Genomic DNA, 54599 nt, shown 5'->3' on the forward strand with positions numbered 1-54599 from the left:
TGTGCACACACGTTCTTTTCGGCCATTTGTCTCGCTGCCATTGTCATCTTTTATATTTAATGAGTCCTGAACCTAAAGACACATCGCGCCTTTCTCCCCATCCCCGGGAGAAAGGCGCGTCATTGCCGCCTGCCCCCTGCCTTCCCCTTTAGGACGGCAGGGGGTTTCTTTTTCCTGAGCGCAAAGGCTCCCCGGACCCAGTCGGGGAAGAAGGCGAAACGGCAGGCGCATTTTCCCGGAAGGACGACAGCGGAAACAACACGAGATCACACGCTTTTCGTCGAACGCACTTCCCGCTTATTCCGAGAGCACGACGAAAACGGCCCTCTCGCGAAGAAGGCTCGATGAGTGCAGAAGCGCCTCGGATAACAGCGATCGTCAGGCCGTCAGGCCCTTCACGAACAGCACGATCGTGGAAAACACAAGCATACCGAGCACAAGCATGCGGAAAATACGCGTATCGAGACGGCGTATGACGGGTATGCTCACAAGCACGCCCGCTATCGTGCACGGGACTGCCCACAGGGCCGTGTGAAGAATCTCGGGCGTATACAGGCCGCTTTTCCATTGAAAGACCATCAGGCAGATCATGACCAGCGCCGCCATGCTGTTCAGCACGGAAAGCGTGACCTCCTTGCTCCATCCCCGCATGACTGCGTACATGGCAAGAATGGGACCTCCCATGCTGGTGGCGCCGAGCAGAATACCGGACACCACGCTCATGGGAACGATGCACCACAAAGGAATGCGGAAGACTCCGTGCATGCGCCCGGCCACGGCCTGCCAGAGAAGGAACAGAAGCAGAATGCCTGCGCACACGAGCAGTACTATCTTCGAAGGCGCCACTTTCAGAATGAACATGCCGAGAGGAATTCCCGCCACGCTGCCGAGACACGCCAGAAGAAATTCCAGCTTCGGAAGCTCTCGATGATAGAACAGGGCAATGGTCACCGTAATGGCCGTTCCCACGAAACAGCCGAGAATGATGGCCGTCTTGGCATCCACCACCAGGGTAAGAAGCGGCACGGCAAACAGATTGCCGCCGAAGGACGTCACGCCGTTGACGAATCCGGCCAGAAACCAGACCAGATTGACATAGATAACGTCAAACATATGAAAAAGCCTCTCTTGCGTAACAGATGATATGTTTTCCGGTATTAGGGTACACCGTCTTTCCTGTAAAGCCTCGGCATCGGCCCCTTGCGGACCGGCAACGGTTCCTTTTTCCGCCCATGGCTCATGGAAACGAACATACCTCTTGCCGGAATATGTCGCCACATTTTCATATTTTTCACATTTTTGTATTTTTCATGCCATCCTGCTCACCGATGAATTGTCTTCTTTAAAATCCGTTGCGATCAATAAATTGAGCTAATTTTCACAGATAAACACCCCTTCATATTTTTTCTTGCCATATTTGATTTTCCGATGATATCAACATAAATGTAAATACGAGCATACTCCGTTTTCATATATTTGTCGGATCGCCGGTCCAGTTCCGGGCGGCCGATACGCGGGGCAGGCACCCGGGAGGGATCGGCTGAACATGCTCTAACCAACCGAACTGGGGCGAGGAGTTGACGTTATGGAAGAGTTCTCCCAATTCATCAAGGTGCTGGACGGCTACGTCTGGGGCCCGGTCATGATGGCTCTGATTCTTGGAACGGGCCTTTATCTCACCTGCGGGCTGAGATTTCTGCCCTGGACGCGTCTGGGCGAAGGCTTTCGCCTCACCTGGAGAGGGCGTGCCAAGAACGCGAACGTGCATGGAGAACTTTCCCCCTTTCAGGCGCTCATGACGGCTCTTGCCGCCACCGTGGGCGTCGGCAACATCGCAGGCGTGGCCACCGCCATCTTCACGGGCGGTCCCGGAGCCCTTTTCTGGATGTGGTGCACCGCCATGGTCGGCATGGCCACCAAGTATGCGGAAACCGTGCTTGCCCAGAAATACCGTGAAGTCACTCCCGCCGGCCATGTCGTGGGCGGTCCCATGTACTACATCAAGAACGGCCTCGGCAAAAAATGGGCCTGGCTCGGTACGCTGTTTGCGCTGTTCGGCGGCATCTGCGGATTCGGCATAGGCAACATGACGCAGTCCCATTCCATAGCCGACGCCCTGCACGCCTCCTTCGGCGTTCCTCCGGTCGTGTCCGCCGTGGTCATGTTCGTGCTCATCGCCATCGTCATCATCGGCGGCGTGTCCCGCATAGGTTCGGTGTCGAGCAAGCTCGTGCCGTTCATGTCCATCGTCTACATCATCTGTTCCCTCATCGTCATCGCCACCAACATCGACAAGGTGCCCGGCGTGTTCGCCATGATCTTCCGCGACGCCTTCACCGGCACTGCGGCTGCCGGCGGCTTTGCCGGCTCCACCGTCATGCTGGCTCTGCAGATGGGCGTGGCGCGCGGCATATTCTCCAACGAAGCGGGCCTCGGCTCCGCGGCCATGGCTCACGCCACGGCCACCACCGACGACCACGTGGCCATGGGCTACGTAGGCATGCTCGGCCCGTTCATCGACACCATCATCGTCTGCACCATGACGGGCCTGACCATTCTCTGCTCCGGCCTCTGGAACGTGGAAGGCGCACTTTCCGGCGCTCCCCTCACGGCTGCGGCCTTTGAGTCCGCCCTGCCCGGCATAGGCTCCGTCATGGTGTCCCTGTGCCTCGCCATGTTCGCCTTCTCCACCATCCTCGGCTGGTGCGTGTATTCCGAGCGCTGCTGGATCTATCTTCTCGGCGACAGGGCGCTCAAGCCCTTCCGCATCATCTTTGTGTGCGTGGTCCCCGTGGGCGCGCTCATGACGCTCGACCTCGTGTGGGACATCGCCGACGTGCTCAACGCTCTCATGGCCGTGCCCAACCTCATCGGCCTGCTGCTGCTCAGCCCCGTGCTCTTCAAGATTTCCCGCGAATACAACCGCTGATTTCCCTCAGCAGTCATGAAAAAAGGCGGCTCCGGCCGCCTTTTTTGTTCCTGCACGCGGCAATCACACAGCCCGGCTGCATTTTGAGGCAAAACACTCTTCTCAGCTCCGCCCCGTGCGTCTCCGACATTCTCCGCCCGTTGAAAAACGCTGGCCCCATGCGTCTGTTCGCGCTACAACAGCACCGCAGATGATTTCCCACGGCAATGCAAACATCAGGACAAGGTTCATGCCCCGCATTCTTCTTCACGTGTGCTGCGGCCCCTGTTCCCTCATGCCCATCGTGCATCTTCGCGACGAAGGCTGGGAACCCACGGCCTTCTTCTTCAATCCCAACATCCACCCTGCGGACGAATGGCAAAAAAGACGCGACGCCATGCGTGAAGCGGCCGTGCGTCTGAACGTGCCTCTTCTGGAGGAGGGCGCTCCCGTCAATCCGGGCCGCTGGTCACGGGAACTGAACGGCATTCTCCGACCGGGGGAACGCTGTCGCCTCTGCTACCGTCCGCGCATGGAACGCACGGCTGCCCTTGCAGGCGAGCATCACTTCGACGCCTTCACCACGAGCCTGCTCTACTCCCGCTATCAGCATCATGAAGCCATCGTGGAAGAAGCGACGCGCGCGTCCGTCAAAACAGGCGCATCCTTTCTCTACCGGGATTTCCGGACGTGGTGGTGGGACGGCATCGCCATGTCGAAAAAGCTCGGCCTCTACCGCCAGAAATGGTGCGGATGCATTCTGAGCATGAAGGAAGCACTCGCGCAGCAGAAGGAGGCGGAGGAAAAAAAGGCCGCCCAAAAGGCGGAAAGGGCGGAAAGGCTGGCCAAAGAGGCGGAAGAACGCCGTCGCAGGAAGGAAGAGGCGGCCGCGCATCCGAACAAACGGGCAAGAAAGGCGCTGGCAAGACAGGCCATGCAGAACGCCGCAACAAACAAAGCGCCGCTTCCCTGACGAAAAACGACGGAAAGGGTGTCGCGCAGACACCAAAAAGCCCCGGCCAGCCGGGGCTTCATGATCATGTCCGACACTGACGGAGCGCGTCAGCGTCTGTCGGCGATTTCATCCGGTCCGAGCACGCGAATGCCTCGCTGCTGCAGCACGTTCACGGCCTCTTCCGTTCGATCGAAGCGGAAAATGATCGTAGCACGCGTGGATTCACGCTGCGTGTAGGCATAAAGATATTCCACGTTGATGCCGTACTCGGAAAGCACGAGCAGCACTCTGCCGAGACCGCCCGGCGTGTCTTCCACGTCCACGGCCACCACGGGCGTGCTGCCCACGGTGAAGCCCGCTGCGGCAAGCGCTCCCTTCGCCTTCTGCGTATCGTCGGCCATAAGACGCAGCACGCCGAAATCCGTCGTATCCGAAAGAGACAGCGCACGGATGTTGATGCCGGCATCTTCCAGCACACGGGTCACGTCGCCGAGCTGACCCGACCTGTTTTCCACAAAAACGGAAATCTGTTCGACCGTCATGAGCATTCCCGGCAGGAGCTTACGCCTTTTTGTCTTCGTCGTCGGTCTTGGGCTGATCCTTCTTGGGCGTGATGTCGATTTCATCGGGCTCCGAGGCGGCCTGACGGAAATTGCGGATGGCGCGACCGAGGCCGCCGCCGATTTCCGGCAGACGCTTCGCGCCGAATATGACCAGCACGAGCACAAGGATGACGAGAAGTTCCTGCATTCCTATACCAAACATGGCAAACCTCCGGGGTCTTTCTCTCCAAGTTCGTCCATATCCTATACGGGAGGGACAGGGCAAAGGTCAAGCGCCGTGCGCGGTTTCCGGCAGGACCGTCTCCCCGCTTTTCCTGATTGCCTGAACGGGCGTCTCGCCGTATAGTCCGCAAAGGAGCGAACATCATGAACACCCCCTCGTATCTTGCCCTCCCGCGACTTCACGCGGAACTTTTCCCGCACATCGAAGGCTGCCTCACGCTGTGGCCCGGCCTGCCCGGACAGCCGGACTCAGCCTGGGCCCCGTCCATGCCGTGGTCTCCGGCCATGGCCGCCGCCTGTCTGGCCGACTATGAACGCGCCTGCCGCGACGGCGCAAGCGGCGCCCCCGTGCTTACGCTGGGCGCAGAAACCGCGCCTGCCGACCTTTCCGAGGCCGAAAGGCGGGCGCTTCGCGAAATGGCGGGCCTTCCTGCCGAGGAGCCGCAGCAGCCGCTGCGCCAGAACGCCCAGCAGGTGCTTCTTCTGACATGGCTTCAGGAAAAGCAGGCGCTTGAAATGGCCGCGCTCGAACAGAAGATCGGCGATTCGCGCCGCGCCCTCTCAGGGCTCATTTCCGGCGTGACCCGCGCCGCAGCATCTCCCCGCATGCCGGAGGAAAACGATCTGCCCGACTGGAAGAAAACCCTTGCCGCGGCTCTGGCCTTTCTGCCCGACCTTCCGGAAGGCACGGCCGTCATGGTGACGAGCCGGGCCATGGCTGCCGCCGTTTCGGAACTCGATGCCCCGAAGACCGAAGGCGCCCCCGCCGGCTGCCATGCCGTGACCGTCAGGGCGTCGGCTCTTGCCGCGCTGTGCGGCCGCGCATCCGAGGACAGACTGAAACGGGGCCTTCCCGCCGACCAGTGGCAACGAACTCTCACCATCTGCCTGCCCGACAATCTCTGCTGATTACCATGTCACACCTTTCCGCTTCCGCTCTTGCCGCCTGGCTTTCCGACACCTTCCGCGGCCTTCCCGCCGGCATCATCTTCGACTGCGACGGCGTGATCATCGACTCGCGCGCGGCCAACATAGAATATTACAACTACCTGCGTGAGTACCTGGGACTGCCGAAGCTCACCAAGGAACAGGAAGACTTCGTGCAGGCGGCCACCGTGCATCAGGCCATGGACGCCATTTTCCCAAGACCCCTTCAGCCGCTTTTGCGCGATGCGGCAAAAAAAATATCATATGTGCGCGACATCATGCCGCACATAGGCTGCTATCCCGGCCTGCACGACGTGCTCGACTTCTGCAGAGCGTCGGGCCTGCGCCTTGCCATGAACACCAACCGCACCGACGCTCTGGACATGCTGCTCGACAACTGCCGTCTGCACGGCTATTTCGACCCCATCGTGCTGGCAAGCCATGTTCCCCACCCCAAACCCGCCCCCGACGGCGCGCTTTTCATTCTTGAACAGTGGAAAACCTCGCCCGAAAAAGTTCTTTTCATCGGTGACAGCTCTTCCGACAAGGGCGCGGCACAGGGAGCCTCCATTCCCTTCCTCAGCTTCCAGACAGACGGCCTGGCGCCTCAAAGTGTGGCTGATTTCAGTACATTGCTGCGTGCCATGACCATGTGCAAATGATAACGCTCCCCGCTTTACAACGGAAAATTTATAGTTTACACAACGGAAATTCAATCGGCACGGCACAGCCTGCCAGGAGGAACCTTGACCCCTGAAGATCTGGAATACTTCCGCAATCTTCTCAACCAGATGCTCGTCGAGGCTCAGCGCAACGGCGATTCCACTCTGGAAGAAATGACGGACAACCATTCATCCTACGCCGATCCTTCCGACCGCGCCACCGCCGAGTCGGATCGCTCCTTCACCCTGCGCATACGCGACCGTGAGCGCAAGCTCATCACCAAGATTCAGGACGCGCTCAAGCGCATGGATGACGGAGAATACGGCATCTGTGAAGAATGCGGTGAAGACATAAGCCTTGCCCGACTCAAGGCGCGTCCCGTGACCACGCTCTGCGTTTCCTGCAAAGCCCGTCAGGAAGAAGGCGAAAAGATTCAGGGCAGCTGATCCGGGTCCGTACCATGGACGCCCATCTTTTCCGCCGTTTCTGCGACGCTCTCGTTCCCCGCATCATGGGGGCCCGCATGGAAAAAATTCATGCGCCCGGTCCCGGCGTCACGGTCTTTGCCATGTACGGCGGCGACGGACGCGAAAAAAAGCGCTATCTCGCGCTGAAGGCCGACCGCAGGTCTCCGCTGCTTTTTTCCGCCGACCACCGCATTCCGGTCAACGCGCAGCCGCCGGCCTTCGTCATGCGCCTGCGAAAGCACGTATCCGGTCGCCGCATCGTCCGCGCCGTCTGTGAATGGACGGAACGCCGTCTCTTTCTCGGACTGTCCGGCGACGTGTCCGAATGGCTCTGCCTCGACCTTCGCGAAGGCCCGTCCCTCTCCTTTGACGCCCCCGCGCCGGAAAACGAGCCGCTCTGGCCGGAAGGCGGACTTTCCGCTCTTTCTCCGGACAGATGGAAAACGTGGCAGGTGCTCACGCCGGCGCTGCGCCGCACGCTTGTCTTTCTCGATCCGCTGGATGCGGACGCCCTGCTCATGGATCTCGAAGCCGGAGGCGGCGACGTGTTCCTCTACGAGAGCGACCAAGGCCGCTGCGAAGTCTCCGCATGGCCGCTTCCCGGAGAGCAGCTAGCCTCCATGGGCGGCACGTGGAAGGAAACCGTGTTCGAGGATCCCGTGGCCGCGCTTGCGAAGGCCGGAGAAACGCTCGTATACGGCGAAATGGCCGAGCACGCGAGACAGGCGGCGGCAAAGCCCTTTTCCGCCGAAGCGAGCAGACTCGGCAAGCTTCTTGCCAAGCTCGACGGCGAGGAAAAACGCCTTGCCGCCATGCGCGACAGACAGAAGGACGCCCTTCTTCTGCAAAGTCAGCTCTATCTTTTCAGTCAGAATGACAAGCTCGACGCCGTGACGCTGGAAGGCGCGGAAGGCCCCGTGACGCTGAAGCTCGACAAGAAGCTCACCGTTCGCGAAAACATGGCCGCGCTTTTCCATCAGGCCGGACGCGGAAAGCGCGGTCTTGAACATCTTGAAAGACGACGTGCCGAAGTGCGCGCGCAAAAGGAAGCTGCCGAAGCCTCCATGCTCCGCATGCTCGCCGCCGTCAACGGCGCAGGCGCCGTCCCCGCTGCACGGGAAAAGAAACGCGAGACAAAGGCGGCCTCCCTGCCTGCAACGCTGCCGAAGCAGGTGCAGGCCTTCCGCAGCAGCGACGGCTTTCTCATGTTGCGCGGACGCGATACGCGCGGCAACGCCCTGGCGCTCAAGCTGGCCGCCCCTCATGATTACTGGCTGCACACCGCCGACGGCCCGAGTGCGCACGTCATCATACGGCGCGATCACGCCGGGCAGAACGTGCCGGAACGCACGCTGCACGAAGCAGGCATGCTCGCCGCGCTGAAAAGCTGGCAGAAGGACGCGGAAAGCGCCTCCATCCAGTATTCTCTGGCAAAATACATCCATCCCATGAAAAACGCCGCTCCCGGCATGGTACGCATCGACAGAAGCGAAGGCTCCTTCCGCGTGAAGCTCGAACGCGACCTTGAAGAGCGGCTGGAGAAGAACTGACGGCCCGCAGGGCGAAGGAGACCTTCATGTACGACAACAGACAGCGCTTCGAGGCGCGGGCATTTCTCCTTCTTCTCGCGGCCTCTTCCGTGCTGTTCGGCTGGCTGCTGCTGCCCTTCTTCGACGTGCTGTTCTGGTCGGTGGTCATCGCCGTGCTGTTCGCACCCGTCAACGTCCGGCTGCGCGACGGCCGGGGACTCTCCCCCAATCTCTCCGCGCTTCTCACCGTGCTTTTCTGCCTTGTCATCATCATTCTGCCGCTCTCGTGGCTGCTCTACTCCTGCGTGGCTGAAGGCATGGCTCTGTACGACAGAATAATCGCCGGAAGCACGTCGCTCATCGAGGCCGTGGACAGACTGCGAGAGCATTTTCCCGAAGCGCAGAACTGGCTGGCAAGCTACGGCTACACGCCTGAGCAGATAAAGGCCGCGCTCAGCAAAACGGCGCTTTCCCTGGGCAGCCTTGTGGCAAAGAATACCGTGGCCATAGGCGGCGGCGCGGCGCACCTCGTCACCAATCTTGCCCTGGTACTCTACATTTCCTTCTTTCTCGTACGGGACGGCGGCCGCATACGGGACATGATGATACGAGCCCTGCCCTTCGGCGATCACAGAGAAGAACGGCTGTTCCGCAAATTCGCGGGCGTCATGCGCGCCACAGTGAAGGGAAGCCTTCTCGTGGCCATGGCTCAGGGCGCGCTGGGCGGTCTCATATTCTGGATTCTCGACATCCGCGCCGCCGTGTTCTGGGGCGTAGTCATGACCGTGCTCTCCCTCATTCCCGTAGTGGGATCGGCCCTCATCTGGCTGCCCACGGCGCTGTACCTTGTCGCCACCGGTCAGTACTGGCAAGGCGCGCTGCTCATGGCCTACGGCGCGTGCGTCATCGGCCTTGCCGACAACCTCCTGCGCCCCCTGCTCGTGGGAAGAGACACCAAGCTGCCCGACTTTCTCGTGCTGCTTTCCACGCTCGGCGGCTTCATCATGTTCGGCATGGACGGCTTCGTTTCCGGGCCCATGCTGGCCGTATTCTTCGTCACCGTGTGGCAGATATTCATGGAAGAATGCGAAGAAGGAATCTGCCCGACGGAAAAATCAGCGGCAGACACCGCCGAAGACTGACGAACGACGCGCGGTTTCGTCATGAGGCCGCGCTTTTCCCTTCCCCCTGCGCAGCAGAAAAAATACCCGCGCCGTCATCTCGGGCCTTCAATCCGTTCCTTCCCTCAGCCAGGCAGTCAGTCCTGCCACGGCCTGTCTTGCCGCCTGCACGCGCACCTCGTCGCGGCTGCCCGCAAAATGAAACACCTTCGCCCGCGTTCTGCCGTTCAGCGCCCAGCCTATCCACACCGTACCCACGGGCTTTTCCTTTGTGCCGCCTCCCGGACCGGCCACACCGCTCGTGGACATGGCAGCCTCCGCCCCTGTGGTCAGGCAGGCTCCCAGAGCCATGGAACGCACCACAGGCTCGCTTACCGCGCCCACCGCTGCAAGATCCTCCCCGCGCACGCCGAGAAGCCCCTTCTTCACCTCATTGGCGTAGGAAATTACGCCTCCGAGATACCAGTCCGATGAACCGGGCCTTGCCGTGAGCATGGCTCCCACCAGTCCGCCCGTGCAGGATTCCGCCGTGGCGCATCGCATGCCCCTTGCAAGAAGAAGTCCGGCAAGCTCTTCCACTAAAGCGTCGTTTTCATCCAACATGACACATTCCCCCTGTTGTTCCGGCAGAGACAGGGTCGAAACAAGGTCTGAAAATGTCGGCGCATGCTCAACACTCTCACGCCGAAGTCTCCTATACCGAAAAAGGTACGATGAAAGCCTTATGCTTTCAACCGGTTGTCCGCAGCATGCGGCAGCCGTTTCCCTTGAACAAGCGGCTCTTTGCCCCTGCAAAAAATCATTCTCCGCAAGCCGGAAAAAGGCTGCACGATCAGGAAATCCCCCGGTTTCCCTCAGCACGAGCGCCCGGTCAGGCACGACTGCATAAGCGCCGCCCCGGCTCGTGCCGCGCCCCAGAGCCCTGCCTGAGGATGCGCGTTGAGCCATACCGGCACGCCCTCCAGAAACGTCTTCTGACTTCCCCTCGACCGGAGAAACTCGCGGAAAAATTCGGGATGACGCACAAGCGACGGCGTTCTTCCCGCCACGCCGCCGGTCAGCACCACGGCCTGAGGAAGAAGAGCAAGCGCGGCCATGCGGCAGAACCGGCCGTAAAAACGCGCAAAGAGCCCGCAGCAGAGGGAATCGGCAAAGCCCTTCTCCCGCGTAAACACGGCAGGATCGCCGGAGCGTCCGCAAAGATGCTCGTAAAGCAACGCAAGTCCGGATCCGGAAAGCACGAATTCCGCCGTCACCTCCCCTCCGTCATGCCTCGCGGACAGAAACTCCGAAAACGCGAGCTCCTCCCGTCCCTCAAAGGGAAAAGCCTGATGCCCGGCCTCCGAGGGCAGCACGAAGGGCGCATCACGCCCGGGCAGCAGCCACGCGGCTCCGAGCCCCGTTCCCGCGCCCGTCACGACCACGGGCGACGCGCTCCCGGAAAGCCCGGAAAACGCCGCAACGTTCTCCCCTGCCGTGCTCCCCGGAGAAAGACGCCCGGGCACGACAAGTTCCGCCTGCCGCATGACCGGCGAAAGACAGGCCCAGGCCTGCGCCTCAAAATCATTCATGATCAGACAGCGGGCATGGGGAAAAAGCGTCTCTGCCGGTCCTTTTTCCACCGTAAAGCCCGCGTTTGTCATGACGACGCGCCCGTCCCGTACCGGTCCGGCGGCAGCAAAAACCAGCACGGAAACGTCCTGCAAAAATTTTCCATGCCCCGTCCACTTTGCGAAAACTTCCTCAAGCAACGCCTTGAAAGACGTCTGACGGGAAGAGAGAATTACCCCTTCTTTTACAGATATCTCTCCGTCTTCACAAGAAAACCTGAAAAATCGACTCTGAGTTCCCCCCAGATCGGCCACAAGCATATCCATATTCCGCCTCCCTGCATGACATGCGGATAACATAGAGAAGGCAACATTGCCATGCTTGCATAAACGGGATATCATTCTCACGACAAAAGGGCTTTTCCCGGGGGCAAAACAGGAGTAAGCTCTTTTCTTCACCAGTTTACATGAAAATTTTGCCATGGAGACATTGCTCGTCGAACGCAAGAACACGACGACGTTCCTTTCATATGGCAGAAATCAGGAGTTTCAGAACTTTCCATGGAATATCGCATTCGTCCAGACGCATCTTATCCCAACGGCGGCATGAACAGGGAATGGCTTCTCACCAACAGCCTGGGGGACTACGCCTCCGGAACGGCGGCCGGCTGCAACACTAGACGCTATCACGGCCTTCTGGCCGTTCAGACCCCGTCGGAAAAACGCATGCTTCTGTCCGCGATTGAAGATTCCGTCAGCGTGCAGGGCCGCGACGTTCCTCTTTCCACCCGGCTGCATCCCGGCGTCGCTTATCCGGAAGGCTGGCGAGCCCTGCAGGAAGTCTCCTGCGATCACGACGGCGTCACGTTCGCGTTCCATCTCTGCGGCGACGGCGACGACAGCGTTGTGCTTCTGCGCTCGCTCATGCTCGACCGCGCTTCCGACAGAATTCTCATCCGCTACGCGCTCCGCGACACGCCCGCAGCCCGCGAACTCGGAGCGCTGCGTCTCACGCTGCGCCCCCTCATAAGCGGCCGCAACGTCAATCACCTGCATTTTGCCGATCCCTCGCGCGCAGCCTTCGTGCGCGCCCTCGGCATAGAAAACGGAAGCTATCCGGGATTCTCCTTCCAGCCAGACGACGCCATGCCCGCCCTTGTCATGCAGGTTTCCCATCCTACGCTTCAGCACACATCCTTCACCGTGGCTCCCGACTGGTACTACAAGGTGCTCTACCCCGTGGAAAAAGAAAGAGGCTATGACTTCGAGGAAGACCTGCTCATGCCGGGTGCCTTCGTCACAAGCCTTGCCGTGGACTGCCCCATATGGGTAAGTGCGGGAACCGAGCCCCTGCACGAAGCCCCGGAAACCCTGTGGGAACGCCATGCCGCCACCACGCCGAAGCCCGTGTTCAAAGAGGCTCTTCTTGAACACCTGCGCCGGGAAAACGACCGCTTCCTCATCACCGCCGGCGGCGAAGCCGTAGTTCCCGCAGGCTATCACTGGTTCGGCCCCTGGGGACGCGACACCTTCATCGCCCTTCCCGGGCTCACGTTCCTGTCCGGCCGCGTGAAGGAAGGCAAGGCCGTGCTGCGTCAGATAAAGGGCACGGTGAAAAACGGACTTGTGCCCAACCTCATCGGCGCCGGAAACGGGGAGGCAGCCTTCAATTCCGCCGACGCCTCGCTGTGGTACATTCTGGCCGTGCATCGCTTCGCCCTGGCATGTCCGAAGGAAAAGCCCTTCATAAAGCGTACCTGCTGGCCTGTGATAAAGGACATCATCCATCATTTTGCCGCAGGCACCATGCCCGATGAAGACGGCTCTCCGCTGGTGTACGCCGACAAGGACGGCCTGCTGCATACCGGCAGCGAAAAGACGCAGCTCACATGGATGGACGCCTCAATAGAAGGCGTGCCCGTCACCCCGCGCGACGGCTGCGCCGTGGAGCTCAACGCCCTGTGGTTCGATGCCCTGTCCTTCGCCGCCGAGCTCGCGGCGGAATTCGGAGAAACTCCGCCAGCGGAAACGGCGCTGCTGCCGCGCCTCAAAAAAGCCTTCAACCGCGTCTTTCGTCCGTCCGACGAAGACGCCGCACTCATGGGCGGAGGGCTCTACGACACCTGGCATCCCGAAAAGGGACCGGGCCGGCACATCCGGCCGAATCAGATATTCGCCGTGGCCGTGCCCTGCTCGCCCCTTGCCCAGAAGGTACAGGCCTGCGTGGTGAAGTGCGTGCGCGACAACCTGCTCACCGCCTTCGGTCTGCGCACCCTCGCCCCTTCCGACGACGGGTATCGCCCCGTCTGCCGCGGGCCTCAGAACGTACGCGACAAAGCCTATCATCAGGGCACGGTCTGGCCCTGGCTTCTCGGGGCGTACATGGACGCCGTGGTAAAGACGGCCCGCTCCGGCAAAGCCGTATTCGAGGCCCTTTCCGCCGTCACGCCGCTGTTCTCGCAGCATCTTTGCGAAGCGGGACTGGGAAGCATTTCCGAAATTTTCGACGGGCAGCAGCCCCACGCGCCGGGGGGCTGCATAGCACAGGCATGGAGTTCGGCCGAGGCACTCCGTCTGCTGCTGCTCGTCAGACAATCCAACCCGGGAGAATGGAAACGCTGGCTGGATGCCTTCCAGAAAAACGGCTCTGAGCTCCGGTAATTCAGTTTTTCCTTACCCGACAAAACGGGGGACATCATATGCGCGTTCTGATGCTTGGATGGGAATTTCCGCCGCATATCAGCGGAGGACTGGGAACGGCCTGCTACGGCATAACGCAGGGCCTCATGGAGCGGGGCGTGGACATCGCCTTCATTCTGCCCAGCATGCGGGCCGAGAAGTCTGCTTCGGGAACGTTTCTGCGATCCGCCTCCGGCGTGCCCATTTCCCGCGCCCTGAAAAAGGCCGTGGAAAAGGTGCGGCGTCAGCAGGCGTCCGACGAATTCTCCCACCTTTTCATGCGTCCCGTACGCGCGAATCTCAACCCCTACGGCGGCACGAACTTCGGCGAGCTCGGCATAGATCCCGACGTTTTCAATGAAAACGACCAGTACGTCGATGAAATCAGCCACTTCCGCGGCGGCTACCACAACGACCTCATGGACGAGGTCTACCGCTTCACCACCGCCGCCTCCGCCGTGGTGCTGGAAGAACACATGAAAAAGCCGGCCGACGTCATCCATGCCCACGACTGGATGACCTATCCCGCCGCCATGACGGCCAGCCGGCTGAGCGGCCTGCCCTTCGTCGCGCACCTGCACGCCACGGAATTTGACCGCTGCGGCGATCACGGGTATGACAAGATCTACAACATCGAGCGGGACGGCCTGCAGGCCGCCGATCATGTCATTGCCGTGAGCGAACGCACCAAGCAGGTCGCCGTGGAACGCTACGGAGTCCCCCCGGAAAAGGTTTCCGTGGTATACAACGGCGCGTTTCTGCACGACAAGGTGCCCACGTTCGAGATTCCGGAACTTGTGCGCAACGAAAAGCGCGTGCTCTTCATGGGCCGGGTCACCTTCCAGAAGGGACCGGAATACTTCGTGGAAGCTGCGAGGCTCGTGCTCAACGAAATGCCCGAGGCGCGCTTCATCATGGCCGGCAACGGCGATCTTCTGCCGCGCATGATACGACGCGTGGCAGAGCTTCGCATGGGCAGCCGGTTCCACTTCCCCGGCTTCATGCGAGGCAAGGACGTGCAGCACATGTATTCCATGGCCTCGCTGTACGTCATGCCCAGCGTGTCCGAGCCCTTCGGCATCGCGCCTCTGGAAGCGCTGCAGTGCGGTGCGCCCATTCTGCTTTCCAAGCAGTCCGGCTGCGCCGAAGTGCTGCCCGGAGCCCTTACCGTGGACTACTGGGACGTGCGTCAGATGGCCGACAGAATCCTGGACGTGCTGAACCATCCCGAAATGGCCGCCGAAAGTCTCAGACTCTGTCAGCAGTCGCTTCAGTCTCTCACCTGGGAACGCGCCGCCGACGGAATTCTCGACGCCTACGCTCATGTCTGCCCCAATGCCCGGAGTTAAGCCATGCCTTCCGTATGCTTTTGCTTTGAAGTTCATCAGCCTTACCGCCTCCGCCCCTACAGTTTCTTCGACATGGGCGCGAAGAACGATTATGAGGATGCCCAGCACAACCGCGACGTCATGCAGAAGGTGGCCGAAAAATGCTACCTGCCCATGAATGCCCTGCTGCTCAAACTCATCAAACGGCATCAGGGACGCTTTCGCGTATCCTTCTCTCTCACCGGCATCGTCATCGACCAGTTCATGGAATACGCGCCCGAAGTTCTGGACAGCTTCCGCGCCCTTGCACGCACCGGCTGCGTGGAATTCCTCGACGAAACCGACAATCATTCCCTCGCCTGTCTCTTTTCTGAAGACGAATTCCGCGGCGAAGTCATGCGTCACCGCGAAAGGATGCGCGAACTCTTCGGCCAGACCCCCCGCGTCTTCCGCAACACCGAGCTCATCTACAGCAACGACGTGGCGCGCATGGCCTGCGACATGGGGTACGACGTCATTCTTGCCGAAGGGACGGACAACATGCTCGGCTGGAGAAGCCCGCATTTCGTCTATGAGCCCGCGCGCTGCCCGGGCATGAAGCTCATGCTGCGCAGCTACTCGCTCTCCGACGACATAGCCTTCCGCTTCTCCAACCGCGACTGGCCCGCCTACCCGCTCATGGCCGACACGTTTGCAGACTGGCTGCACAGCATCAAGGGCAACGGTGACGTCGTCAACCTGTTCATGGACTATGAGACCTTCGGCGAACATCAGTGGGCCGACACGGGCATTTTCGACTTCATGCGCGCGCTGCCGGACTGCGTGCTGAGCGACCCTGAATTCGACTTTGCCACCGTGTCCGAGGCAGCCGACCGCTACCCTGTCCGCGGCGACCTGGACATCCCGAACTACATCTCGTGGGCCGATGCCGAGCGTGACCTTTCCGCATGGCTCGGCAACGACATGCAGAAAGACGCCTTCCGCGCCCTGTACGAATGTCTCGGGCTCGTGAAATACGTCAACGATCCTGAGCTCAACGAAGCATGGAGAAAGCTGCAGACCTCCGATCATCTGTACTACATGGGCACGCCTCAGTCTTCGGACGGCAATGTGCACAAGTACTTTTCCCCCTACCGGTCTCCGCTGGACGCCTATACCAACTTTATGAACGTCCTGGCTGACTTCCGCATACGACTTTTTGCGAAGGCCAACCAGTAACATGACCAGAAACTGACAGGAAGGCCCCTCTTTCTCCCTCTTTCGGGGGAAAGCGGGGGTCTTCCTGTCAGAATTCATTTTTTATGGAGCTTACATGAATCAACCTTCACGCACTCATCTTTTCGAGGTCAGCTGGGAAGTGTGCAACAAGGTCGGCGGCATCTATGAGGTTGTCGCCAGCAAGGCACAGCAGGCCATGCGCGCCTTCAACGGCGAATACATTCTCATAGGCCCCGACACCAAGCACAACACCGAGTTCACCGAGACGGACGAGCCCTACTGGGACGCGCTGCGCTACCCGCTCAAGGACAAGGACCTTCACTGCCGCTTCGGCCGCTGGGAAATTCCCGGCAGACCGCGCGTCATTCTCGTGGACTTCAACGGCCGCCACGACTCCAACCAGATTCTGCGTCAGCTCTGGGAGAGATTCGGCGTGGACTCCCTGTCCGGCGGCTGGGACTACGTCGAGCCCGTCCTGTTCAGCTACACCTGCGGCGAGGTGATCGCCACCATTCATCAGGTGCTCTCCACCCGCAACAAGAGCCACGGCATCGCCCACTTCCATGAATGGATGTGCGGCGCAGGCATTCTCGCGCTCAAGCAGCTCGCGCCTTCCATCGGCACGGTGTTCACCACCCACGCCACCGTGCTCGGCCGCGCCATGGCCGGCAACGGCGTGGACATCTACGCCAGAATGTCGGAAATCTCGCCTTCTCAGGAAGCGTTCCGCTACAACGTCACGGCCAAGTGCTCCATGGAAACCGTGAGCGCGAGAGAAGCCGACGTGTTCACCACGGTGAGCGGCATCACCGCCGAAGAGGCCCGCGTCTTCCTCGGCCGCACGCCCGACATCATCACCGACAACGGCCTCGACCTCTCCGCCATTCACGACTACAGCGCGGACCGCGAAAGCGCCCTTGCCAACCGCGCCCGCCTGCTCGAGCCCGTGAGCCGTCTGCTGCGCCGCGACATTACGCCCGACACCCGCATTCTCGTCATCTCCGGCCGCTACGAGTACCACAACAAGGGCGTGGATCTCTTCCTCGACGCTCTCGCCAGGGCCAAGAAGTCCATGCAGAACACCTCCCGCAAGGTGCTCGCCCTCATGCTCATGATGGGCGGCCACACCGGCGTGGACGAAAACGCCATAAGCGGCGACGCTTCCGCGGTGGCCGATCCCTCCCTGCCCGGTGCGGGCTTCCTCACGAGCCACAAGGTGTATGACGCTCCCAACGATCCCATACTTACCACCTGCCGCCGTCTCGGTCTGAACAACACCGCGGACGACAACGTGGACGTCGTGTTCGTTCCCGCCCTGCTCGACGGTCATGACGGCTTCTTCAACATACCCTATTTCGACGTGCTCTCCGGCTGCGATCTCGGCGTGTTTCCCTCCTGGTACGAGCCCTGGGGCTACACTCCCCATGAAAGCGCGGCCTACAGCGTGCCCACCGTCACCACCGATCTGTCCGGCTTCGGCCTGTGGATACGCCAGATGGAAACCAAGATAGGCACGCAGCCGGGCATAGGCGTCATCGCCCGCCGCAACAACGACTATGCAAAGACCGTGGACGCGCTGGCCGACGTCATCGTGCACTACGCCTCCTGCTCCGACGAAGAGCTCGACCAGCGCCGCCGCACCGTGCGCGCCGCCGCAGCCCATGCCGACTGGAGCGAATTCTTCAAACTCTACATGAACGCCTATTCCATGGCCAACGAAAAGGCGCACTTCCGCCGCCACGCCTCCAATCACACCCAAACCGCCAATTTTTCCAAGGAACTCGCCATGCGTCCTTCTTCCATCCCCTTCCTGCGCACGCTGAATGCCGTGTCTGAACTTCCTGCGGCCCTGAGCCGTCTGCACGACATCGCCGGCAACGTATGGTGGAGCTGGCAGCCGGAAGCCCTGGCGCTGTTCCGCGGCATGTCGCCCGAACTGTGGGAAGAATGCGGCCACAACCCCATCTACATGGTGGAAAACACGCCGCCCTCCCGTCTGCGCGACCTTGCCTCCGACATGACCTTCGTCACCCGCCTGAACAAGCTCGCCGAAAAATTCGACGCCTACATGGCCCAGTCCACCGTCTCCGACGTCATGGAGGACGGAACCACGGCCATTTCTGCCGAGCGTCCCGTGGCCTACTTCTCCACCGAATACGGCCTGCATGAAAGCCTGCAGCTCTATTCCGGCGGCCTCGGCGTTCTCTCCGGCGACCATCTCAAATCTTCCAGCGACGAACGCCTGCCCCTCGTCGGCGTGGGCCTGTTCTACCTCAACGGCTACTTCCAGCAGACCGTGGACAAGAACGGCCATCAGAATCCGCAGTATCCCGAAAACCAGCCCGCCAGCCTGCCGCTCGAAGCCATGCTCGACGACAAGGGCGAGCCGCTCATGATCTCTCTACCTCTCGGCACCCGCACGCTGTATGCCCGCATCTGGAAACTGCAGGTCGGTCTCGTTCCCCTGTACCTCATGGACACCAACGTTCCGCAGAACAATGACGACGACCGCCGCGTCACCGCCCGCCTCTACGAGGCCGACCGCGACGTCCGTCTGCGTCAGGAAATCCTGCTCGGCATCGGCGGCGTGCGCATGCTGGCGGCCCTCGGCATCACGCCTTCGGTCTGGCACATGAACGAAGGCCATTCCGCCTTCCTCGTGCTGGAACGCCTGCGTCAGCATATGAAGGGCGATGACCTCACCCTCGAAGAATCCAAGACCCTCGTGCGCAGCTCCTGCGTGTTCACTACGCACACCCCTGTGGACGCCGGCAACGAGCGCTTCTCCGTGGATCTCATGGCCCGCTACTTCCAGCCATATGCCGAAATGCTCGATCTGGAATGGGCGGACTTTCTCGCCCTCGGCCGTCAGGACGGCGGCAACCCCAACAACTTCGACATGACCGTGCTTGCCCTCAGAATGTCGTCGCAGGCCAACGGCGTGAGCGCCATGCACGGCATGGTTTCCCGCCGTATGTGGCGCAACATCTGGAAGGGCTTCACCGAAGCGGAGCTTCCCATCGGCCACGTGACCAACGGCGTGCATACCGCCTCCTATGTGGGCCCTGCCTTCCGCCTGCTGCTCGGTCACTACCTCGGACCGAACTGGCTGGATCTGAAGCCCGAAGATCCCGCATGGAACAAGGTGCAGTCCATTCCGGACGATGAATACTGGGCCGCACGTCGCGCCCAGAAACAGGCGCTCATCGACGCTTTGCGCGAACGTCTGCCCCAGTGCACCGCCTATTCCGACATTTCCGGCGACGAGCGCACGAAGTGGCTTTCCGCACTCACGCAGAACACCCTCATCATCGGCTTTGCCCGGCGCTTTGCCCCCTACAAGCGCGCCACCATGCTCTTTGCCGATCCCGACCGTCTGGCCCGCCTGCTCAACGATCCCGAGCGTCCCACCGTCCTCGTCATGGCCGGCAAGGCTCATCCCGCCGACAGCAAGGGCATCGAGCTCATCGAGGAAGTGGTGCGCTGGTCCCGCGATCCGCGCTTCTACGGCAAGATCTTCTTCGTGGAAAACTACAACCTCGAAGTGTCCCGCCTGCTCTCCCGCGGATGCGACGTGTGGCTCAACACTCCCCGTCGTCCCCATGAAGCAAGCGGCACGAGCGGCGAAAAGGTGCCGGTCAACGGCGGCATCAACCTCAGCATCTCCGACGGCTGGTGGGTTGAGGGCGCCGACGGCAAGAACGGATGGACCATCGGCCCCAAGGCCACATATGCCACCCTTTCCGCCGAACAGAACGACTACGCCGATGCCGACAGCCTGTACCAGATTCTGGAAAACGACGTGGTTCCGCTGTTCTTCCAGCGTGATTCCGATGCTCTGCCCCACGGCTGGATAGCCGTATCCAAGAACTCCCTGCAGAGCCTGACCGCCATGTACGGCTGCCGCCGCATGGTGCGCGACTACATGGAAAAAATCTACATTCCTGCCGCCCGCCGCGGCGTGGCCATGGACGCCGACCGTCAGGCCAAGGCCCGCGCCGTCACCGCATGGATGGAGAGCATTCCCGGTCGCTTCAACACCACGGCCATCCAGTCCATCGAGCTCTCCGGCCTTGACGCCGACACCGTGTACTGCGGCAAGCCCTTCACCGTGAAGCTCACGCTCACCCCCGGCGACATGAAGAAGGAAGAACTGCGCGTGCAGTTCGTCCTCGGCGTGACCGACGGCATGAACTTCACCGACGAACCGCAGATCGTGAACCTTGCCTTCACCGGCGAGGAAAACGGCAACCTTGTCTATGAAGCCTCCTGCGAGGCACAAGTCACCGGCCTGCACGCCTACGGCGTACGCGTCGTTCCTTTCATTGATCCCCTGGACAACGTCATGCGTTCCGGCCTCGTGCACTGGGCGTAACGACTGAAGTCTCTTCGCATGCGAGTGCCCGGAGCCCGTAAAGGCTCCGGGCACTTTTTTTATGAACAAAAGCCCCGTTGTACGAAAAAACATGTACGACAAGGAGACGAACGACCGCTTTTTTCACGTCAATATTGCAGAGATTCCGACGTGTTCTGCATAACGTGATACAGAAATGAAACAGTCATCCATGCCGAACGACGCCCCCCCCCGCATCTTTCCGCTCATCCTTCAAAGAACACGACAACAGTCCGGAAAAAGCCGCAGTATTTCCCGTGATTCAAAAAAGATCCGAGGCAACCCGATACAGCTTCCTCAGCGTTCCAGAAGCATCTGGACCTGCCTCCCGCCGCAGAAACACACGTCGCGCGCTTACGCATCGGTACAAATAAAGGCCAAAAGCATATTTTTTTTGTAATATACTGATATTACTCGTTTTATATTTTTCTTTCCGGGCTTTGTACCTGCCGCGGATTTTGCCCGAGGTGATACAAAAATATATCAATCACACATCGCCAATGACATAGTTTTTAACAACTACGTAAAATATAAATAAAATTTTATTCTGGCACGGTTTCTGCATAAAGAAGGGCATCTCGTACAGGAGGTTTTTCCATGTTCAATCGTACAGGACTTTCCTTTAGGCGAATGTCCCTGCTGTCCCTCGGAGCGGCAGCCCTTGCCATGACTTCTCTGCTCGTTCCCGGCACGGCTCTGGCCGAAGAAGACCCTTCGTTTCTGAGCCAGCAGGACGGCGACATCATATGGACCATGCTCGGTGCCATGCTCGTCATGTTCATGCAGCCGGGCTTTGCCCTCGTGGAATGCGGTCTCACCCGAGCCAAAAACGCGGGCAACATTCTCATGAAGAACTTCGTGGACTTCAGCGTGGGCACTCCGCTGTTCTTCATCATCGGCTTCGGACTCATGTTCGGCGTCTCAAACGGATTCATCGGCACGCCCACCTTCGGCATGAGCTTCATTGATCCCACCACGCCCGAAGGCGGATGGGCCTGGACGTTCTTCTTCTTCCAGGCCATGTTCGCGGCCACGTCGGCCACCATCGTGTCCGGCTGCATCGCTGAAAGAACGGATTTCAAGGCCTACATCATGGTATCCATTCTGGTAAGCGCCTTCATCTATCCCATCAGCGGCGGCTGGTGCTGGAACAGCCTCTTTGCCGACACCAAAGGCTGGCTTGAGAATCTCGGCTTCATCGACTTCGCCGGTTCCACGGTGGTGCATTCCGTGGGCGGCTGGATAGGCCTTGCCGGAGCCATCTGCGTCGGTCCGCGAATCGGAAAGTATTCCCCCGACGGCAAGTCTCTCGCCATTCCCGGACACAACATTCCTCTGGTGGCTCTCGGTGTGTTCATTCTGTGGTTCGCCTGGTTCGGATTCAACTGCGGCTCCACCACCACGCCCGACGGTACCGTGGGCTACATTGCCGTGAATACCTGCCTTTCCGCCTGCACCGGCTTTGCCGCCTCCATGCTTACCATCTGGTTCATGACCGGCAAGCCCGACCCCTCCATGGCCATGAACGGCGTTCTGGCGGGTCTTGTGGGCGTCACCGCCGGCTGCTTTGAAGTTTCTCCCGTGGGCTCCATCTTCATCGGCATCATCTGCGGCATAGTAGTGGTTCTCTCCATCCTCTTCGTCGACCAGAAGCTTCACATCGACGATCCCGTGGGCGCGGTTTCCGTCCATGGCGTGTGCGGCTTCCTCGGCACGGTGCTTGTCGGTCTCTTTGCCGCTCCCGGCTACGGCTCCAACGTCGGTCTTCTCTACGGCGGCGGTTTCCACCTGCTGCTCGTCCAGCTTCTCGGCGCCGTGAGCGTAGGCGCGTGGGCCTTCATCACCGGACTTTGCGCCTTCAAGCTCGCCGACAAGCTCATCGGCCTGCGCGTGAGCCGCGAAGTGGAACTCAAGGGTCTGGACATTACGGAACACGGAACCGACGTTTACAGCGGCTTCCAGATCTTCTCCAACGAGTAGTCCGACCACATCAAGTATCATCAGGAGCAGAACATGAAACTCATAGTTGCCTATATACGCCCGGAATGTCTGGGCACCGTCAAGCAGGAACTGTATGCTCAGGGACTTTACAGCATGTCCGTGACCAACATCCTCGGTTCGGGCCGTCAGAAGGGCTATGTGGAAATGTATCGCGGCGTCGCCACGGAAGTAACGTTGCTCAAGAAGGTACGCATAGAGCTCTGCCTGCATGAAGACGACGTACACAAGGCCATGGATGCCATTTCCAGAGGCGCCACCACCGGCCACGAAGGCGACGGCATCATCTATGTCGTGGACGTCCTCGAAAGCCGGAGAATACGCACCGGCGACTCACTCTGAGCTTTCTCCTGAGCGGCTGCATATATCTGTCCCCCCCTGCGGTCGCTCAGGAAACAAGCAGGAGGACGGGAGATGACTCCCGTCCTCCCCTTCCCTCAAAAATCACACGACAGGCCGTCAGACCTCCTGCCGCATGACTCCCATTTCCTTTCCTTCCGTCCTCGCTCCCGCATTCTTCTTCGAGTCCTTCAGGACATGAATAAACGAATGCCGGGCAGCTCAAGGACGGACACATTTCGACGACATACCCCCCTCCCTGAGGGAACACGACCGGCGTGTTCCCCGCCATTCAGGGGCAGTTCCGGGCTCCTCGGGACTGCCCCCTTTTTTGTCCCGCGCCCGCTGCCCCGCCATTTCCGGAACCCTGCTCACCACCTAAGGAGGCCGACCATGACCAGTTTTCCTTCCGTTCCCACATTTGACGCCGTACGCCGCTGGTATGCCGCCGGAGCCGACATGGAAGAAGGCCTTGCGGAACTTGCCCGCCGCATACGCCGGGAATCAGCCCCAGGCGTATGGATAAGTCTCGTATCGGAACAGGACGTGCGTGCCAGAGCCCGTCTTCTTAAAGAAAAGTCCGCCAGCCTTGATGCCCCCGATCTGGCAGAGCGCTATCCGCTCTTCGGCATTCCCTTTGCCGTCAAGGACAACATGGACGTGGCAGGCATGGAGACCACTGCCGCCTGTCCGGCATATTCGTACAAGGCGGAAAAAACTGCCTTTGTCGTTCAGAAACTGCTTGACGCGGGCGCCGTGCTCATGGGCAAGACAAATCTGGATCAGTTCGCCACGGGACTTGTCGGCGTACGCTCCCCCTACGGCGCCTGCCCGTGCAGCTTCAACGCTGCCTACATCAGCGGCGGTTCAAGTTCCGGCTCGGCGCACGCCGTGGCCCGCGGCCTCGTCAGCTTCAGTCTGGGCACGGATACGGCGGGTTCCATACGCGTTCCGGCAGCTCTCAACAACCTCATCGGACTGAAGCCCAGCCGCGGCCTTCTGTCCTCCTCAGGCGTGGTTCCCGCCTGCCCCTCGCTGGACTGTGTGTCCATTCTTGCGCTGACAAGCGAGGATGCTGCCGACGTTTTTCGAACCGCCGACGCCCCCGATCCTGATGACATCTGGAGCCGGACTGTCCCGAAGCGCACTTCCGTCGAAAAGACCGGTCCCTTCACGTTCGGCATTCCGGACACGCTGGACTTTCTCGGAAACACGGCCTGGGAAAAAGCCTGGGAAAAAGCCGTGGAGGATATGTGCGCCATCGGCGGCCGATGCATGACCATACGCTATGCTCCGTACAAGGAGGCCGCAGACATGCTGTATTTCGGCCCCTACATGGCCGAGCGGACCGCCGTGCTCGGGGATTTCATCCGCTCCCACGCCGAAGACTGCGTGCCTGTGGTGCGCGACATCATTCTCGGCGCGGGACGCTGGAGCGCGGAAGAAACCTTCCGCACTCTTTATCGCGCCAGAGAACTCAGACGCATGACAACTGCGGACTTTGAACACATGGATCTCCTGCTGCTTCCCACCGTACCGACGACCTATACCATCGAAGAGGTCAGGCGGGACCCCATGACCACCAACGTGAACATGAGCCGATACACCAACTTCATGAACATTCTCGATCTGTGCGCCGTTTCCGTACCGGCCGCCATTGCGCGCATGCCCGGTACCCATGCGGATCTGCCCTTCGGCGTCACCATGGCTGCCCCGGCCTTTTCCGAAAAAAGCCTGCTTTCTCTGGCTTCGCGCCTTCACACGTTCGTTCAGAAGCGCGGCCTTCCTCTCGGTGCCTGCCTGCAATGATGCTTCCCCCTTTCCAGGCTCATTCTCATGGTTCCGGCAGGCAACGGCCATCCTTTGTGCCGCAGCCTGCCGGAAAGAAGCGACACTGACGCCGTCCACCTCCGCACCTGTTGAAACAATTACGTGACACAACAGAGACAATAACGTTTCACCAGCATTGCCTTTCTTGTACTCCAGTGATGTTGCGATTCACTATTGTCATGAAAATATTGTTCTTTTTTATTATGGCACAGCTCTTGCATAAAAGATGGCGAACACTGAGTGACACAACACGACAGTCTATGAAAAGAAGAGGTAACACCATGAGCATTCGCAACATTCTTTCCATTGCCGTATCTCTTATGCTTCTTGCAGGATTTCATGGCGCGGCTCAGGCCGATCAACTGGCGGACATACAGAGCCGGGGAGTCCTGCGCGTAGCCGTTCCCCAGGATTATCCGCCGTTCGGCTTCGTAGGTCCCGACATGAAGATGCGCGGCTACGACGTGGAAATGGCGCAGTATCTGGCCAAGGATCTCGGCGTGAAGTGCGAACTTGTCCCGGCCACCGGAGCCAACCGCATCGCCTTTCTGCAAAGCGGCAGAGTAGACATCGTCATCTCCACACTGGGCAAGACAGCCGAACGACTCAAGGCCATAGACTTTGCCATGGCCTACGTCCCCACCTACCTCGGCGTGTTCGGCCCTGAGTCCATCAAGGTTGAAAAGCCGGAAGACCTGAAAGGGCACAGCGTCAGCGTGACGCGCGGCAACATTGAAGATCAGCTGCTCACCGAGCTCATCGACGACAGCGTGACCTGCAAGCGCTACGAAGATACCAACACAACAAGTCAGGCCTACCTGTCCCGTCAGACCGAATTCATCTGCACACTGAACTTCGTGGCCGGTGCTCTGCGCCTGCGCATGAAGGACGACCGTCGTCCCGAACTGAAGTTCAGCCTGCGCAATTCTCCCAACTTCGTAGGCCTGCGGCAGAATGAACCCGCCCTGAAGGCCGCGCTGAACAAGGGCATCACCAAGGCCTTCGAGGACGGCACGCTGAATCGCCTCTCCGAAACCTATCTCGGCGTTCCCCTCCCCGCCGACATGATTCATCAGGAACCGGAAATCTGAGGACAATGCTGTCCGAGGCTTCAGAAATGCAGCACATTCGTCCGCCTCTCTTAAGCCTCTGCAGATCACCGGAACACCTGAGCTCCGGGATCACGGAACTTGCCTGACGGCGCGGGCATCCGTTTTCCCGGAGCAGCTCAAAAAACAAGAAGCAGCGCAGTCATGCGCCTTTTTCCAAAAAACTCTCTGAACGTCGTCCGGCGGCAGCACCCTCCTCAGACCGCTGCCGGATGACGGACGGGCGGCCACCTTCCTCCTGACCGGCCCGTTCTTCTCCCCGGAGCGTCCGCCTGCATGTCGTGCTCTTTCGGAAGCGACCCGTTTCCGATACTGCAGCGGACGCCCGGCCTTTTTCAGGATTCATCATGGCCACTTACGTACTGAATTTTCAAGGGCTGGCCGACTATGCCCAGCATTTTGCTTCCGGCCTTGCCCTTACGGCGGAACTGGCCGTTGCGGCAACGGCGGGCGGCGTAGCTCTCGGCATCATCGGGGGCATCGTACGCAACGGCAGAAAAAACCTTCTGTATAAAATCTGGACTGCATATGTGGAGCTGTTCCGCAACACGCCCTTCCTTGTGCAGCTGTTCTTCATCTTTTTCGGCCTTCCGGAACTCGGCATACATCTTTCCGCCGAACCAGCGGCACTTCTGGCTCTCATTGTCAATCTCGGCGCCTACATCACGGAAATCGTCCGCGCGGCCATTGCCGTCACGCCCAAAGGACAGTGGGAGGCCGCCCGCGTGCTGGGACTGAGCAAATGGCAGGCCTACCGGAAAGTGGTGCTTCCTCCGGCCATACGCAAGGTCTATCCGGCCATAGTCGGCCAGTGCGTGCTGGTCATGCTCGGTTCCGCCGTGATCTCGCAGATATCCTGCGAAGACCTGACCTATGCCGCCAGTTATACGCAGTCCATCACGTTCCTTTCCTTTGAATCCTACATGGCCGCAACGGTGCTCTATCTGCTTCTGGCCGTCATCATGCGCCACGCCATGCTGGGACTCGGCAAAGTTCTTTTCAGGGGGAACTGACCATGATGATGGAATTCACACTGTGGGACATCATCCGCAACCTGCTCTTTGCCATGCGCTGGACGCTGGCGCTCTCGCTGGTGGCTCTCGGCGGCGGCGCGATCTTCACGCTTGTTCTGCTCACGCTCCGGCTGACCTGCGGCGCCCGCGTAAACCGGGCGATTTCCCTTTACGTCAATCTGTTTCAGGGCACCCCCATCCTCATGCAGCTGTTCCTCGTGTTCTTCGCGTTTCCTCTCGTCGGCATCGAGGTCAGTCCGTGGACGGCGGCAAGCGTATGCCTGATCCTGTACGCTTCGGCCTACCTTCTCGACATATGGTACAGCGCCGTGCGCTCCCTGCCCCGCGGACAGTGGGAAGCCTGCCGCGTTCTCGGACTCTCGTTCCCCCAGACCATGAGACACGTCGTCATGCCCCAGGCCATCCGTCTTGCCGCGGCCCCGAGCGTGGGATTCATCGTGCAGCTCATCAAGAACACGTCCCTGACGTCGGTCATCGGCTTCGAGGAAATGACCAAGGTCGGCATGGTGCTCACCAACGCCACCTTTGAGCCGTTCAAGATCTACGGTCTGCTTGCCCTCGGCTACTTTCTCCTCTGCTTTCCCCTTTCCCGGCTCGCACGCCGTCTCGAAGGATCTTCGCGATGAACATCATGACCATATGCAGTCTGCAGAAATATTACGGTGACAATCATGTACTGAAGGGCATCGACCTCAACATTCGGCAGGGAGAATCCGTGGCCATCATCGGTCAGTCCGGTTCGGGCAAGTCCACGCTCCTGCGCTGCATGAACGGTCTCGAAGACTATCAGGAAGGCTGGATACGCTTCGGCAACATGCTGATCACCTCCGACGAAAAGAAGGCCAGGGAAATCAGCCGGAGCATCGGCATGATCTTTCAGCAGTTCAACCTGTTCCCCCATCTCACGGCCGCGGAAAACGTCATGCTGGCCCCCCGGCTGGTTCTCGGCCTGCCGGAAAAGGAATGCCGGACTCTCGCCGAGGAAATGCTCGAGAAGGTGGGGCTCGGCGAACGCATGGACTACTATCCTTCCGGCCTGTCCGGAGGTCAGCAGCAGCGCGTGGCCATAGCCCGCGCCCTGGCCATGAAGCCGCGCATGCTGCTCTGCGACGAAATCACCTCGGCCCTCGATCCCGAACTCGTGGGAGAAGTGCTCAAGGTCGTGGAACAACTGGCCAGCGAAGGGCTCTCCCTCGTGCTCGTCACGCACGAAATGGCCTTTGCCCGCGATGTCGCCAACAGAGTCGTGTTCATGCACAAGGGCAAAATACACGAAGAAGGCCCGGCAAAGGAACTGTTCCGACATCCGCAGACGGCAGAGCTTGAGCAGTTCATTTCCCGCGCCCGCGCAGGCCTGTAGAAAGACCGTCCGCATTCGACAACGAGGGCCGCAGCCCCTCGACAACCTTCATTCCTTCAACCCACAGAGGCAACATGTTCGACATGAACGCATACGATCAGATCAATCCGCCGGCCCGCCTGCTCATGGGTCCCGGGCCCATCAATGCCGACCCCAGAGTGCTCCGCGCCATGAGCGCCCAGCTCATAGGACAATACGACCCCGCCATGACGGGATACATGAACGAAACCATGGCGCTCTACCGCGAAGTGTTCCAGACTTCCAACGAACAGACCTTCCTTGTGGACGGCACCTCCCGTGCAGGCATCGAAGCGCTGCTGGTTTCCTCCATTCGCCCCAAAGACAAGGTGCTCGTCACCGTGGCCGGACGCTTCGGCCTGCTTCTGTGCGAAATAGCCCGTCGATGCGGCGCAGAACTCTATACCGTGGAGCGTCCATGGGGCGAAATCTTCTCCCCCGACGAAGTGGAGGACGCCATACGCAGGGTACGCCCGCGCATTCTGCTCACCGTGCACGGCGACACGTCCACCTGCATGGCCCAGCCTCTTGAGGAAATAGGCGAAATCTGCCGCCGCTACGACGTCCTCTTCTATACGGACGCCACGGCCACGCTGGGCGGCAACACGCTGAAGACGGATGAATGGGGCCTCGATGCCGTTTCCGCCGGCCTGCAGAAATGCCTTGCCGGATCTTCCGGCACGTCCCCCGTCACCATGAGCCCCCGCTTCGTGGAAGTCTGCCGTCGCCGCCGCCTCGTGGAGGAAGGCGTGAGAACCTCCTCGCATCAGTGCGGAGGCGAAGTGCCCATACAGTCAAACTACTTCGACGTATGCATGCTCATGGACTACTGGGGAGAGGAACGACTCAATCATCACACCGAGGCCACCACGGCCCTGTACGGCGCCCGGGAATGCGCGCGCATTTCTGCCAGGAAGGCGTGAACCATGCCGTGGAGAGGCACAGACTGCACGGAAACGCCATGCTTGCCGGCATCACGGCCATGGGACTGCAGCCCTTCGGCGACATGACGCACAAGATGAACAACGTGCTCGGCGTGGAAATTCCCTCCGGCGTGGACGGCGAACAGGTGCGCAGCATGCTGCTTTCCGACTTCGGCATTGAAATAGGCTCATCCTTCGGACCGCTCAAGGGACGCATCTGGCGCATAGGAACCATGGGATACAACGCCCGCAAGGACTGCGTGCTGACGACGCTGGCGGCACTTGAGGCCGTGCTCGTCAGACTTGGACTGCACATTCCCGAAGGCAAGGCCGTACAGGGGGCATGGGACTACTATGACAAGCACCAGTAACAACAATGCGGCGCAGCGCGTCGCCGAAAGACTGACGGAACTTGCCCGCATAAGCAGAACAACGGAAGGAGTCACCAGACTTTATCTGACGCCGGAACACAAGAAGGCCAACGCCCTTGTGGGAAGCTGGATGCAGCAGGCAGGCATGAGCGTGCACGTGGACGCCGCAGGAAACATCCGCGGCCGCATGGAAGGAACCGATCCCTCGCTTCCGGCCATCATGCTCGGCTCTCACCTCGACACCGTGGTCGGAGCCGGAGCATATGACGGAACGCTCGGCGTCGTTGCCGCCATTGAAGCCGTAGCCCGTCTGCACGAACAGGGGCGTCGTCCCCGGCACGCCGTGGAAGTTGCAGGCTTTGCCGACGAGGAAGGCGCGCGCTTCGGCGTCACCTATCTGGGAAGCGCCGCCATTGCCGGTCTCTGGGAAAAGGAGTGGTTCGACGCCGTGGACGCCGACGGCATATCGCTGCGTCAGGCCATGCTGGACTTCGGTCTGGACCCCGATGCCGTGGATGGGGCGCGCATGGCGCCCGAAAGCCTGTGCGGCTATATCGAGCTGCATATCGAGCAAGGCATACTGCTGGAAAAATACGACAGGCAGCTGGGAGCCGTAACGGGCATCAACTGCTCGCGGCGCTTCAACATCCGCATCATCGGCAGAACCGGACACGCAGGCACCATTCCCATGTCCTGCCGCGAGGACCCCATGATGGGCGCAGCCGCCGTCATCAGCTCGCTGGAGCAGATCGCGAAAAAGTACGGCGATTCTCTGTACTGCACCGTGGGCTACATCACCTGCACGCCCAACACGGCCAACTGCATTCCCGGTGAAATCGACCTCAGGCTCGACGTGCGCTCCTGCCGCACGGAGGAACTGAACGAGGCGCTGGCTGCCATGTTTGCCTCTGCCGAAAGCATCTGCCGGGAAAGGCACCTCACTTTCCTGTACGCGCCGTTCTTCGAATCCCTCCTCGCCGAATGCTCTCCAGCCCTCATCAGTCAGGTGTCCGAGGCCGTCACCGCCGTTCAGGGCGACTGCCCCATGCTCTCCAGCGGAGCCGGACACTACGCCGCGGAAATGTCCCGCGTCTGGCCCATGGCCATGATCTTTCTGCGATGCAGAAACGGCGTGTCGCACTGCCCGGAAGAATACGCCTCACCGGAAGACATGGAAGCGGGTGTTCAGGCGCTGATGAACATTCTTGCCCGATACTGACAGGACAGAGGGCACATCGTCATCCCGTCTGCACCTTTCCCCGACATGAAAGAGCCCCGCGGCAAAACGATGAAAAGCCGAGGGGCTCTTTTCCGTCAGAACCTGCCGCATTTTTCCGGACAGGCCACAGAAAATCAAGCCGCGGTCCGACCGGAACATCCGGCATGCCTACTTTGCGGGATATCCCACGGGCTGAATCATGTAGACCTTCCAGCCGTCAGGCAGAGGGAGCTTGCCGTCCAGCCTGTCCGTTTCCTGAGCCTTCATCACATTGGCAAGTCCTGCCGACGCGCAGTACAGCGCCACGTTCTCGTACATGGAGCCGATATGGAACGGCGAGCAGCGGTCGCTTTCCCTGGCCACGTGCAGAAGAACCATGGGCGCACCGTTCCGGTACTGCTTCAGATAATCGCCACGAAGCACCTGCTCAAGAACATTCTGCTGCGCATTGTAGCGGTACACGCCGTCCGGCAGCACGGCATACACGCCAACGAGCTGCCGATTCATGGCCGTTGGTACGGTGAGCCTGCCGTCACTGCGATTCACGCCGCAGGCCGCCCACAGGATGTTGGACACTTCCTGCATGGGCAGAGGACGAGAATCAAATGTGCGCTCCACGTGTCTTTCATTCAGCGTCTCCATAAAGGGCAGTCCGCCCGTTTTCTGCGGGGCGGGAAGCTCCAGCCTGTCTGCCGCAGCATGCGCGGACACGGACAGAACAAGGCAGCCCAGAAAAGAAAGCATGAAATGTCGCAATGCCATGGCGACTCCTTTTGGGGCCGGACGCTGCCGGGTACAATGATGAACATAAAACGCGCCGGTCCGCTCCATGAGTTCTCTTCTTCAAAAGCAGGATAAAGAACTCTTGTTTTCCGGCGCACGCAGAAAACGCTTCCGCACAATTGCGTAACAACTCTCAAGGCCTTTTCACTCCTGTAGCAGAAAAAGACGTCTTCGTCTTCCGACACGTCTCTCCAGGCGAAGAGGCGACCGATCCTTCCGCCCCGGGCCCTCTTCCCTTCATTGACGGGCGCAGGAAGGGAATGATAGTCTGAAAAAAATTTTCGCGTTTTCTCCTCATGCTCCGGGAAAACGTGCGGAGAGCTTACATGCAGCAGAAAGAACTTGTGGAATTCATCGCCAAATCGCTGGTGGACAACCCCGATCAGGTTTCCGTGCGCGAAACCGAAGGGGAACAGGCCTCCACGCTGGAACTTTCCGTGGCCAGAGACGACCTCGGCAAGATCATCGGCAAGCAGGGACGCACGGCGCGGGCCATCCGCACCCTTCTGGGCGCCGTGTCCGCAAAAACCAAGAAACGCGTCGTTCTGGAAATTCTCGAATAATGCCTGCCTCCTCTCTCGTAGTTCTGGGGCGACTCACCAAGCCCCACGGCGTCAAGGGCGACATTCGCGTGGACTACTACGCAGACTCCGCCGAACTTCTGGAAAAGCCGCTCATGCTGCGCGCCGGGCGTTTTGCGCCGCGGCCCGTGCGCATACGCGAATGGCATCTGTGGAAGGATCAGCTCATTCTCAGCATTGAAGGCTGCAACGACCGCTCGGCGGCTGAACGTCTGCGCGGTCAGGAACTGCTCATCGACGCATCCTTCCTGCCCGAGGCCGACGAGGACGAACCCTATCTGCGCGACCTCATCGGGCTTTCCGTGCGCCTTGAAGACGGTACGCCCGTCGGCGAGCTGGAGGACGTGGACTTTCCCGCCGGACAGGAAATGTGGGTCATCCGCGCGCCTGAGGAAGAAGGCGGGTACGAAATTCTCTTCCCCGCCGTGCCCGAATTCGTGCTCGACGTGGATCTTTCCGCCCAAACGGCCACCATCGCCCCGCCGGAAGGTCTGCTCGACCTGTACCGCGAAGGCGCGTCGGCAGAAACGCCCGACGACGGACAGGACGACAGGGACGCGGAAGACGACTCCTCCCGCAAGGCATAACCCGTCATGCGCTACAATCTCGTCACGCTTTTCCCCGAGTGGTTCGACTCGCCCCTTTCCAGCGGTCTCATGGAAAAGGCCCGCGAAGCGGGCATCGTGGAATTTTCCTTTGCCAACCCTCGCGACAAGTCCACGGACCGGCATCATTCCGTGGACGACCGCCCCTACGGCGGAGGCCCGGGCATGGTGCTCATGCTCGACCCGCTCGTGCGCACGCTGCGCGAGCTTGCCCCCTGCAACGGAAGGAAGGGCCGTCTCATCGCCCTTACCCCGGCAGGACGCCCCTTCACGCAGGCCTTTGCCCGGGAACTTGCCAAAGAAGAGGAAATCACGCTTGTCTGCGGCCGCTATGAAGGCTTCGACGCGAGGCTTTTCGATCTTCTGCCCGTGGAGCCCGTATGCGTGGGCGAGGCCGTGCTCAACGGCGGCGAGGCGGCGGCCCTTGCCGTCATCGAAGCCACGGCAAGGCTCCAGCCCGGCTTCATGGGCAAGGACGAGTCCGGCGACGAGGAGAGCTTCAGCAACGGCCTTCTGGAATACCCGCAGTACACGCGGCCCGACGTGTTCGAGGGGCTGCGCGTGCCCGAGGTGCTTGAAGGCGGAAACCATGCGCTCATCGCCGCATGGCGACGCGATCAGTCCGTGCTGGCTACCGCGAAATACCGGCCCGATCTGCTCGATCATGCCGTGCTCACGCATCACGACCGACAGGTGCTGCGCGCCGAATCGAGGTTCCGTCCCGGCAAGAATCTCCATGTAGCTCTGCTCCATCACCCGGTCCGATTAAAAAATCGGAAAACGGGCACAACATCTTTGACAAACCTCGACATTCACGATATAGCACGAATTTCCCGCACCTATGGGATCAGTGGATTCTTCGTGGTCACGCCGCTGGAGGATCAGCGCAGACTCTTGGCAACACTGCTCTCTCATTGGACGGAAGGGCCGGGGCTGTCGTTCAATCCCGACAGAGCCGAGGCCCTTCGACTGGTCAGGCCCGAGGAATCTCTGGAAAGCGCGATTGCGACGTTGACAACCGATCGCGGCCTGCCGCCCCTTGTGGTCGGCACCAGTGCCCAGCCTGTCCTAGATAAAAAACACCGGGAACGCCGGCCGGCGACCACCTTCGATGAGGTGCGGCGCTGTCTTGCGGACAGGCCCGTGCTCCTTCTTCTCGGAACCGGGCATGGCATTGCGCCTGAGGTGTTGGAGCAATGCGACGCCATCCTGCCTCCGCTGCGCTGGATGGACGAGTACAATCATCTTCCCGTACGCGCCGCTGCCGCCATCCTTCTGGACAGGCTCCTCGGCGATCGGGGATAAACACCATTTTCCTCAAGGAGAGTCCCCCTATGGATATCATCAAGCAGATCGAACGCGAACACATGCGCATGGACATCCCGTCCTTCAAGCCCGGCGACACCCTCAAGGTGTATCTGCGCATCGTTGAAGGCGAAAAGGAACGTATCCAGATGTTCCAGGGCAACGTGATCCGCATTCAGCGCGGCACCACCGGCGCCACCTTCACCATCCGCAAGATTTCCGACGGCGTCGGCGTCGAGCGCATCCTTCCCATGCACTCCCCCTTCATCGACCACATCGAAGTGGTGACCGAAGGCCGCGTGCGCCGCTCCCGCCTGTACTACCTGCGCGAGCTGCGCGGCAAGGCTGCCCGCATCAAGCCCCGCAACCGCTACTAAAATTCCGGCCCGGCGCTGCCCGGGCCTGTGTTTTGTGCAGACAAATCCCCTTCCGGCGCTTTCCGGCAGGGGATTTTGTCTATGAGGCCCGTCCCTCCGGACGCACGGCCAGGGCACGAAGACAGGCGCGCGTCGCTCTCTTTCAGGCGAAACGTCCGTTTTCCTCTCCCCGGAAACACGGTGCTCCGCCTTCAGCCCCGTGAATTCTCACTTCCTTTTCAGGTGACTCATGGCCAGATCCCGCAAAAAAGCCGTCGTCATTGAACAGGGCATGCTTTTCAGCGCTCCCGACTCGCAGCAGATGCTTACCGCAGGAACCGACGAAGCCGGACGCGGCTGTCTGGCGGGACCGGTGGTGGCCGGAGCCGTCATTTTTGCCGACGGTTTCGATCTCATGGGCCTCGACGACTCCAAGGTGCTCAAACCCGAGGAACGCGACCGCCTTGCCGGGGAAATACGCTCGCTTGCCGTAGGCTGGGGCATAGGCCTCGCCTGGATGAACGAAATTTCGCGCATCAACATTCTTCAGGCCTCGCTCATGGCCATGACGCGCGCCGTGGCCGCCATGCGCGTGCGCATGGGAGCAAAGGAAAAAAGCGTGCCCGCGCGTCTGCTCATCGACGGCACGCAGATCATTCCCCCGCTCTATTTCCGCCAGTTCGGCATTCCCCTGCCCGAACAGGAGGCCGTGGTGGACGGCGACGCCAAGGTTCCTGCCATATCCGCGGCGTCCGTGCTGGCCAAGACCTTCCGCGACGAACTCATGACAAGACTCGACGCCCGCTGGCCGGAATACGGCTTTGCCCGGCACAAGGGCTACGGCACGAAGGAGCACAGGGAAGCGCTCAGAAAATACGGACCGTGCCCTCTGCACCGTCTCGACTTTCGCGGGGTTCTGCCGCCCAGGGTGCAGGAGCAGGGCTGGCTGTGCTGAACGTGCTCAGACCACGAAAAAAAGACGCCTCTTCCGAGCAGCCTTCTCTTGAGGGCGCGCGAACCGGAGCGGAAGGGGAAGAGGCGGCAGCCGCCATGCTGAAGGGCCTTGGCTGGCGCATTCTGGCCCGCAACTGGCGCAGCGGTCATCTCGAGCTCGACATTGTGGCCGAAGACGGTGCAACTCTTGTGTTCGTGGAAGTAAAAACCCGCGCAAAAGGCGGGATGCAGCGCCCCTTCGAGGCTCTCACCGCCGTCAAGAAGGAAAGGCTCGTGCGCGCCGCACAGGCATGGATGGCCGCTCACGACGCCTGGGGCGTCCCCTGCCGCTTCGACCTTGCCTGCGTGGAGCGTTCGACAGGAACCTACCAAACGGAGCTGATACGAAATGTCATCGAATACGCAGATCACGGAACCCGGCACGCTGTGGGTGGTGGGAACTCCTCTTGGCAACCCTGGTGATCTTTCTCCCCGTGCCCGTGCCTGTCTGGAAGAAGCGGACCTCGTTCTGGCCGAAGACACCAAGCGAGAAGGTCTTGCCTGCGCCCGCTGGGGCGTCACCGTGCGCCGCTTCATGAGCTATCACGACCACAACGAAAAGGAAAAGGCCGACGCCGTGCTGGCGATGCTGCGCGAGGGAAAGAACATCGCGCTCATTTCCGACGCCGGCATGCCCGTCATGGCCGATCCCGGCTATGTGGTCATCCGCGCCTGCCGCGAGGCGGGACTTCCCGTTTCCGTCATTCCCGGCCCCTGCGCTCCGGTCACCGCCCTTGCAGGCTCCGGCATTCCTCCCCAGCCCTTCGTCTTCTTCGGCTTCCTGCCTCGCAAGCGCTCAGATCAGGAAAACACGCTCGCCCCCTACGCCGCCATTTCCGCCACTCTGGTCTTCTTCGAACGCAAGGACCGGCTTGAGGAAACCCTCAAAAACGCCCTGGCCCTTCTCGGCCCGCGCGACGTGTGCATAGCCCGCGAGCTCACCAAGACGCATGAGGAATACCTGCGCTTCCGTCTCGAGAGCATGCCCGATCTTTCCGGCATTCTCGGCGAGGTCACCGTCGTGATCGGCCCGCCGGAACAGTCCGCCCGCAGCAGCCGCGACGAGATTCTCGCGCTCATCGAGGAGGAACGCCCTCTGGGCGGCGCTCCCCGCGCCGTAGCCCGCCGCGTGCAGTCGCGCGCCCGGGGATGGACCACGGGCGAAGTATACGCCCTCATTTCCGGCATGAAGGACTGAGAACCGCAAAAGCCGTCGTCCATCCCGCGTGCGGAATTTTCTCCGCTCCTTGCAGGACGACGGCTTGTATGGTACTCAGCCAGTGAATTCTTTGGGAAAAATGCTCTGCCTTCATTCCGTCCTCTTCTTCATGCAGAGCACCTCTTTTCCCCATCCTTGTTCTCAGGAGCATCCCCATGGCCGACACGCCGCGCATAGACAACCGCAAAGCCCGTCAGTACTACGAATTTCTTGAATTTTTTGAAGCGGGCATCGTACTTACCGGGCCGGAGGTCAAAAGCATCCGCGCCGGTCAGGTCAGCTTCGGCGACAGCTTCGTCGAATGCCGCGAGGGAGAAGCCTTCGTCGTGGGCATGCGCATAGCGCCCTACGATCGCGGAGGCTACGTTCTTCAGGATCCCGACCGGGACAAGAAGCTTCTGCTCCATCACCGCGAGATTCACCTGCTCACCACGCGCATCGAGCAGAAAGGCCTCACCGTGGTGCCCACGAAACTGTATTTCAAGCACGGCAAGGTCAAGGTGGAAATAGCCCTCGCGCGCGGCCGCAAGCTGCACGACCAGAGAGAGGAGCTCAAGAGACGCGCCGAGTCCCGCGACATGGAACGGGAGCTTGCGCACCGCTAAGGCTCGTGCGGACACGACGCACGGCGCTGAAACCATGCCTTTCACAAAACACAGAAGGCGGCGTTCCCTGCGAACGCCGCCTTCTTCGTCATTCCGTCGCCCTTGATATAAGGCGAAGGCCTGCGGCAGGACTTGTCTCCCGCGCCGGGCCTTCGCCTCTCAGGGGGGTGATTCGGGCCGATCTTCTGCGGGCATACCACGGCGTGCCGCCCCTGACGCGGCACGCCTCATTGTTTGCCCTGCCGCACTAGCCCTTCATGAGCGCAGGCAGAATGGTGGAGAGCGGAGGGAAGGCTATGATGACGAGCAGACATACCAGAAGCGCCAGCACAAAGGGAATGGCCGCCCGGTACATGGTTCCCAGAGAAACGGAAGCCACTTCCTTCATCACGAAAAGGCTGATGCCGAACGGAGGCGTGATGGACGCCATGTTGTCGAGAATGACGATGATGACGCCGAACCAGATGAGATCCCAGCCGAACACCTTGGCGATGGGCACGAAAATGGGCACGCAGATGAGAAGCAGCGGCATGGAGGGAAGAAAGCAGCCGAGAATCAGGAACACCATGACGATGGCGAACATGACCGCCATGCCGGGCAGATCCATGCCGGCAATGGTGTTGGCCAGCACCATGGGAATTCTGGTCATGGCCATGAAGTAGCTGAGCACGATGGCTCCGCACAGCACGGTAAAGCACATGGAAATGTACTTTGCGGAGTCCTTGAGGGTACTTATGAAATCCCTGACGCTGAGGCGGCGCAGAAGAAGCGCAAGAATGAGAGTGCCGCACGCGCCTATGCCGCCGCCTTCGGTGGCGGTGAACACGCCGCCGTAAATGCCGCCTATGACAAGAATGAAAATGAGCATGATGGGCAGGCCGGACTTCAGGGAAACGATTCTCTCGGCCATGGGCGCACGCGGCAGACGCGGCGCAAGGGAGGGATTTTTGACCACCATCAGCCACACGGCCAGCATGAAGCAGACCATGCACACGAGACCGGGAATGATGCCGGCGATGAAAAGATCGCCGATGGACTGCTGCGCCAGCACGCCATAAATGATGAACGTGGTGCTCGGAGGAATGAGACAGCCTATGGTGCCGGAACAGGCCAGCGTGCCCACGGCCAGAGCGTCGTCATACCTGTTCTTGCGCATTTCCGGCAGGGCAATGGCCGCCATGGCTATGCTGCCGGAAAGCACGTCGCCCACCACCGCGCCGAACAGGGCGCAGGCCACTACGCTGCCCATGGCAAGCCCGCCGCGCATATGCCCCATCCACTTGCGGGCGCAGTTGTAGATGTCTTCGCCGAACCTGGCGTAGAAGCACAGGTATCCCATAAGCATGAAGAACATGAGCGGAGCCCAGGAATAGCTGCCCGCCGTGCTGTAAAGCGCCTTGCCCGTCGTTCCGAACGACGCCGGAATGCCCTTGAGCTGAGCGATGAAGATGAGCCCCGTGGCAATAAGGGCAAAGGCCACCGGAACGCCGAGGAAAAAGAGAATGAACAGCAGCGTGAGACCGGCTACGCCGACTTTGATGGAGGACAGACCGGGAACCCTGTGCGTGGCGACGTACCACATGAAAAGAACGCCCGCCACGGCCGCGACAAGGGCCAGCAGGGTCTTTCCCGCGCCGTTCAGACGCACGGCGGCGGCCATGCTTTCAAAAAACTGGGCAAGCAGGGCTATCGCCAGCAGACAGAAACCGAAGCTTGCGAAATAAATGAACGGTTCCAGCGAGATACGAAGAACCAGCGTAACAGACGACGTCTTCATGCCGTAGCGGAACGTGGTCCACGCACAAAACAGCACGATGACCACGGACCACAGCCCCGTCATAACCTCGAGAAGAGCCCTGAAAGGCTCTTTAAGACGTGAAGTGAGGATGTCCATGGTGACATGGCTTTTCTGCCACTGCGTAACCGCTATGGAAGAAAAGACGACAATTACCATGAGCAGTTCCGTAAGTTCCGTGGTTCCCGGAATGGAGCTGCCGAACATATACCTCAAAAATACGTCGGCAAACGTAAGCAGAACCATGAGCATGAAAATGCCCATGCCCGCCGCGCTGAGAAAAGACGACGGCTTTTCCGTCAGTCTCAGCATTCTTGCGATTCCGTCCAGCATGTCGGGGAGTCCGGCTCCCTGTGCAGAACCGGTGGTGCGGGGATTCTCCATATCTCTTTCCTTTGTCGAGGCCGTCCGGCCTCACGTCATGCAAACATACCCTGACGGCGTCCGCATCGCTCATGAGAGAGGCCATGCGGACGCCTCAACTTTTCCCGAAGCTTACTTTCCGGAACTCGTTTTAAAAATCTCCATGGAGTGACTGTCCTTCCACGGCTTGGCATAGGTGGACTGAAGCTCATGAATCCTGGCTACCATGTCCTTGCCGGGATATCCCGCCTTGTCCAGAATTTCCGCCCACTCCTCGGCAACGGGAGCAATGCGTCTGTCTATTTCCGCATACTCCTCGTCGGTGAGCACATGGAGCTTGCCGCCCATCTGTTCCATCCAGGTGTCGAGGCTCTGATAGGGAAGCGTATTCCAGAACTGCGAGAAGGTCTGGCGACCGTACTCGCCGGACACGCTGTCGATCACGGCCTTCAGATCATCGGGCAGGTTGTCGTACACGTCCTGATTCATCATCACGCAGAACACGAAGCAGGTGGTCTGCACGGCGGTGACATGCTTGATGACGTCGCCGAGCCTGCGGGAAACGAGCAGATCGTAGTCCACGGTGGCGGCATCGATCACACCCTGCTGAAGGCTGGTGAACACATCGGCCATGGGCACGCTGACCACGGAAGCGCCGAGAGCGCTGACCTTCTGCGCCACCTGATAGTCGCCGAGCACATTGATCTTCTTGCCCTTGAATCCGTCAAGCGTGGTGATGGGTTCATTGCTGCCTATGAGCATGCCCACGGTCTGCGCATGGGTAAAGAGCACCTTCACGCCGTCGAATTCCTTTTTCACTTCAGGAAAGGCATCCTGAACGGCAAGCACGAAGGAGGTGGGATCTTCCATGGAAACACCGGGGCTCACCGTCGTGAACACACGTTCATGGAACGGGAACTGGCCCACGGCCACGTCGAAGCTGAACTCCGCCATATCCGCCACGCCGGTCTTGACGGATTCAAAGGCGTCGGCTTCCTTGCTCAGGGCCTCGGCAAAGTAGGGTTCCACCTTGATGCGTCCGTTGCTGCGTTTTTCCAGCTCTTCAACCCAAGGCTTGAGCGCATAGTTCCAGCGGTTATGGATGGGAGGAATGGGCAGGTTGAGACTCAGCACGTATTCGGCGTCGGCCGCATTCGCGCTGCCGGGGACGGACAGACCGGTCAGACAGAGCACCATGCTCAAAAGAACAAGGGACAGCTTTCTCATGGGGTTCTCCTCGTGCGTACGTCCCGTCCGGAATGGACGGGACAAAGTCATCATAAAAAGGTGTGCAGCGGGAATTTGAAGGATATGCAGGCGCCGGGACAGGCCAGACGGCAGCAGCCGCAATGCCAGCACTCATCAGGATAGGCTACCTGCGGCGAACCCTCTCCGGCCTTGAGAATAAGTCCGGGGCAGCTTGCCACGCACTCGCCGCACTCCTGGCAGTGACCACAGTGCAGGCAGCGTCTGGCTTCTTCCACGGCATCTTCCGCAGCAAAGCCCTTGTCGAGTTCTTCGAAGGCCAGCCAGGTTTCGCGGGCCGTATGCAGTTCCGTATGCCTGCGCGGACTCTTCGCATGATAGGTGATATTGACTATTTCATCAAAGGCCACCTCATGCTGAACAGCTTTATGTTCCAAGTATTTCAGCACGATGCTGCCTTCTTCATCAAGCCACGCATCAACGGCGCGTCCCGCCTCCACGCCAGTGAGAAAGGCGTGAATGTCGAAGGCCGCCGTGCGCCCCTCGGCCACGGCCGTGGACACCAGAGAAGGACCGCTGGCACATTCGCCGGCCGCAAACAGCCCGGGAATCGACGAAGCGCTGCACGAAGTCTTCACGCAGCCGCGGGGCGTTCTTTCCACCTCTGCCGCTGCGCTGCCGTCCAGCATGGAAAGATCGACCATGAGGCCGCTTGCGCAGATGACCACGTCCGCTTCCACGCGAAGCTTGCCGCCGGGAACGAACTCGGCATGCAGAGTCCCGGACTCGTCAAAGGAAAACGAGGAAACGGCATCCGCAGTTACGGCGCACACGCGCCCGTTCTCCACCTCGATGGAGGCGGCCAGATGACCGGTGTGAAGAGTGACGGACTCCTCGTCGGCCTGCTCGATTTCAGCGCGGGGTACGCGCATATGCTCACGGTCTTCCAGGCAGATCAGACAGGTTTCCGCCGCGCCGAGCCTGCGGGCTGTAAAAGCGCTGTCGAAAGCCACGCCGCCGCCGCCGAGAATGACCACCTTCCGGCCTTCAAGGCTTTTGCGGCTCAGGTTGGCGTCCTTCAGAAACGACACGGCGGGAAGCGCGTGTTCAATGCCGGGAATGCTCAGCATGCGGCCTTTACGGTTGCCCACCGCAAGCAGACAGGCGTCGTAGCGGGACATGATCTCATCGAGACTGATGTCGCGCCCCACTTCCGTATTGGTGAGAATGCGCACGCCGAGGTCAAGAATCATGCCCACTTCGTGATCCACCACGTCCTTGGGCAGACGAAAGTCGGGAATGGACTGGCGCGGCACGCCGCCCGCTACGGGCGAGGCCTCGAACACCGTGACCTCATGGCCGAGCAGCGCGGAAAAATAGGCGCAGGCCAGGCCGGCGGGACCGGAACCTATGACGGCAATCTTTTTGCCGCTGGCAGGCAGAACCTTCAATCTGCGCACGTCGGCAGCACCTGCGTCCGCCGCGTATCGTTCCAACGAGCGAAGGGAAAGCGCTTCGTCGTACAGCGCGCGGTTGCACGCGCCCTCGCACGGATGCGGGCATACTCTGCCCGTCACGCCGGGGAAGGGGTTGCCTGCGCGAAGAACATACAGCGCGCGGGCGGGATCGCCCTCGGCAATGGCCCGTTCCATCTTCTGAATGGGATTGCCGAGAGGGCACTTGTTCTCACAGGGGGATGTCCGTCCCTGACCGGAACGTCCGTCATTGCGGACATAGACCACATTGGTTTCTTTACTGAAAACAGGAGGCATCTCCAGCTCCTTGAAAAATGATGTCGAAAAAGGACGCGTCCGCGTCGCGGACTCTCACCGCACGGCCGCTCCGCTTCGTTAGCGGACGACGGGCCTGCGCCATTCACAGAAGGGAGCGCCGTCCTTTTGGAAGACGACAAGCAGCTTGTCGTCATAGGAATGATCTTCTTCGGGATAGTCGGTGCGCTTGTAGACGAATCTGGTCTCCTTGCGCTCAAGAGTGGCCATAGTGGTCAGAAGACAGGTGCGCAGAAGGTGGAAGGACTCATGGGCCCGCATGAGCTCATGCAGATTGGCGGCCATGACTTCGTTCATGCGGCTTTCAATGTAGGCCAGCTTGTCCAGAGCTATGCTCATGCCCTTGCCGCTGCGCACATAACCCATGTAGTAGTTCATGACCTGCCGTATGGCGGCCTCGAACTTTTCCTGACGTATGCCGTCCTCCGTATGAAGAGGCAGGAAAACGCGTTCCTTCTCCCGGAGCATTTCATTCTCGTCCACATCCGCAAGAGCGTATTGGGAACAGGCTTCCACGGCATGCGTTCCGGCAATATAGCCGCTGCATATGGATCCCGAGAAATCGTGGAACATGCTTCCGCCGAAAAGTCCCTTCACGGTGCGCGACTCGAAGTTGTCCTTCAGGTACATGATGCCGTTGATGTAAATTTCGGAAAGCTCCACTTCCATGGGCTTTTTGCTGAAATCAATGCCGGCCTGCTCGCAGTAGTCGTTCCAGGTTTCCTTGTCACCGGGCATGCTGTCGTACTGAAGATGATGCAGAATGTCCTTGTCGATATGCGTAAGGTCGAGCACGAAGGGCGGGCCGTTGCCCTCGGACTGCTCCTGCGCCGTTCCGCGCACAAGAAGGCAGCGGGGGCCGACTTCCATCATGGGATGGTACTTGGCCATGTAGCGCTCACCGAGAGCGTTGATGGCCTTCGCGCCGCTGGAGGTGATGCCGTTCATGCCGGGGCAACCCCAGCCCTTGGGAAGCAAGGTGCCTTCCTGCTCGGTGTCCAGCGTGATGATTTCCGCACCGGCCTCGTAGCCCAGGGCTATCTGGCTGCCGGTGATGAAGGGTGAAAAGGCGATGTTGAACGGATTGAGGGATGAGTTGACCGTCACGCGTCCGGTAAGGCGGCCAAGTGCCAGCACCACGGAGCGGGCACGAATCACATGAAAAGTTCCGTCAAGAACATGGAAGCCCGCCGCACCGACCACGCGGCCTTCACTCACAAAAAGCTTCGTGCACTGAAAATATTCCAGCGTGTCCACGCCCTTGGAACGAATGAGTCCGCCGAGGCGGCGCTTGATGTACTTGCCGTTGTTGATATGGGTCCACCAGCTTCCGGGCTGACCGAAACCGGTCGTGCGGTAGAAGCTGCCGTCGGGATTATGAAGAAATTCAATGCCCAGAGACTTGAGCATTTCTATCATGCGGGGCATGACCTCGAGCCACTGCTTCACCTGAGCCGGCGTGTAGCCCGTCATGGGCGTGCAGTAAAAATCTATGGCCGTGGCCTCGTCGTCACCAGGAGCTCCGGTATTCAGCACCGCCATAAAATGGTCGTTGCCGCCTCCGAGCGAACCGCAGCTTTCCAGCTTGCCCTTGTCCGCCAGGAGCACACGAACGCCCTTGCCGCTCGCCGCAAGCGCCGCGCCGCAGCCGGACGCGCCTGCGCCGAGAACAAGAACATCAGTCTCGTGCGTGATAACCGCCATCTCTCCAGAATCGTGCATGAAAAACCTCCTTTCAGCTTTTCTGCTTTAATTCTGTTATGCATGGGCAAGGAGAAACGGAGTAGTGCATTTGCGTCATTTTTGCACTTTTTTTCACTTTAACTGAGAAACATGAGGCCGTTTTCCGGACCGTGGACTGAAACATGCTGAAAACAAAGGAAGAACCAGCATCCACGTATCTAAAAAAAACGGGCCGTTCCCAAGTCTGGAAGCGGCCCTCTGTATGAGGTTAAGAAGTATTTATAATATTTCCGTAAGTTCTCTCAAACGCTGAGGATCGAGAATCTCCAGCTCATGCCTGGTGAACCGGCCTACCACCTTCATTGTTCGCAGACGGCACAAGATGCGCGTCAGCGTCGTGCGATGCATGCCCAGAAGAAGCGCCAGCTCCTGCTGTGTCATGCCCGGCGCAAACACCGCCCTGCCCCCGTGTCTCTCGGAAAGCTCGCGAATGACACGGCAGACCTGCGCCACGGAATTGGTGAGCGAGGTTTCGGCCAGCCGCTGAGAGTGTATGACCATATGCACGCACAGAGAGTGTACGAGATTGATCATCAGATCGGGATGAGCAGCGGCAAAGCCCTCATCCGACAGAAGCGCGGCGTCGAACAGCGCGACCTCGGCATCCTGCGTGCAGGTAACCAGCGTATTGTCCTCGTCTCCCACAATGACGGAGGGAACATTCATGAGCGTTTCCGGCCCGGCATACAGAATGGTGCGTTCCTCTCCGCTGCGACTCACGTACGAAAGACGAATTCTGCCGGAAACGACATAGTAGAAGCATGGTCTGCCGTCACGTCGTGAAAGCCCCGTGCGGATGTCCACGCTCTGCCCCTTGCGAATGACTTTCTGCTCCGCAAGATGCAGCACCTTCTTCCAGGGCGCGTTGAGTCTTCCCACCGTAGAGCCTTTCATCAGTACGGCATGGGAACCTCCCGCACGTTGTGACGCTGCCATTCTTCCCCCCTTTTCGTCTGTTCCCACGTTCTGGAACGCCAAAGTGCGCCCGGCACGGCTGCCGAAAACGTCCGCCCCGCTCTCCGCTTCCTTCCTCCGGCAAGGAGGCTGCGGACCTTCGCCTTTCAGAAAGACTCCGGCCACAACATCTTCTGCAGCAGGACGTGTCCCGGCAATCTTCCGTTCGTTCACGCTTCAACCTGACGAACCGAAAGCCGGAAGCGAACCTTCTATCGGGCCAGGTGATAAATATTCACGATATCTTCAACCCCGAGCGGACGAACCACGCCTACAGGGCCGCCTATTCCCCGCCAGCACTTTTCCGCCATCTCGCGTATCTGCTCTTCCGTAGGAGCAACGCCGAGCTCGGAAAGAGACGTGGGCATATGGATGGCCCGAAAGAAATTTTCCATGGCCTCAATGCCCTTTTCCGCCATTTCTTCATGCGTGCCCGCGCCGCTCACGCCCATGACCTTATGCGCAAAGCGGGCAAAGCGCGCGGCGTCGGCCTTGTACACGTATCTCGCCCAGCTTCCCCACACGGCGGCAAGTCCCGCGCCGTGAGAAACGTCGAAAAGTCCGCTCAGCTCATGCTCTATTTTGTGGGAAGCCCAGTCTCCGCCGTCCGTGCCGCAGCCGGTGAGCCCGTTGTGCGACAGCGCAGCCGCCCACATGACTTCAGCCCGCGCCTCGTAGCAGGAGGGATCGTCGCGAAGAACAAGCGCGTTCTTCATCACGGTCTTGAGCAGAGCCTCGGCAATGCCGTCGGTAAGCTCCATGCCGCCCTCGTGATAAAAATACCGCTCCATGGTGTGCATGAGAATGTCCACGCAGCCGCTCGCCGTCTGCCAGGCAGGCAGCGTAAGCGTGAGCTCAGGATTCATCACGGCAAACTTCGGACGGGAAAGCTCGTTGCTGTAGCCCCGCTTTATCCATCCTTCCTCACGGGTAATCACGCAGGAAGAGCTCATCTCGCTGCCTGCGGCGGCAATGGTGAGCACCACGCCCACGGGAACACAGGCGGAAGCCTTGCGCTTTTTCTCGAAGAAGTCCCACACCTCCCCTTCGCTCGCGAGTCCGTAGCCTATGGCCTTGGCGGAGTCAATGACGCTTCCGCCGCCCACGGCCAGAATAAAGTCCACACCTTCCTTTCTGCCGAGCTCAATGCCTTCATGAATTTTTGACAGACGGGGATTCGGCACCACGCCGCCGAGCTCAACGAAGTCCACGCCTTCCCTGTGCAGGGAATCCCTCACTCGGGAAAGAAGTCCGGAACGTTCCGCGCTGCATCCCCCGTAATGCAGCAGCACCCGGTGTCCGCCGCATTCTCTGACAAGCCTGCCGGTTTCCTCTTCCACGCCTCTGCCGAACACGACCTTTGTCGGCGTATTGAATACAAAGTTCTTCACGATGCTCTCCTTTCGCTCTGATGCGGACATTTCGTCCCGACGGCTTTCCCGAAGCCCGGAAACAGGACGCCCCGAAAATTCCCGCACGGATACCTGACGGACGTGAACACTTCCATCTTTCCGGGCGTCCCGAAAAACAGGAATCCGACAGGCAAGAGGCTGAGCAGCGCGCCTTCTGCCCTTCCGACCCCGGACGTCCCCGGCCATATCCCTGAGCTGCCTTCGACCGCGTATACGCCGCCCCGAATCCGGAGCCGTTACAAACGGATTACCCGCCGTTCGCCCGGCTCTCTTCAGGCAGAAAAACAAAAAAGAGGGCCGTCAAGGAGCACGACCCTCTTCTCTTGTAACCGTCGGAAAACATCTTACCTGCGCGCCTTCGGAAGGCACGGTCAATCAGGCAAGATCCATGATCTTCTTGCGATCATCCCCGGGAAGAATGCCTCGCTTGCTCTCACGAACGAAATGGATGAATCCCATGATTTCCGGAAGATGACCGTATTCCGCCTCGAGCTGCATGAGCGCATCGGGACGGGGAATGCCGGAATACCACGTCATGCGGTAGGCCTGCTTGAACGCCGAAAGAAGCTCCATGGAGGCCTTGGCACGGCGCAGTCCCACAATGTTGGGGGACTGAATGGTCGCCCGGTTGCCCACGGCCAGCATCCACGGGGGAAGATCCTGCGCAAGCCCGGACATGCCGCCCACAAAGGCATGAGTGCCAACGCGGACGAACTGATGCACGGCGGAAAGACCGCCTATGATGGCGTTGTCATCCACAAAGCAGTGCCCGGCAAGCGTGGCATTGTTGGACATGACCACGTTGTTCATCACCGTGCAGTCATGCGCCACGTGCACATAGGCCATGAGCAGATTGTTGTCCCCTACTCGGGTGATGCCGCCGCCCGACTCCGTGCCGCGGTGCAGCGTGGTGAATTCGCGGATGTTGTTCCTGTTGCCGATGATGAGCTGACTTTTTTCGCCGTGGAATTTCAGATCCTGCGGTTCCCCGCCCACGGCGGCATAGGAGTAGACGTGGTTGTCTTCCCCCATGGTAGTGTAACGCTTGACGGAGGCAAAGGCGTCGATACGGGTTCTCGCGCCGATGACCACGTCATCTTCAATCACGGCACAGGGACCGATGACGACGTCATCGCCTATCTGAGCCGAAGGAGAGACAAACGCTGTCGGATGGATCTGAGGTGCTGCCATGTCAGAACGACTCCCTGGGAAGAACGGATGCGGTAAGTCTGGCTTCGGCAACCACGTTGCCGTCCACATACGCCTTGGTATCCATCTTCCAGAGCTGCATTCTGTGCGTCAGATTGGTGCATTCCATGACCAGCTTGTCACCGGGGCGGACGGGCGAGCGGAAGCGCGCCTTTTCTATGCCGGTGAAAAGATAGATCTGATCGGGATGCTCCTTGAATTCGGGGAAGCTGTGCGCCACGAGAATGACGCCCGTCTGCGCCATGGCTTCGATGATGAGCACGCCGGGCATGACCGGAACGCCGGGGAAATGCCCCTGAAAGAAGGATTCGTTGAACGTGAGATTCTTATACGCGCGGATGTGATCTCCGGGCACCAGCTCGTCCACGCGATCCACAAGAAGGAAGGGATAGCGATGGGGCAGAATGCTCAGGATCTCCTTGATGCCGAGGGAAATGGACTCGCTCATGGTGTTATTGCCTTTTAACGGTTTATAGTGACGGCTTAAGCCGTGCAGCCCCGCGAGATACGTACGAAGCAGCACAGGCTCCTCCCGGCGGCATGCCCGCCGCCGGGGCCGAATCAACGATGATGCATCATGGACATCCAGCGATTCCACATGGCCACAAGAGAGCGGTCGGTCTTGTCGCTGGCCATGGGCTTGTGGCCCATTTCCTTTTCCAGCCTGGCCACGCGCTTGAACAGCTCGGGGAGCTTCGGCATGAGCGTGGCGTTGCGCAGATAGGTATTATAGTCCATGGTGGGTGAGCCGCCGACGACCTGCCCTTCGGAAATATCCTTGGCAACGCCGGCCTGAGGCCCGATGGTGGAATTGCTGCCGATGTGCAGATGTCCGGAAATACCGGCCTGCCCGGCCATGGTCACGTTGTCGCCCACGTGCGTGGATCCGGAAATGCCCACCTGCGAAACGATGAGGCAATCCTTGCCGATGTGCACGTTATGGCCCACCATGACCAGATTGTCGATGCACGTTCCGTCGCCGATCAGCGTGGCGCTCAGGGCCGCGCGGTCCACCGTGGCGTTCGCCCCGATTTCCACGTGGTCGCCGAGTTCCACGTGACCGATCTGCGGAACCTTTCTGATGCCTTCCGCCGTACGCACGAAACCGAAGCCCTCGCCGCCGATGACGGCGCCGGGCTGAAGCACGCAGGCCGCTCCGAGCTTCGTTCCCGCCATGAGCACGACGCGGGGGTACAGAATGCTGTTTTCCCCGAGCTCACAATCCTCTCCGATGTAGCACCCGGGAAAAATGACACTGCCCCTGCCTATTTTCGTGCGCGGGCCGATATAGCAGAAGGGATAAACGGTGCAATCCTCGCCAAGCTCGGCCTCGGGATGAATGCAGGCCATATGGCTTATGCCCGTAAAGCTGCCCTGAGGCTTGACAAAAAGAGTCAGCGCCTGCGCGAACATGGGATAGGGATTGTCCGTCACGAGCGCACGGGCAACGTCGTTCTCGTGTTCGGGCCGAACGATGACGGCTCCGGCTCTGGTGGTGGACAGCTGTGAAACGTACTTGGGGTTGGCGAGAAAGCTCAGTTCCGTGGGACCGGCTTCCTCCAGCGTGTTGATCCCGGTAATGACGATGTCGTCTTCCGGGTCCTTCAAAGACAGTTTCACACCGAGCTTGTCCGCAATTTCGGAAAGCTTGAACGAAGGATTGGGCATTCCTTGCTCCTTTGTTACTTCACGGAGCTGAGATTGAACTTGCCGCCTTTGGACTTCCAGACCTTGTTGACTTCTTCAATCAGGCCGCTCGTCACGTCGTTGGCCTGAACGTAGAACATGACCACGGACGCGTCGATGATCATGTCATAGCCGTTCTTCTTGGCATAGTTTTCGCAGGCCGTGCGCATGACGTCGTTCATCTGAGAGTTGATGGCCTGCTGCACGCGGGAAAGACGCTGCGTATAGGCGGTACCCTTGGTTTCCAGCTCCTGGGCCTGCTTCTGAATCTTCTGCGCGCGTTCGTTGCGGGCCTTTTCCGAAAGGGCGGCAGCCTGCTTGCGCAGATCCTCAGCCTGCTTGCTGAGTTCTTCATTCTGCTTTTCAAGCTGCTGGCGCTCCTTGCCGAACATGGAAGTCAGCTGCTTTTCAGCCTCCTTGCCGGGATCGCTCTGGGCGGAAAGACGCAGGGGGTTGGCCACGCCTATCTTGCCGGCAGCCTGAGCCTGGGACGGAAGAACCACGGCGGAGCAGAAAAAGGCCACAACCAGCGCAATGACAGTGCGACGAAGCATAATTAAACTCCTTAATAAGGAAAAAGTAGCATAAGCAATGTGCCGAAACAAGCGGCACAGGCAACGGTTCAGAGTATCCTTGAGGGCACGAAGGCGTCAAGAATGATTTAAGCGTACAGGCGGACGAGTTTTTCCAGGGCGAGCCGCGCGCTTTCCGCCGGCGTGACGCCGGAAGCTTCCACGCTCAGCGTGGCATAGCGCCGGTACAGCGCCTCACGTTCCCGGAAAAGATCTTCAATGGTCTGTCCGGGCGCGATGGCCAGCCCTCTGTCGGGATTGCGGGCAATGCGCTCAAGCACGACCTTCATGGGCACGTCAAGATAGACGACGGGGCCGAGCGAGGCCAGATGTTCCATGGTGGAAGGCCGGTACACGACACTGCCTCCGGTAGCGATCACCGTCCGGCACAGACGGAGGGCGCCTACGATCTCAGCCTCGACTTCGATGAACTCATCCTTGCTCAGGGCATCTGCCACGCTCTGCAGAGGCGCGGCAAAAACGGCCTCGATGACATGGTCCGAGTCCACGAAGGCCCAGCCCAGCGCCCGGGCCACAAGGCGCCCCACTGTAGTTTTGCCCGCACCCGCCATGCCTATGAAGGTGATGCAGCCATTTTCGGGAATGGATGGCAGAGACTCGATGTTCTTCTGCTCGGATGAGAGTTCCGTCATAGATGTCCTTCCGGGCGAAAGCCGTTTTTTCGCGCAACGTCGCGCAGTTTACCATCTGGCTATACGCCGCGCGCGGAAGGATTGCAAATGCAATCCTTCCGCGCGCATAAGCCGGCAGGCATCGTTCAACTCACCTGCAGGATCATTCTTTCTTTTCCGTGGAGGACACAAGCACCCCTATAAGCGCGAGTCCCACGCAGGCGACCTGCGGAACGTTGAGTTTTTCGCCGAGGATCAGCCAGGCGAAAACAAGCGTGAACACGGGAATGAGATTGCCGAACAGCGAAACAATGCCCGCTTCCAGATGCTTGAGCGAAAGATTGAGCAGAAGATAGGCCGTGATGCCGACACCGATGCCCATATACAAAAGTCCGCCGAGCGCCGGAAGCGTGACACTCTGAGGCATGGGAGCCGAAAGAAGGAACGGAAAGAACACCACCGCTCCGCCGATGGCCTGAACCGCCGAAATGCTCAGGAAGGAGTAGCGACGGGCAATAAAGCGCGCACACACGGCATAGCCCGTGGAGGAAAGCACCGCGCCGAACATGAGCAGATTGCCGAGCAGAGGGTTGGAGGCTCTGGCATCGCCTTCCGCAAAATACGAGGAGCCCGCCACGCCGAGCACCGCAAGCACAATGGCGATTACGGTGCGCCTCGTCAGCTTTTCCTTCAGAAAAAGCCAGGCCGCCACGGCCGTGCAGAGGGGAAAGCATGCCGCAATGACGCCGCCCTGCGACGCCGTGGTGTACTTCATGGAAAACGTTTCACACAGGAAAAACAGGCAGGGCTCGAACATGACCAGCATGACGAGATACTTCCAGTCGCCCTTCTGATAGGGCATATGCCGCCACTTCGGAAAAAGAGCCAGATAAAACAGCGCGGCAAAGGCCACTCTGGCAAAAACAACGTGCAGCACGGCAAAGGACTCGAACGCATACTTCATGGCTATCATGCCGCCGCCCCACAAGGCATAGCAGACCACAAGCAGCATCATGACCATTCTTGGCGAAAACATCATGGCGAACCTCCCGGTAGAACTTCCGCCAGCATACGAAGTTCCCGGAACATTTCTGACGCAGATGCAACATTTTTCCCATTTTGTTCCTTTGCTGCGACATTTTCTCCAAAGGGCCGGAGCCCAGCCCTCCCCCCGTCGGCCGCTTCCTCCTTCTGAAAAACAAAGAGACTCGTCCCGGCTTCTCCTGTCTCTGCCTGCAGAAGTCCGGACGCGCATCCCGTCAGCTCGCCCGGAACATGCCGTCTCTCCCCCGCAAAAGACCGAAAAAAACGGAGCCGTCTCACGAGAAAGACGGCTCCGGCAAAAAAAGAGCCCGCCGAAAAACGACGGGCTCCCATACTGCGAGAATCGGAAGATTAACGCTTGGAGTACTGGTAACGGGCGCGGGCAGCAGCCAGACCGTACTTCTTACGTTCCTTCTTACGGGCATCGCGGGTCAGCAGGCCGGCATGCTTCAGGGTGCCGCGCAGAGCGGGATCGGCCTGGAGCAGCGCACGGGAAATGCCGAGGCGAACAGCTTCGGCCTGACCGGAAATGCCGCCGCCGCACACGTTGACCTTGATGTCATACTGTTCGGCGAGCTTGGTGAGGGCAAGAGGCTGCAGGACGATCATCTGCAGGGTCTTGCGGGGGAAATACTGATCCATGGGACGGCCGTTGATTTCAATCTGGCCGGAACCGGGATAGAGACGGGTACGGGCAATAGCGGTCTTGCGGCGGCCGGTGCCATAATCAAAAGTGGTGGACATGGCTGGACTCCTACTTCTCAAAGGTCAGCGGCTTGGGGGCCTGAGCGGCGTGAGGATGTTCGGCGCCGGCATAGATCTTCAGTTTCTTCAGCATGGCGCGACCGAGGCGGTTCTTGGGCAGCATGCCGCGAACGGCCTTGCGGAGCACTTCTTCAGGCTTGGAGGCAAGCAGCTTTTCGAGGCTGATTTCCTTGAGGCCGCCAACCCAGCCGGAATGGCTGTAGTAGAGCTTGTCGTGCATCTTGGTGCCGGTCACGCGAATCTTTTCGCAGTTGACCACAACGATGAAGTCGCCGTTGTCCATATGAGGAGCAAATTCAGGCTTGTGCTTGCCACGCAGACGATGAGCGATCTGAGCGGCGAGACGGCCAAGGATCTGATCTTCGGCGTCAACCAGATACCACTGACGGTCGATGTCGGCCGGGGTCGGGCTGAAAGTTTTCATGAAAATATCTCCTGTCCCGCACGGGGCGGAACCGCATGGGTGTGCCAATGAAAAGGCGTAGTCACAAAAAGGCTTCCCACCAGGGAAGCACATTCCTCGTTACAGTCGTTCCTTTCCCAAGGGAAACCGGACACGTTCCCCCCGCAACGGGGAGCCGGAGAAGCGCGCCTTGGGAGCGGCTACCAGACCGCCGTTCCCTTGCCAGAACGTTTGAAACAAGGTATCTGCCATAAAACGAAAGTTTAAGCAAGTGAGGAATGGCCATGCGGAGCATAAGAAAAAGCCTTCTCCAGTTCATTTTCTCCGGAGCCAGCATGCGGCGCTGGAACGACAAGCTCCGCCCCGTGGAACTTTTCGAGCTCGACAAGCAGGCCCACAAGATGATCGTGGCCTTTCTGCTCTGGCAGCAGAACACCGCGGGCATGACCGTCGAAGAGAAACGCCGCATCGGCATCGACATCATCGAAGGCGGGCTTTTCGACTATTTCTACCGTCTCATCATCACCGACATCAAGCCTCCGGTCTTCTACCGCATCAAGTCCAACCGGGAGCATTATCAGGAACTCACGGCATGGGCTCTCGGGGAACTCGAGCCCCGCATACGTCCGCTCGACGAAGCGCTCTGGCAGCGGCTCGTCTCCTACCACACACGCCCGGCTGAAGAAGCGGACACGCTTGCCGACCGCATACTGAGCGCGGCCCATATGTACGCGTCGCGCTGGGAATTCTGCCTCATTGAGCCGCTCAACGGTTTTGATGAGGAAATCAAGGAAATAGGTCCCTCCTTCAACAGACGTCTTCTGGCGCTCAAGGATGTGGAGGGCGTGAACGAGCTGCTTGCAGGCTCCGGTACGGCGCTTGCCCGCATGGCCAACCTCTGCGGCCAGCTTCGCTTCCAGATACGCTGGGCTCAGACCCCGCGCGTACCCGCCACGTCGGTACTCGGGCATATGTTCATCGTAGCCGTGTACTCCTACCTGTTCAGTCTCTATCTCGACGGCTGCCCGCAGCGCCGCATCAACGACTTCTACTGCGGCCTGTTCCACGACCTTGCGGAGCTGCTTACCCGCGACATCATCACGCCCGTCAAGCGTTCCGTGGCCCAGCTTCCGGAGATCATCCATCAATATGAAGACGAAGAACTGCACAGCCGTATTCTCGACCCTCTGGAACAGGAAGGCTACGGCCTCATCAGAGAGCGCCTCGACTATTATCTCGGTCTGTCCACCCGGTCGGAATTCAACGACACCTGCCGCGTCGACGACCGCATTCTGAAGCTCGACGGCTTTGCCGCGCTCAACGAGGAATACAACTCCGACGACTTCGACCCCAAGGACGGTCAGCTCATCAAGGCCTGCGATACTCTTGCTGCCTTCATCGAAGCCTACAGTTCCATTCACAACGGCATAGGCTCGCCTCACCTCTATGAGGCCATGGCCCGCATGCGGCGCGAGGCGGGAAGCATACGGCTCGGCTCCTTCAGCATGGCACCTCTGCTGGCAGACTTCGACTGACCCGCTCTCGCAGGCGGGAGCGACGTCGGCCGCTTTCCTGTCCATGCGTCCGCCTCAGGTGAAAAGAACCGGAAATTTGCCCTCTCTCACCTCTTTACGAGCGGCTTTTTTATGCGTATTTAATGCCTGTTCCGCCCGCAGCGGCGGATACCGGACTTTCTGACCTTGTCAAAAAGGAACCGAACCTCAACGGGGGCGCATTGGTTTCGACGGGGATGCTGGAAGCCATGGTTGCAGGTCGAGGCGCCGCTGGCCTCGTAAAAAGCGGCAACAAAGTAATTGCCAACAACGATTACGAATACGCCTACGCTGCGTAAGC

50 protein-coding genes and 1 other RNA gene are annotated in these 54599 nt (G+C 59.9%); 31 read left to right on the forward strand and 20 right to left on the reverse strand.

Annotation, left to right across the window (positions count from 1 at the left end; genetic code table 11):
- Positions 1–378: 378 nt before the first annotated feature.
- The gene (locus Q0J81_RS01115) at positions 379–1113 is read right to left on the reverse strand and encodes a sulfite exporter TauE/SafE family protein (protein ID WP_294445557.1); all 735 of its coding nucleotides are present in this window, start codon (positions 1111–1113) and stop codon (positions 379–381) included.
- A 472-nt stretch (positions 1114–1585) separates the two neighbouring features.
- On the opposite strand from Q0J81_RS01115, the gene Q0J81_RS01120 reads away from it, so the two are divergent.
- Together Q0J81_RS01120 and Q0J81_RS01125 are read left to right on the forward strand one after the other, a co-directional pair.
- The gene (locus tag Q0J81_RS01120) at positions 1586–2929 is read left to right on the forward strand and encodes a sodium:alanine symporter family protein (protein ID WP_294445558.1); all 1344 of its coding nucleotides are present in this window, start codon (positions 1586–1588) and stop codon (positions 2927–2929) included.
- A gap of 229 nt (positions 2930–3158) precedes the next feature.
- The gene (locus tag Q0J81_RS01125) at positions 3159–3881 is read left to right on the forward strand and encodes an epoxyqueuosine reductase QueH (RefSeq protein ID WP_294445559.1); all 723 of its coding nucleotides are present in this window, start codon (positions 3159–3161) and stop codon (positions 3879–3881) included.
- 89 nt (positions 3882–3970) lie between these two features.
- Here the strand turns inward: Q0J81_RS01125 and Q0J81_RS01130 are convergent, their stop codons facing one another.
- On the reverse strand, positions 3971–4405 hold the full coding sequence (locus Q0J81_RS01130; RefSeq protein WP_294445560.1) for an ACT domain-containing protein: 435 nt from the start codon (positions 4403–4405) through the stop codon (positions 3971–3973).
- A 19-nt stretch (positions 4406–4424) separates the two neighbouring features.
- A complete protein-coding gene (locus Q0J81_RS01135) occupies positions 4425–4628 on the reverse strand; it encodes a twin-arginine translocase TatA/TatE family subunit (protein ID WP_294445561.1) in 204 nt (67 codons plus the stop codon).
- Between the two features lie 164 nt (positions 4629–4792).
- Here Q0J81_RS01135 and Q0J81_RS01140 point away from each other — a divergent pair, with 164 nt between their 5' ends.
- From Q0J81_RS01140 to Q0J81_RS01160, 5 genes are all read left to right on the forward strand, one after another.
- Complete coding sequence (locus Q0J81_RS01140) at positions 4793–5557, forward strand: hypothetical protein (protein WP_294445562.1); 765 nt, start codon at positions 4793–4795, stop codon at positions 5555–5557.
- Between the two features lie 5 nt (positions 5558–5562).
- The gene (locus Q0J81_RS01145; RefSeq protein ID WP_294445563.1) at positions 5563–6237 is read left to right on the forward strand and encodes an HAD-IA family hydrolase; all 675 of its coding nucleotides are present in this window, start codon (positions 5563–5565) and stop codon (positions 6235–6237) included.
- Positions 6238–6321: 84 nt separating this feature from the next.
- The gene (gene dksA, locus Q0J81_RS01150; protein WP_294445564.1) at positions 6322–6684 is read left to right on the forward strand and encodes an RNA polymerase-binding protein DksA; all 363 of its coding nucleotides are present in this window, start codon (positions 6322–6324) and stop codon (positions 6682–6684) included.
- A gap of 14 nt (positions 6685–6698) precedes the next feature.
- Positions 6699–8255, forward strand: a complete 1557-nt coding sequence (locus Q0J81_RS01155) for an NFACT RNA binding domain-containing protein (protein WP_294445565.1) — start codon at positions 6699–6701, stop codon at positions 8253–8255.
- 26 nt (positions 8256–8281) lie between these two features.
- The gene (locus Q0J81_RS01160) at positions 8282–9376 is read left to right on the forward strand and encodes an AI-2E family transporter (protein ID WP_294445566.1); all 1095 of its coding nucleotides are present in this window, start codon (positions 8282–8284) and stop codon (positions 9374–9376) included.
- Positions 9377–9463: 87 nt separating this feature from the next.
- On the opposite strand, the gene Q0J81_RS01165 is transcribed toward Q0J81_RS01160, so the two are convergent.
- A complete protein-coding gene (locus Q0J81_RS01165; protein ID WP_294445567.1) occupies positions 9464–9958 on the reverse strand; it encodes a CinA family protein in 495 nt (164 codons plus the stop codon).
- A 251-nt stretch (positions 9959–10209) separates the two neighbouring features.
- On the reverse strand, positions 10210–11388 hold the full coding sequence (locus tag Q0J81_RS01170) for a glucokinase (RefSeq protein WP_366937495.1): 1179 nt from the start codon (positions 11386–11388) through the stop codon (positions 10210–10212).
- A gap of 78 nt (positions 11389–11466) precedes the next feature.
- On the opposite strand from Q0J81_RS01170, the gene Q0J81_RS01175 reads away from it, so the two are divergent.
- From Q0J81_RS01175 to Q0J81_RS01240, 14 genes are all read left to right on the forward strand, one after another.
- Positions 11467–13566: an amylo-alpha-1,6-glucosidase gene (locus Q0J81_RS01175; protein WP_294445568.1), complete on the forward strand. Its 2100-nt coding sequence runs from the start codon at positions 11467–11469 to the stop codon at positions 13564–13566.
- Between the two features lie 38 nt (positions 13567–13604).
- Positions 13605–14933 (forward strand): glycosyltransferase family 4 protein, encoded by a 1329-nt coding sequence (locus Q0J81_RS01180; protein WP_294445569.1) that lies wholly within the window; start codon positions 13605–13607, stop codon positions 14931–14933.
- 3 nt (positions 14934–14936) lie between these two features.
- Entirely contained in the window at positions 14937–16130 is a 1194-nt protein-coding gene (locus Q0J81_RS01185) for a glycoside hydrolase family 57 protein (RefSeq protein WP_294445570.1), read from the forward strand.
- Between the two features lie 94 nt (positions 16131–16224).
- On the forward strand, positions 16225–20505 hold the full coding sequence (gene glgP / locus Q0J81_RS01190) for an alpha-glucan family phosphorylase (RefSeq protein WP_294445571.1): 4281 nt from the start codon (positions 16225–16227) through the stop codon (positions 20503–20505).
- 615 nt (positions 20506–21120) lie between these two features.
- Positions 21121–22503: an ammonium transporter gene (locus Q0J81_RS01195; RefSeq protein ID WP_294445572.1), complete on the forward strand. Its 1383-nt coding sequence runs from the start codon at positions 21121–21123 to the stop codon at positions 22501–22503.
- A 33-nt stretch (positions 22504–22536) separates the two neighbouring features.
- A complete protein-coding gene (locus Q0J81_RS01200; RefSeq protein ID WP_294445573.1) occupies positions 22537–22863 on the forward strand; it encodes a P-II family nitrogen regulator in 327 nt (108 codons plus the stop codon).
- Between the two features lie 390 nt (positions 22864–23253).
- Positions 23254–24669 carry an allophanate hydrolase gene (gene atzF / locus Q0J81_RS01205; protein ID WP_294445574.1) on the forward strand — a complete coding sequence of 472 codons (1416 nt, stop codon included), beginning with the start codon at positions 23254–23256 and terminating at the stop codon, positions 24667–24669.
- Between the two features lie 302 nt (positions 24670–24971).
- The gene (locus Q0J81_RS01210) at positions 24972–25781 is read left to right on the forward strand and encodes a transporter substrate-binding domain-containing protein (protein WP_294445575.1); all 810 of its coding nucleotides are present in this window, start codon (positions 24972–24974) and stop codon (positions 25779–25781) included.
- A 365-nt stretch (positions 25782–26146) separates the two neighbouring features.
- Positions 26147–26812: an amino acid ABC transporter permease gene (locus tag Q0J81_RS01215; protein ID WP_294445576.1), complete on the forward strand. Its 666-nt coding sequence runs from the start codon at positions 26147–26149 to the stop codon at positions 26810–26812.
- 5 nt (positions 26813–26817) lie between these two features.
- The gene (locus tag Q0J81_RS01220) at positions 26818–27459 is read left to right on the forward strand and encodes an amino acid ABC transporter permease (RefSeq protein ID WP_366937496.1); all 642 of its coding nucleotides are present in this window, start codon (positions 26818–26820) and stop codon (positions 27457–27459) included.
- On the forward strand, positions 27456–28193 hold the full coding sequence (locus Q0J81_RS01225; protein ID WP_294445578.1) for an amino acid ABC transporter ATP-binding protein: 738 nt from the start codon (positions 27456–27458) through the stop codon (positions 28191–28193). Before Q0J81_RS01220 ends, Q0J81_RS01225 begins: the two co-directional genes overlap by 4 nt.
- A 74-nt stretch (positions 28194–28267) precedes the next feature.
- The gene (locus tag Q0J81_RS01230) at positions 28268–29134 is read left to right on the forward strand and encodes an aminotransferase class V-fold PLP-dependent enzyme (RefSeq protein WP_294445579.1); all 867 of its coding nucleotides are present in this window, start codon (positions 28268–28270) and stop codon (positions 29132–29134) included.
- Entirely contained in the window at positions 29104–29505 is a 402-nt protein-coding gene (locus tag Q0J81_RS01235) for a hypothetical protein (RefSeq protein ID WP_294445581.1), read from the forward strand. The genes Q0J81_RS01230 and Q0J81_RS01235 overlap by 31 nt, the downstream gene beginning before the upstream one ends.
- Positions 29489–30724, forward strand: coding sequence for a Zn-dependent hydrolase (locus Q0J81_RS01240; protein WP_294445582.1), 1236 nt, complete (start codon positions 29489–29491; stop codon positions 30722–30724). Before Q0J81_RS01235 ends, Q0J81_RS01240 begins: the two co-directional genes overlap by 17 nt.
- A gap of 168 nt (positions 30725–30892) precedes the next feature.
- Here Q0J81_RS01240 and Q0J81_RS01245 read toward each other — a convergent pair whose 3' ends face one another.
- Entirely contained in the window at positions 30893–31486 is a 594-nt protein-coding gene (locus Q0J81_RS01245; RefSeq protein WP_294445583.1) for a nitroreductase family protein, read from the reverse strand.
- A 347-nt stretch (positions 31487–31833) separates the two neighbouring features.
- Between Q0J81_RS01245 and Q0J81_RS01250 the strand changes: the two genes are divergently transcribed.
- The 8 genes from Q0J81_RS01250 to smpB all read left to right on the forward strand — a co-directional run bounded on the left by Q0J81_RS01250 (position 31834) and on the right by smpB (position 37171).
- Positions 31834–32070 carry a KH domain-containing protein gene (locus tag Q0J81_RS01250; protein ID WP_294445584.1) on the forward strand — a complete coding sequence of 79 codons (237 nt, stop codon included), beginning with the start codon at positions 31834–31836 and terminating at the stop codon, positions 32068–32070.
- Entirely contained in the window at positions 32070–32675 is a 606-nt protein-coding gene (gene rimM / locus Q0J81_RS01255) for a ribosome maturation factor RimM (RefSeq protein ID WP_294445585.1), read from the forward strand. Before Q0J81_RS01250 ends, rimM begins: the two co-directional genes overlap by 1 nt.
- A 6-nt stretch (positions 32676–32681) precedes the next feature.
- Entirely contained in the window at positions 32682–33998 is a 1317-nt protein-coding gene (gene trmD, locus Q0J81_RS01260; protein WP_294445586.1) for a tRNA (guanosine(37)-N1)-methyltransferase TrmD, read from the forward strand.
- A 29-nt stretch (positions 33999–34027) separates the two neighbouring features.
- Complete coding sequence (gene rplS, locus Q0J81_RS01265; protein WP_294445587.1) at positions 34028–34375, forward strand: 50S ribosomal protein L19; 348 nt, start codon at positions 34028–34030, stop codon at positions 34373–34375.
- 271 nt (positions 34376–34646) lie between these two features.
- On the forward strand, positions 34647–35309 hold the full coding sequence (locus Q0J81_RS01270) for a ribonuclease HII (protein WP_294445612.1): 663 nt from the start codon (positions 34647–34649) through the stop codon (positions 35307–35309).
- Positions 35303–35770, forward strand: a complete 468-nt coding sequence (locus Q0J81_RS01275) for a YraN family protein (RefSeq protein WP_294445589.1) — start codon at positions 35303–35305, stop codon at positions 35768–35770. The genes Q0J81_RS01270 and Q0J81_RS01275 overlap by 7 nt, the downstream gene beginning before the upstream one ends.
- Complete coding sequence (rsmI, locus tag Q0J81_RS01280; protein WP_294445590.1) at positions 35697–36545, forward strand: 16S rRNA (cytidine(1402)-2'-O)-methyltransferase; 849 nt, start codon at positions 35697–35699, stop codon at positions 36543–36545. The genes Q0J81_RS01275 and rsmI overlap by 74 nt, the downstream gene beginning before the upstream one ends.
- Positions 36546–36721: 176 nt before the next feature.
- Positions 36722–37171, forward strand: coding sequence for an SsrA-binding protein SmpB (gene smpB / locus Q0J81_RS01285; RefSeq protein ID WP_294445591.1), 450 nt, complete (start codon positions 36722–36724; stop codon positions 37169–37171).
- A gap of 247 nt (positions 37172–37418) precedes the next feature.
- On the opposite strand, the gene Q0J81_RS01290 is transcribed toward smpB, so the two are convergent.
- From Q0J81_RS01290 to rplM, 14 genes are all read right to left on the reverse strand, one after another.
- On the reverse strand, positions 37419–39350 hold the full coding sequence (locus tag Q0J81_RS01290) for a TRAP transporter large permease subunit (RefSeq protein WP_294445592.1): 1932 nt from the start codon (positions 39348–39350) through the stop codon (positions 37419–37421).
- Between the two features lie 111 nt (positions 39351–39461).
- Complete coding sequence (locus tag Q0J81_RS01295; protein WP_294445593.1) at positions 39462–40556, reverse strand: TRAP transporter substrate-binding protein; 1095 nt, start codon at positions 40554–40556, stop codon at positions 39462–39464.
- 50 nt (positions 40557–40606) lie between these two features.
- Complete coding sequence (locus Q0J81_RS01300) at positions 40607–42307, reverse strand: FAD-dependent oxidoreductase (RefSeq protein WP_294445594.1); 1701 nt, start codon at positions 42305–42307, stop codon at positions 40607–40609.
- 78 nt (positions 42308–42385) lie between these two features.
- The gene (locus tag Q0J81_RS01305) at positions 42386–44047 is read right to left on the reverse strand and encodes an FAD-binding protein (RefSeq protein ID WP_294445595.1); all 1662 of its coding nucleotides are present in this window, start codon (positions 44045–44047) and stop codon (positions 42386–42388) included.
- Positions 44048–44287: 240 nt separating this feature from the next.
- Complete coding sequence (locus Q0J81_RS01310; RefSeq protein ID WP_294445596.1) at positions 44288–45004, reverse strand: Crp/Fnr family transcriptional regulator; 717 nt, start codon at positions 45002–45004, stop codon at positions 44288–44290.
- 230 nt (positions 45005–45234) lie between these two features.
- Positions 45235–46413, reverse strand: coding sequence for an iron-containing alcohol dehydrogenase (locus Q0J81_RS01315; RefSeq protein ID WP_294445597.1), 1179 nt, complete (start codon positions 46411–46413; stop codon positions 45235–45237).
- Positions 46414–46809: 396 nt separating this feature from the next.
- Positions 46810–47625, reverse strand: a complete 816-nt coding sequence (lpxA, locus tag Q0J81_RS01320) for an acyl-ACP--UDP-N-acetylglucosamine O-acyltransferase (protein ID WP_294445598.1) — start codon at positions 47623–47625, stop codon at positions 46810–46812.
- Between the two features lies 1 nt (position 47626).
- Complete coding sequence (gene fabZ, locus Q0J81_RS01325) at positions 47627–48091, reverse strand: 3-hydroxyacyl-ACP dehydratase FabZ (protein ID WP_294445599.1); 465 nt, start codon at positions 48089–48091, stop codon at positions 47627–47629.
- Positions 48092–48204: 113 nt separating this feature from the next.
- A complete protein-coding gene (gene lpxD / locus Q0J81_RS01330; RefSeq protein ID WP_294445601.1) occupies positions 48205–49311 on the reverse strand; it encodes a UDP-3-O-(3-hydroxymyristoyl)glucosamine N-acyltransferase in 1107 nt (368 codons plus the stop codon).
- A 14-nt stretch (positions 49312–49325) separates the two neighbouring features.
- Entirely contained in the window at positions 49326–49883 is a 558-nt protein-coding gene (locus tag Q0J81_RS01335) for an OmpH family outer membrane protein (protein ID WP_294445602.1), read from the reverse strand.
- Between the two features lie 107 nt (positions 49884–49990).
- Positions 49991–50554, reverse strand: a complete 564-nt coding sequence (thrB, locus tag Q0J81_RS01340; RefSeq protein WP_294445603.1) for a homoserine kinase — start codon at positions 50552–50554, stop codon at positions 49991–49993.
- Positions 50555–50696: 142 nt separating this feature from the next.
- Positions 50697–51572, reverse strand: a complete 876-nt coding sequence (locus Q0J81_RS01345) for a DMT family transporter (protein WP_294445604.1) — start codon at positions 51570–51572, stop codon at positions 50697–50699.
- Positions 51573–51928: 356 nt separating this feature from the next.
- Complete coding sequence (rpsI, locus tag Q0J81_RS01350; protein WP_294445605.1) at positions 51929–52321, reverse strand: 30S ribosomal protein S9; 393 nt, start codon at positions 52319–52321, stop codon at positions 51929–51931.
- A 10-nt stretch (positions 52322–52331) separates the two neighbouring features.
- Complete coding sequence (gene rplM, locus Q0J81_RS01355; RefSeq protein WP_294445606.1) at positions 52332–52766, reverse strand: 50S ribosomal protein L13; 435 nt, start codon at positions 52764–52766, stop codon at positions 52332–52334.
- 263 nt (positions 52767–53029) lie between these two features.
- Between rplM and Q0J81_RS01360 the strand changes: the two genes are divergently transcribed.
- Entirely contained in the window at positions 53030–54280 is a 1251-nt protein-coding gene (locus Q0J81_RS01360; RefSeq protein WP_294445608.1) for an HD domain-containing protein, read from the forward strand.
- 191 nt (positions 54281–54471) lie between these two features.
- Positions 54472–54599, forward strand: a transfer-messenger RNA (tmRNA) gene (ssrA, locus tag Q0J81_RS01365); the annotation flags it as partial.

It is taken from the genome of uncultured Mailhella sp., from assembly GCF_944324575.1.
Classification (GTDB): Bacteria; Desulfobacterota; Desulfovibrionia; order Desulfovibrionales; family Desulfovibrionaceae; genus Mailhella.

Bases quoted from the DNA above. Each gene is read 5' to 3' on its own strand.
- Q0J81_RS01115 (WP_294445557.1), bottom strand. From the start codon at position 1,113: ATGTTTGACGTTATCTATGTCAATCTGGTCTGGTTTCTGGCCGGATTC.
- Q0J81_RS01120 (WP_294445558.1), top strand. From the start codon at position 1,586: ATGGAAGAGTTCTCCCAATTCATCAAGGTGCTGGACGGCTACGTCTGG.
- Q0J81_RS01125 (WP_294445559.1), top strand. From the start codon at position 3,159: ATGCCCCGCATTCTTCTTCACGTGTGCTGCGGCCCCTGTTCCCTCATG.
- Q0J81_RS01130 (WP_294445560.1), bottom strand. From the start codon at position 4,405: ATGACGGTCGAACAGATTTCCGTTTTTGTGGAAAACAGGTCGGGTCAG.
- Q0J81_RS01135 (WP_294445561.1), bottom strand. From the start codon at position 4,628: ATGTTTGGTATAGGAATGCAGGAACTTCTCGTCATCCTTGTGCTCGTG.
- Q0J81_RS01140 (WP_294445562.1), top strand. From the start codon at position 4,793: ATGAACACCCCCTCGTATCTTGCCCTCCCGCGACTTCACGCGGAACTT.
- Q0J81_RS01145 (WP_294445563.1), top strand. From the start codon at position 5,563: ATGTCACACCTTTCCGCTTCCGCTCTTGCCGCCTGGCTTTCCGACACC.
- Q0J81_RS01155 (WP_294445565.1), top strand. From the start codon at position 6,699: ATGGACGCCCATCTTTTCCGCCGTTTCTGCGACGCTCTCGTTCCCCGC.
- Q0J81_RS01160 (WP_294445566.1), top strand. From the start codon at position 8,282: ATGTACGACAACAGACAGCGCTTCGAGGCGCGGGCATTTCTCCTTCTT.
- Q0J81_RS01165 (WP_294445567.1), bottom strand. From the start codon at position 9,958: ATGTTGGATGAAAACGACGCTTTAGTGGAAGAGCTTGCCGGACTTCTT.
- Q0J81_RS01170 (WP_366937495.1), bottom strand. From the start codon at position 11,388: ATGGCAAAATTTTCATGTAAACTGGTGAAGAAAAGAGCTTACTCCTGT.
- Q0J81_RS01175 (WP_294445568.1), top strand. From the start codon at position 11,467: ATGGAATATCGCATTCGTCCAGACGCATCTTATCCCAACGGCGGCATG.
- Q0J81_RS01180 (WP_294445569.1), top strand. From the start codon at position 13,605: ATGCGCGTTCTGATGCTTGGATGGGAATTTCCGCCGCATATCAGCGGA.
- Q0J81_RS01185 (WP_294445570.1), top strand. From the start codon at position 14,937: ATGCCTTCCGTATGCTTTTGCTTTGAAGTTCATCAGCCTTACCGCCTC.
- glgP (WP_294445571.1), top strand. From the start codon at position 16,225: ATGAATCAACCTTCACGCACTCATCTTTTCGAGGTCAGCTGGGAAGTG.
- Q0J81_RS01195 (WP_294445572.1), top strand. From the start codon at position 21,121: ATGTTCAATCGTACAGGACTTTCCTTTAGGCGAATGTCCCTGCTGTCC.
- Q0J81_RS01200 (WP_294445573.1), top strand. From the start codon at position 22,537: ATGAAACTCATAGTTGCCTATATACGCCCGGAATGTCTGGGCACCGTC.
- atzF (WP_294445574.1), top strand. From the start codon at position 23,254: ATGACCAGTTTTCCTTCCGTTCCCACATTTGACGCCGTACGCCGCTGG.
- Q0J81_RS01210 (WP_294445575.1), top strand. From the start codon at position 24,972: ATGAGCATTCGCAACATTCTTTCCATTGCCGTATCTCTTATGCTTCTT.
- Q0J81_RS01215 (WP_294445576.1), top strand. From the start codon at position 26,147: ATGGCCACTTACGTACTGAATTTTCAAGGGCTGGCCGACTATGCCCAG.
- Q0J81_RS01220 (WP_366937496.1), top strand. From the start codon at position 26,818: ATGATGGAATTCACACTGTGGGACATCATCCGCAACCTGCTCTTTGCC.
- Q0J81_RS01225 (WP_294445578.1), top strand. From the start codon at position 27,456: ATGAACATCATGACCATATGCAGTCTGCAGAAATATTACGGTGACAAT.
- Q0J81_RS01230 (WP_294445579.1), top strand. From the start codon at position 28,268: ATGTTCGACATGAACGCATACGATCAGATCAATCCGCCGGCCCGCCTG.
- Q0J81_RS01235 (WP_294445581.1), top strand. From the start codon at position 29,104: ATGCGCGCGCATTTCTGCCAGGAAGGCGTGAACCATGCCGTGGAGAGG.
- Q0J81_RS01240 (WP_294445582.1), top strand. From the start codon at position 29,489: ATGACAAGCACCAGTAACAACAATGCGGCGCAGCGCGTCGCCGAAAGA.
- Q0J81_RS01245 (WP_294445583.1), bottom strand. From the start codon at position 31,486: ATGGCATTGCGACATTTCATGCTTTCTTTTCTGGGCTGCCTTGTTCTG.
- Q0J81_RS01250 (WP_294445584.1), top strand. From the start codon at position 31,834: ATGCAGCAGAAAGAACTTGTGGAATTCATCGCCAAATCGCTGGTGGAC.
- rimM (WP_294445585.1), top strand. From the start codon at position 32,070: ATGCCTGCCTCCTCTCTCGTAGTTCTGGGGCGACTCACCAAGCCCCAC.
- trmD (WP_294445586.1), top strand. From the start codon at position 32,682: ATGCGCTACAATCTCGTCACGCTTTTCCCCGAGTGGTTCGACTCGCCC.
- rplS (WP_294445587.1), top strand. From the start codon at position 34,028: ATGGATATCATCAAGCAGATCGAACGCGAACACATGCGCATGGACATC.
- Q0J81_RS01270 (WP_294445612.1), top strand. From the start codon at position 34,647: ATGCTTTTCAGCGCTCCCGACTCGCAGCAGATGCTTACCGCAGGAACC.
- rsmI (WP_294445590.1), top strand. From the start codon at position 35,697: ATGTCATCGAATACGCAGATCACGGAACCCGGCACGCTGTGGGTGGTG.
- smpB (WP_294445591.1), top strand. From the start codon at position 36,722: ATGGCCGACACGCCGCGCATAGACAACCGCAAAGCCCGTCAGTACTAC.
- Q0J81_RS01290 (WP_294445592.1), bottom strand. From the start codon at position 39,350: ATGGAGAATCCCCGCACCACCGGTTCTGCACAGGGAGCCGGACTCCCC.
- Q0J81_RS01295 (WP_294445593.1), bottom strand. From the start codon at position 40,556: ATGAGAAAGCTGTCCCTTGTTCTTTTGAGCATGGTGCTCTGTCTGACC.
- Q0J81_RS01300 (WP_294445594.1), bottom strand. From the start codon at position 42,307: ATGCCTCCTGTTTTCAGTAAAGAAACCAATGTGGTCTATGTCCGCAAT.
- Q0J81_RS01305 (WP_294445595.1), bottom strand. From the start codon at position 44,047: ATGCACGATTCTGGAGAGATGGCGGTTATCACGCACGAGACTGATGTT.
- Q0J81_RS01310 (WP_294445596.1), bottom strand. From the start codon at position 45,004: ATGGCAGCGTCACAACGTGCGGGAGGTTCCCATGCCGTACTGATGAAA.
- lpxA (WP_294445598.1), bottom strand. From the start codon at position 47,625: ATGGCAGCACCTCAGATCCATCCGACAGCGTTTGTCTCTCCTTCGGCT.
- fabZ (WP_294445599.1), bottom strand. From the start codon at position 48,091: ATGAGCGAGTCCATTTCCCTCGGCATCAAGGAGATCCTGAGCATTCTG.
- lpxD (WP_294445601.1), bottom strand. From the start codon at position 49,311: ATGCCCAATCCTTCGTTCAAGCTTTCCGAAATTGCGGACAAGCTCGGT.
- Q0J81_RS01335 (WP_294445602.1), bottom strand. From the start codon at position 49,883: ATGCTTCGTCGCACTGTCATTGCGCTGGTTGTGGCCTTTTTCTGCTCC.
- thrB (WP_294445603.1), bottom strand. From the start codon at position 50,554: ATGACGGAACTCTCATCCGAGCAGAAGAACATCGAGTCTCTGCCATCC.
- Q0J81_RS01345 (WP_294445604.1), bottom strand. From the start codon at position 51,572: ATGATGTTTTCGCCAAGAATGGTCATGATGCTGCTTGTGGTCTGCTAT.
- rpsI (WP_294445605.1), bottom strand. From the start codon at position 52,321: ATGTCCACCACTTTTGATTATGGCACCGGCCGCCGCAAGACCGCTATT.
- rplM (WP_294445606.1), bottom strand. From the start codon at position 52,766: ATGAAAACTTTCAGCCCGACCCCGGCCGACATCGACCGTCAGTGGTAT.
- Q0J81_RS01360 (WP_294445608.1), top strand. From the start codon at position 53,030: ATGCGGAGCATAAGAAAAAGCCTTCTCCAGTTCATTTTCTCCGGAGCC.